The 41,854-nt window shown below is 65.9% G+C and carries 39 protein-coding genes; 28 read left to right on the forward strand and 11 right to left on the reverse strand.

All coding sequences use genetic code 11. From position 1 onward, the window contains the following. The first annotated feature begins 246 nt into the window (after nucleotides 1-246). From Q0996_RS21930 to Q0996_RS21965, 8 genes are all read left to right on the forward strand, one after another. Nucleotides 247-792: a hypothetical protein gene (locus tag Q0996_RS21930; protein WP_299625042.1), complete on the forward strand. Its 546-nt coding sequence runs from the start codon at nucleotides 247-249 to the stop codon at nucleotides 790-792. A 55-nt stretch (nucleotides 793-847) separates the two neighbouring features. Then, a complete protein-coding gene (locus tag Q0996_RS21935) occupies nucleotides 848-1,348 on the forward strand; it encodes a hypothetical protein (RefSeq protein WP_299625044.1) in 501 nt (166 codons plus the stop codon). 19 nt (nucleotides 1,349-1,367) lie between these two features. Further along, the gene (locus Q0996_RS21940) at nucleotides 1,368-1,982 is read left to right on the forward strand and encodes a hypothetical protein (protein WP_299625046.1); all 615 of its coding nucleotides are present in this window, start codon (nucleotides 1,368-1,370) and stop codon (nucleotides 1,980-1,982) included. Nucleotides 1,983-2,340: 358 nt separating this feature from the next. After that, nucleotides 2,341-3,195, forward strand: coding sequence for a hypothetical protein (locus Q0996_RS21945; RefSeq protein ID WP_299625048.1), 855 nt, complete (start codon nucleotides 2,341-2,343; stop codon nucleotides 3,193-3,195). A gap of 95 nt (nucleotides 3,196-3,290) precedes the next feature. After that, nucleotides 3,291-4,013, forward strand: a complete 723-nt coding sequence (locus Q0996_RS21950) for a C39 family peptidase (protein WP_299625050.1) — start codon at nucleotides 3,291-3,293, stop codon at nucleotides 4,011-4,013. A 394-nt stretch (nucleotides 4,014-4,407) separates the two neighbouring features. Further along, entirely contained in the window at nucleotides 4,408-5,259 is an 852-nt protein-coding gene (locus Q0996_RS21955) for a hypothetical protein (protein ID WP_299625053.1), read from the forward strand. A 118-nt stretch (nucleotides 5,260-5,377) separates the two neighbouring features. Further along, nucleotides 5,378-5,980 (forward strand): peptidoglycan-binding protein, encoded by a 603-nt coding sequence (locus tag Q0996_RS21960; protein ID WP_299625056.1) that lies wholly within the window; start codon nucleotides 5,378-5,380, stop codon nucleotides 5,978-5,980. A 58-nt stretch (nucleotides 5,981-6,038) separates the two neighbouring features. Continuing rightward, on the forward strand, nucleotides 6,039-7,313 hold the full coding sequence (locus Q0996_RS21965) for a transporter (protein WP_299625059.1): 1,275 nt from the start codon (nucleotides 6,039-6,041) through the stop codon (nucleotides 7,311-7,313). Between the two features lie 65 nt (nucleotides 7,314-7,378). On the opposite strand, the gene Q0996_RS21970 is transcribed toward Q0996_RS21965, so the two are convergent. Together Q0996_RS21970 and Q0996_RS21975 are read right to left on the reverse strand one after the other, a co-directional pair. Continuing rightward, on the reverse strand, nucleotides 7,379-7,990 hold the full coding sequence (locus Q0996_RS21970) for a response regulator transcription factor (protein ID WP_299625062.1): 612 nt from the start codon (nucleotides 7,988-7,990) through the stop codon (nucleotides 7,379-7,381). Then, a complete protein-coding gene (locus tag Q0996_RS21975) occupies nucleotides 7,959-8,861 on the reverse strand; it encodes a sensor histidine kinase (protein WP_299625065.1) in 903 nt (300 codons plus the stop codon). The genes Q0996_RS21970 and Q0996_RS21975 overlap by 32 nt, the downstream gene beginning before the upstream one ends. Before the next feature lie 1,228 nt (nucleotides 8,862-10,089). Here Q0996_RS21975 and Q0996_RS21980 point away from each other — a divergent pair. Continuing rightward, a complete protein-coding gene (locus Q0996_RS21980; protein ID WP_299625068.1) occupies nucleotides 10,090-10,848 on the forward strand; it encodes a GntR family transcriptional regulator in 759 nt (252 codons plus the stop codon). On the opposite strand, the gene Q0996_RS21985 is transcribed toward Q0996_RS21980, so the two are convergent. Then, nucleotides 10,845-11,666: a hypothetical protein gene (locus tag Q0996_RS21985; RefSeq protein WP_299625071.1), complete on the reverse strand. Its 822-nt coding sequence runs from the start codon at nucleotides 11,664-11,666 to the stop codon at nucleotides 10,845-10,847. The genes Q0996_RS21980 and Q0996_RS21985 overlap by 4 nt on opposite strands. A 167-nt stretch (nucleotides 11,667-11,833) precedes the next feature. Here Q0996_RS21985 and Q0996_RS21990 point away from each other — a divergent pair, with 167 nt between their 5' ends. Next, the gene (locus Q0996_RS21990) at nucleotides 11,834-12,397 is read left to right on the forward strand and encodes a DUF1007 family protein (protein WP_299625074.1); all 564 of its coding nucleotides are present in this window, start codon (nucleotides 11,834-11,836) and stop codon (nucleotides 12,395-12,397) included. Further along, nucleotides 12,397-13,431: a nickel/cobalt transporter gene (locus Q0996_RS21995; protein WP_299625077.1), complete on the forward strand. Its 1,035-nt coding sequence runs from the start codon at nucleotides 12,397-12,399 to the stop codon at nucleotides 13,429-13,431. The genes Q0996_RS21990 and Q0996_RS21995 overlap by 1 nt, the downstream gene beginning before the upstream one ends. Before the next feature lie 23 nt (nucleotides 13,432-13,454). On the opposite strand, the gene Q0996_RS22000 is transcribed toward Q0996_RS21995, so the two are convergent. The 4 genes from Q0996_RS22000 to ehuB all read right to left on the reverse strand — a co-directional run bounded on the left by Q0996_RS22000 (nucleotide 13,455) and on the right by ehuB (nucleotide 16,535). Next, nucleotides 13,455-14,153 carry a GntR family transcriptional regulator gene (locus Q0996_RS22000; RefSeq protein ID WP_299625080.1) on the reverse strand — a complete coding sequence of 233 codons (699 nt, stop codon included), beginning with the start codon at nucleotides 14,151-14,153 and terminating at the stop codon, nucleotides 13,455-13,457. After that, entirely contained in the window at nucleotides 14,150-14,818 is a 669-nt protein-coding gene (ehuD, locus tag Q0996_RS22005; protein ID WP_299625083.1) for an ectoine/hydroxyectoine ABC transporter permease subunit EhuD, read from the reverse strand. Before ehuD ends, Q0996_RS22000 begins: the two co-directional genes overlap by 4 nt. Next, entirely contained in the window at nucleotides 14,815-15,543 is a 729-nt protein-coding gene (gene ehuC / locus Q0996_RS22010) for an ectoine/hydroxyectoine ABC transporter permease subunit EhuC (RefSeq protein WP_299625086.1), read from the reverse strand. Before ehuC ends, ehuD begins: the two co-directional genes overlap by 4 nt. Nucleotides 15,544-15,635: 92 nt before the next feature. Continuing rightward, nucleotides 15,636-16,535, reverse strand: coding sequence for an ectoine/hydroxyectoine ABC transporter substrate-binding protein EhuB (gene ehuB, locus Q0996_RS22015; protein ID WP_299625089.1), 900 nt, complete (start codon nucleotides 16,533-16,535; stop codon nucleotides 15,636-15,638). A 197-nt stretch (nucleotides 16,536-16,732) separates the two neighbouring features. Here ehuB and Q0996_RS22020 point away from each other — a divergent pair, with 197 nt between their 5' ends. From Q0996_RS22020 to Q0996_RS22100, 17 genes are all read left to right on the forward strand, one after another. Next, a complete protein-coding gene (locus Q0996_RS22020; RefSeq protein ID WP_299625092.1) occupies nucleotides 16,733-18,484 on the forward strand; it encodes an MOSC domain-containing protein in 1,752 nt (583 codons plus the stop codon). Nucleotides 18,485-18,538: 54 nt separating this feature from the next. Then, nucleotides 18,539-19,357, forward strand: a complete 819-nt coding sequence (gene ehuA, locus Q0996_RS22025) for an ectoine/hydroxyectoine ABC transporter ATP-binding protein EhuA (RefSeq protein WP_299625095.1) — start codon at nucleotides 18,539-18,541, stop codon at nucleotides 19,355-19,357. Then, the gene (gene eutB, locus Q0996_RS22030; protein ID WP_299625098.1) at nucleotides 19,354-20,376 is read left to right on the forward strand and encodes a hydroxyectoine utilization dehydratase EutB; all 1,023 of its coding nucleotides are present in this window, start codon (nucleotides 19,354-19,356) and stop codon (nucleotides 20,374-20,376) included. The genes ehuA and eutB overlap by 4 nt, the downstream gene beginning before the upstream one ends. Further along, the gene (locus Q0996_RS22035) at nucleotides 20,363-21,358 is read left to right on the forward strand and encodes a cyclodeaminase (protein WP_299625101.1); all 996 of its coding nucleotides are present in this window, start codon (nucleotides 20,363-20,365) and stop codon (nucleotides 21,356-21,358) included. Before eutB ends, Q0996_RS22035 begins: the two co-directional genes overlap by 14 nt. A 16-nt stretch (nucleotides 21,359-21,374) precedes the next feature. Beyond that, nucleotides 21,375-22,556, forward strand: coding sequence for an ectoine hydrolase DoeA (gene doeA / locus Q0996_RS22040; RefSeq protein WP_299625104.1), 1,182 nt, complete (start codon nucleotides 21,375-21,377; stop codon nucleotides 22,554-22,556). 3 nt (nucleotides 22,557-22,559) lie between these two features. Then, nucleotides 22,560-23,549 carry a N(2)-acetyl-L-2,4-diaminobutanoate deacetylase DoeB gene (doeB, locus tag Q0996_RS22045; protein WP_299625107.1) on the forward strand — a complete coding sequence of 330 codons (990 nt, stop codon included), beginning with the start codon at nucleotides 22,560-22,562 and terminating at the stop codon, nucleotides 23,547-23,549. 31 nt (nucleotides 23,550-23,580) lie between these two features. Beyond that, the gene (locus tag Q0996_RS22050; protein ID WP_299625110.1) at nucleotides 23,581-24,075 is read left to right on the forward strand and encodes an Lrp/AsnC family transcriptional regulator; all 495 of its coding nucleotides are present in this window, start codon (nucleotides 23,581-23,583) and stop codon (nucleotides 24,073-24,075) included. Between the two features lie 31 nt (nucleotides 24,076-24,106). After that, nucleotides 24,107-24,880 (forward strand): aspartate/glutamate racemase family protein, encoded by a 774-nt coding sequence (locus Q0996_RS22055; RefSeq protein WP_299625113.1) that lies wholly within the window; start codon nucleotides 24,107-24,109, stop codon nucleotides 24,878-24,880. Nucleotides 24,881-25,055: 175 nt separating this feature from the next. After that, nucleotides 25,056-26,546, forward strand: a complete 1,491-nt coding sequence (locus tag Q0996_RS22060; RefSeq protein WP_299625116.1) for an NAD-dependent succinate-semialdehyde dehydrogenase — start codon at nucleotides 25,056-25,058, stop codon at nucleotides 26,544-26,546. 57 nt (nucleotides 26,547-26,603) lie between these two features. After that, nucleotides 26,604-27,974: an aspartate aminotransferase family protein gene (locus Q0996_RS22065; protein ID WP_299625119.1), complete on the forward strand. Its 1,371-nt coding sequence runs from the start codon at nucleotides 26,604-26,606 to the stop codon at nucleotides 27,972-27,974. Between the two features lie 146 nt (nucleotides 27,975-28,120). Further along, a complete protein-coding gene (locus tag Q0996_RS22070; RefSeq protein ID WP_299625121.1) occupies nucleotides 28,121-28,507 on the forward strand; it encodes a BlaI/MecI/CopY family transcriptional regulator in 387 nt (128 codons plus the stop codon). Continuing rightward, a complete protein-coding gene (locus tag Q0996_RS22075; RefSeq protein WP_299625122.1) occupies nucleotides 28,504-29,646 on the forward strand; it encodes a M56 family metallopeptidase in 1,143 nt (380 codons plus the stop codon). Before Q0996_RS22070 ends, Q0996_RS22075 begins: the two co-directional genes overlap by 4 nt. 147 nt (nucleotides 29,647-29,793) lie before the next feature. Continuing rightward, entirely contained in the window at nucleotides 29,794-30,285 is a 492-nt protein-coding gene (locus Q0996_RS22080) for a sugar dehydrogenase complex small subunit (RefSeq protein ID WP_299625124.1), read from the forward strand. 24 nt (nucleotides 30,286-30,309) lie between these two features. Beyond that, on the forward strand, nucleotides 30,310-31,914 hold the full coding sequence (locus tag Q0996_RS22085) for a GMC family oxidoreductase (RefSeq protein WP_299625126.1): 1,605 nt from the start codon (nucleotides 30,310-30,312) through the stop codon (nucleotides 31,912-31,914). A gap of 229 nt (nucleotides 31,915-32,143) precedes the next feature. After that, complete coding sequence (locus tag Q0996_RS22090) at nucleotides 32,144-33,316, forward strand: L-rhamnonate dehydratase (protein ID WP_299625129.1); 1,173 nt, start codon at nucleotides 32,144-32,146, stop codon at nucleotides 33,314-33,316. A 5-nt stretch (nucleotides 33,317-33,321) separates the two neighbouring features. Continuing rightward, entirely contained in the window at nucleotides 33,322-34,239 is a 918-nt protein-coding gene (locus tag Q0996_RS22095; RefSeq protein WP_299625132.1) for a dihydrodipicolinate synthase family protein, read from the forward strand. 4 nt (nucleotides 34,240-34,243) lie between these two features. Further along, a complete protein-coding gene (locus Q0996_RS22100) occupies nucleotides 34,244-34,942 on the forward strand; it encodes a GntR family transcriptional regulator (RefSeq protein ID WP_299625135.1) in 699 nt (232 codons plus the stop codon). Here the strand turns inward: Q0996_RS22100 and glgB are convergent. From glgB to Q0996_RS22120, 4 genes are all read right to left on the reverse strand, one after another. After that, the gene (gene glgB / locus Q0996_RS22105) at nucleotides 34,939-37,134 is read right to left on the reverse strand and encodes a 1,4-alpha-glucan branching protein GlgB (protein WP_299625138.1); all 2,196 of its coding nucleotides are present in this window, start codon (nucleotides 37,132-37,134) and stop codon (nucleotides 34,939-34,941) included. The two genes, Q0996_RS22100 and glgB, sit on opposite strands and share 4 nt — an antisense overlap. A 4-nt stretch (nucleotides 37,135-37,138) precedes the next feature. Then, a complete protein-coding gene (locus tag Q0996_RS22110; protein WP_299625141.1) occupies nucleotides 37,139-39,556 on the reverse strand; it encodes a glycogen/starch/alpha-glucan phosphorylase in 2,418 nt (805 codons plus the stop codon). A gap of 68 nt (nucleotides 39,557-39,624) precedes the next feature. After that, nucleotides 39,625-40,827, reverse strand: coding sequence for an ROK family transcriptional regulator (locus Q0996_RS22115; RefSeq protein WP_299625144.1), 1,203 nt, complete (start codon nucleotides 40,825-40,827; stop codon nucleotides 39,625-39,627). Between the two features lie 121 nt (nucleotides 40,828-40,948). Next, nucleotides 40,949-41,854 (reverse strand): alpha-D-glucose phosphate-specific phosphoglucomutase (locus Q0996_RS22120; RefSeq protein WP_299625146.1); only part of this gene is annotated, 906 nt, incomplete at its 5' end.

The raw sequence follows: 41,854 nt of genomic DNA on the forward strand, positions 1-41,854 counted from the left end.
TGCTTAGACGGAAACACTCTCGTGTTTGCGTCTAAGCATGTGAATCCGCTCTACACTTAAGAATTAGAGCAGATTCACCAGGCTCGATGGATCGCTCCCGCGATTCCATCGCGCCAGGATCTGCTCTAGGCGGTTGCCGAATGCTCTGCAGAGCGCTGCGTCGTGCAGCTCTGCTACCTGTTCGCCGGCGTTACAGATCGATGTTGCTGCCGGATTTGTGGCGCAAGGCTTTGACTCATCGGTTAGTTGTCGGCTGTTGCCCGGAAATCCGCTGTAACGCCTGCGGACGAAGTGCCGGTGGGAGGAAAAAGTGAAGGCTTCGAAATCAAGTGCTTGGCAGCTTGGCGTGGTCCTTGCTTGCGATTCACTGTTGAGGAGATCGCCGTCTGTCATGGCGTCTCGCTGATTAGGTGTCTGGTCGTGCAGAACCAAGACCCTCAATGGCTCCAAGCTTTGCGCCGCCGCGGGCGCGCGGCGACCGCAGGGCTCGCCCTTTTCCTGTTCGCATTTGCCGTCGCGCAGCCTGCTTTTGCGGACCCTCTCCCACGAATTCTGGAAGGCAGCGGTGACGACGCCCTGGCGAAGGTTCTTGCCGACGAAGAGCTGGCAGGGGTGCGCGGGCGAGGGTTGGAAGGGGGAGACCTTACAGCGGTTGGGATGGGGCCCATCGCGGTCATTCTCTGGGATGAACTGACGGAAACTCAGCAAGGCAAGCTACAGGGGCCCCAGATCTCCCACAGCACAGGCATGGGCAATGGGCAGTCGAACAGTCTGGTCACCCATCAGCAATAGGGAGCGATTCGTCCCGGCGTTCCGCTGCCGGCTGTTATCACCGCTTGCTGTTGCCTTGGCCCTGCTCGCCGTGGCCGCCCCTGAGCTCGATGCGCAGGAGAGCGAACTGCGCGAGCCCGGCGTGATCGTGCTGAGGGAGGTTCCGCCACGTATTGCCGTCAGACCAGCTCTGCCGGCGCCGCCCTTCCTGGTGAGGACGGCGCCTGAGATCGACGTCTCGGCGATGAGCCGCATCAGCCCTGCCCTGATGTCCGCCCTCCCGATTGCCAGGGGTGAGCTGCTGAGCGATCTGGAAGCCGCAACCATCGCCCCCGACATGCCAATCCTGTCCGGCACGGCCCGCCTCGTCACCGCCGGCAGTGGCAGCCTGGTCTCGCCGGCTCTGGCCGGGGGCTCCCGGCAAGCGGGTGTCCGGCCTGTCGCGGACGGCATCCGCTCGAGCCTGGCGGCAGCGGGGCTGCTCTCGCGGTCGACCGTCAATGGCAGTGATGGCGCCGTCCAGCAAGCGACGCGCGGACTGGGCACGACCATCCGCAATGCGCTTGTCCCAAGATGAGCGTCCGGAGCAAGGCACGATGACCGATCGGATCGGATGGAGACTTGCAAGCGCCCTTGCGGTCCTGGCCGTGGCGCTCTGCCCCGCGGCGGCCTTTGCCGAGGAGCTGTTCGGCCGGACGATCATAGACGACGAGGCCCTGCGAGACTTCACAGGGGCCGCCCTGATCAATCAGTCGGCCGGTGACGGGAACCTGCAGTCCAACACCGCCTTCATTGCCACAAACGCCGAGGCGCAGGCGCGGGTGCGTATCTCGACGGTCCAGCTTTCGGCCGCCACTCCCGACGAAACGGTTCTCGATGCCTTCGCGTTGATCGAAGGTGATGCCTTTGCCGATGCACAGGGCGTGCTTCTGGTGACTCAGGGCGCGGGGCGAAACAATCTGCAGATCAATCACCTCGCGGCGGCCCTGGGTTTGGAAGGAGAGGTCCTTGTGGAGTCCGAGCTCAGCCAGAGCCGGGCCAATGCCCTCTCGCCGCTAGCCGAAGAGCGGGAAGGAAACCGGCTCGCCCATGTCGGGCCGGGGGCCTTCCGCGATGCCGGCGGTGTCATCCAGGTCAACCAGGTCGCGGGGCAGGAGAACGCGACCTTCAACCGCTTTGTGCTGGGCGTATCCTCGAACGCGCTGCCCTAGGGGCTTTCGTGTTTTGACGGCACCAGCCCGCTTCCCCTCCTACGACCAGACCTCTCGCCGGATTTCGGCAGCGCGTGATGCCGCGCACTGTCCGGCGGCGTTACAGCCGCACGCAAAACTCAAAAGACCGCGCGTCTTCAGGTCTTTGACGGCAGGGGGGCGGGATTCGTGTAACGGCGGCGGACAGTGGTTGTCCTCGGGCTCTTTGCCGCCGCGGGAAAAGTCCGATCCAATTCAAAGGTTTCCGAGATTGGCACCGATCTTGCGTATTAGGGAGCAGGGGAAGCCTGCTGCAGCAGTTGGCGCGTGTGCCCCGCCAGCGACCCTTACGGGTCGAGGAACAACAGGAGATTGAGCAATGAACACCAGATTGGGTTTGTTTGCCATGATCGCCGTCGGGGTATCCGCGCTCGTCGCTGTACCCATGGGCGCCTTGGCGCAATCGACCAGTGTCACCTTGACCAAGTCCTACGATGAAGACGTCGATGTCGACTACGACAACACCATCGATGTTGACATCACCAAGGACATCGATGTCGAGAAGGACCTGAACTACACCGGAACCGTGGTGATCTCCGGTAACCTCAACGTCTCCGAGGCCGCCTTGTCGCTGATCGACAACAAGCAGATCATCGATGACAACCTCGTCGAACCGCGGGGCGACGATCCCAGCATCACCAACATCACCGTGATCGATGGGACCGTGCTGAATGCGGCACAGGGCAACATCGGTCTCAACGTGGCGGTTGGCGACAACCTGCTGCAAGAGAATGCGGCGGCTCTGTCGGCGATCGGCACCACCTCGGCTGCGGGATCGAGCGACGCCGAGATCTTCAGCATCCAGAAGACGATCAACAACGATTTCGACGAGAGTGAGGGCGATTCAGAGGTCCTCAACCAGATCCAGTTGTTGGGCGACGTTCTGGGTGGGGCCTCGGGCAACGCCGGCGTGAACGTCGCAGCGGGTGCCTTCAATGCCCAGAAGAATGCCCTGGCGCTTGCTGCGGTGACCGGCACGGCCACCTTGTCGGAGGCGACGGCTGCGGTCCTGCAGGAATCGACCTTCAACGATACCTGGCACGCGCAGACCACCAACGACGTGAAGTTGGGCGATCAGGTCGCGGCCGGCTTCGTTGGCAACATCGGCATCAATCTGACGTCCGGTACCAACAATCTCCAACAGAACGCGATGTCCATCTCATCGGTTCAGTAGTCACGGTCATTGCTTACGGTCTGAGGGGGCTCCGGCCAAATCCATTGGTCTGAGCCTCCTCTTTCTTCCTCTTGGCAGGCCCGGGGGGCGCAACGATGAGCGACAGATCCTCTTGGATATCTTGGATCGCAGTCGGCTTTGCCCTGGCCATCCTGGTTGGCTTCGCTCAAGCCGGTCGCGCGGGAGAGATCCGCTTTGGCGGGGTCCTGCCGGGCGGCGGTGTCATCAACAAGCCGGTGGTCAGTCTGCGCGAAGCCAGGTACGAGGGCCTGGTGCCGCAGGAGACCGACTTCAGTTGCGGTGCGGCCTCGGTGGCGACCATCCTGAAGTACGCCTACGGGAAGCCCACCAACGAATTTGAAGTTCTGAAGGCCATGCTTGCGGTCAGTGACGAGGAGACCGTCTTGCGCAGGGGCTTCTCGCTGCTCGATATCAAGCGCTATGTGGAATCCATCGGCATGAATGCCGTGGGGTTCAGGATCGCTCCCGAGAATCTGGACAAGATCAAGATCCCCTCCATCGTCCTTCTGGATATCAGGGGCTATCGCCACTTCGTCGTCCTCAAGAAATCGACCAACGGCAAGGTCTACGTGGCCGACCCCGCCCTGGGAAACAAGGTCCTGCGCAAGGAGGATTTTGTCGCGTCCTGGAACGGGGTGGTCCTGGCGATCGTCGCGGAGGGCTATCAGGCCGATACCGCCCTGGCACAGGCGCAGGACCCGGTGAGTGCCAAGCGCCTGCTTGGCAGCCGGGCGCCGATCGTCAACGCCGACACCTTCGATTTCGGGACCCTTCATTCGGACCTGCACCGCTTCTGACCGCCCGCCCTAAGGTCCGGCCGGATCCGGAGGCCGGCTGGCGGAGGGAGTTTGACGGCCCTTGCGCGGTCCCGCAGGGCAGCTCCTTGTCGTGACAGTCACAGGTCCCGCATAGGGGGAATCCCCTATGGGGTTTCCCTTATTTACGGGCAGTCATTCCTGTGTCGACAATGACCGCTCTACTCCAGATGCAATCAAGTGCCTTTCGGCTTGAAGTTTGAAGGTGTCCGCGGCGCAGGCAGCGGGCGAGGGGCTGTCGACGGCCTGAGTTTCGGCTCTTGCCGTCGTCGGGACAGCAAAGGAGGGGCCGGTGAGACGTTTGGCCGGAAGTCCAAGCTGTACGCGCCTGCCGGCCCGGGTTTGCCGTCCCTTTACTCCAGGAAACCTGACGTCATTGATCCTGCTGCTGGCGGTCCTTCTGATGCTTGGCCCGGCGGCGAGCGGCTCGTCTTATCCCGATCTCAGCGCTTTTGAGAACGCCGCCGTGGTTCCGGACTCGGAACTGGCTGAGATGCGTGGGCGCTTCGTCGAAGGGGGTGAAGTCCAGCACTTCGGTATTCAGATGTTCACCGCCTGGCAGACCGGTGACGGCGTGGTCCTCACCACCGGCCTGGAGTGGTCGGCCGACACTGCGGGTAACGCTCAGACGCCCACCATCAGCCTGCTTCAGTCACTGCCGGACGGCACCATCGTCGATCCGGGAGCGGGACAAGGCCCGATATCGATCGATCCGCTGGAAGGGCTTGGCGGGGTGAATCCGGACATCGTCGAGGGACCGCCCCCTGTGCCTCTGCTCCTGACAGCCAATGCGGGCGGGCTGGAGACCGCCAGCGGTGTTGTCCAGAGCGTTCAGGCTGCGGGCGATGCGAACAGCATCGGCAACGACATGCGCTTCAACGTCACCGAGGGGCAGGTCGCCGTCTCCTTTGCCCCGCCCCCGACGCCGCTCGGTCAACCCCTATCCCTGCTGGAGACGACGACGGTCGAGTTCGACGACGGAACGAGGGCCACCGCCTTCATTGAGCCGAACTCCATCGGCTACGTGGTCAGGATCGACGACTTCGGCACGGTCCTGCAGGAGGTGCGTGGCGGTGTCGGGCGGGTGGCCCAGCACGCAAACATTCGAAGTGACCTGAACGTCATCCGCAACACGGTGAACATCAACTTTGGACTGGCTCCCAGCGTCAATGTGCTGCGGGCAAACGTCCGTTCGGTCTTCAACTTGACAAGGGATCTGCGCCGGTGACGGAGCCTTGCCGAAGCGTCCGAAGCCGTCAGGCGATGCCGCCATTCCTTCCGTTGGCGGCCGGCCCCGACGCCGTCGACGGCAAGCCGCACAGCGCCGAATGGGGAGATGAGACGGCATGATCTTCGCTTCACCCTGGCCGATTGGCCTCTGCGCCCTGATCCTTCTGGGTCTCGCCCCGGCGCCTGTCAGCGCCGCCGATGCCAATGGACAGTTTGCCACAAAGGGCATCGGCGTTCTGAGTTGCGGTGTATTCGTCGAAGCCCGTTCGCAAGGCGCGGCGACGGCTTCACGCTTGAAGGACTGGCTTGATGGTTACCTCACAGCAACCAATCGTTACGAGCCGAACACCTTCGATGTTGCCCCTTGGGGGCCCAGTGAGGTGTTCGCGATCATCATTGAGAACCATTGCCGGCAGAATCCCGATGAAGGTTTCGCCCAGGCAGCGCAGCGGCTGGTTCTCTCGATCGGCAATGATCGGCTGGCCCGGCGCTCGCCGTTGCGCACCGTGACGGCGAACGGAGCTAACACGCAGATCTATGACGAGGTGCTCCGGCGCGTGCAAGCGCAGTTGGCCGAGCGCGGTCTCTACAACGGGCAGCCCGACGGTGTGTTTGGGCCCCGAACGCGGGATGCGATCGCCACCTTCCAGATCAGCGAAGGCATGGACGGTACCGGGCTTCCCGATCCGCTGACGGTCTGGAAGCTGGTCCAGCCCTGAGACGGCGCCGGGGTAGCCGTTCGGAAGACAGGAGTCGATTGGTCTGTTGAGGACGCCTATGAGAATTGTCGCAGCGGTCTTGGGTGTTTGTCTGGCGGGGCTCCTCTGCCCCGCTGAAACGCCTGCGCAGGAAACCGAGGTCGAGGTCCTGCGGCGCCAGGTCGAGCGGATGAGCAAGACCATCGAAACGCAAAATCGGGCCCTTCTGAACCTGGAAAGGCGCCTGCGCACCATTGAACAAGCGGCCCCGGCACCGCCGGCACCCACGCCGCCGGCTCAGCCGGCACCTCCCTTGGCGCCCGCGCCGCAGCAGCAGGATGCACCGCCTGCCCAGCCGCCGACGGCGGACGCCGAGGAAGAACCGGTAAAACGGGAAGCCGAGGCTCCCCGCTCGCTCGAGGTGGTCGCCGGCGAGGCTCAGGGCTTCTTCGGCGAACGCTTCACCATCGAGCCCTCCGTGACCTACACGCGGACCGACCGCTCGCAGATCGTGCTCAACGGCTTCCTGGCCCTCGACGCCATCTTCCTGGGAAACATCAGCGTCGACGAGGTGGAGTCCGACATCGTGACTTTCGATATCACTGGGCGGATGGGGATCGGCGAAGACCTTCAGGTGGATGTCAACGTGCCCTACATCTACCGAATGTCGAACTTCATTTCCGGGGGAGCGGGCGGCGGCTCGGCGAGCCAGATCGAGAAGGCCATCAGCTCCGACAACCTCGGAGACATCAGCTTCGGCGCGAATTATCGCATCATCAACGAGACCGAGAACATACCGGACGTAGTGTTGAACCTGAGAGGCCGGGCGCCGACCGGCAAACACCCCTTCGGCATCGAGGTGAGAGAGGTCGAGGGAAGCTCGGGGAACCTGACGGTTCCCGAGGAGCTGCCGACCGGCAACGGTGTCTGGCAGATATCCGGGGGCGCGTCGGTCCTGAAGACAATCGATCCGGCGCTGGTCTTCGCCAACTTCGACTATTTCTACAACTTCGAAAGGGATTTCAGCGATATCGGCTCTTCGCCCGGCGATCAGCCCGGCACGGTGGACGTCGGTGACTCCTTTCAGGTCGGCTTTGGCGTGGCTTACGCGCTGAACGAGGATTTCAGCCTCAGTCTCTCCTACTCGCAGCGCTGGTTCGAGGAGACGCGGACCAAGCTCGACGGTGGCGACTTTCAGGACGTCATCGGCAGCGACGCCAACGTGGCCCGGCTGAATACCGGCATGACCTACGCCCTCAACGACTACTTCACCCTCGTCACCAACGTCTCGGCCGGTCTGACGGAGGATGCGCCGGATGTGGAGGTGCGGGTGGGCTTCCCCATCAACTTCTGACGCCGGCGCCACCGCAGCCGATCCGACAGCCAAGCGGAACCGCTTGGACGTCAGTCGAAAACGCTCTAGGTGCCGATGCCCGCGGTCAGCGCAATGCGCACGAGATGGGCGAGGTTGCGGGCCTGCAGCTTTTCCATGACACGGGCCCGGTGGATTTCCACCGTCCGGGGGCTGATGCCCAGGTCAAAAGCGATCGACTTGTTGGACTGCCCGGCCACCAGTTGCTCCAGGACCTCCCGCTCGCGCGAGGTCAGGCGGGCGAAGCCACTGGGCAATGGCCTTTCCGCGCGGGCTGTTGAAGAGGTCTTCTTCCCGCGGAGAAGGGCACGCTCCACGCTCTCCAGCACCGTATCGCCGCTCAACGGTTTCTGGATGAAGTCCACCGCACCCAACTGCATTGCACTGACAGCGCTGCGCACATCGCCCTTTCCGGTGATCATGATCACCGGCAGATCGTGGCGCCCATCCTTCAGCCGAGCCTGAACCTCCAGGCCGTTCAGGTCGGGCAGGTTGAGGTCAAGCAGCAGACAATCGCCAGAGGGCGCTCCTCCGCCGTCGAGCAGCGCCGTCCCGGATCCGTAGGTCTGCACCGCGAACCCGGCGGTTTCCAAAGTCATCCTCAAGGAGTCGAGAACTCCCTCGTCGTCATCGACCACAAGGACGGTCGACTTGCTCATCCATCGCCTCGCCTGTTGGAAGAAGGATATGGAAATCGGTCCCCTTACCCGGTTGTGAGCTTGCCGAAAGCCGTCCGCCATGCGCGGAGACGATGGCGTGGCAAATCGACAGCCCGACCCCCATGCCGTCGGGCTTGTGACTGCGGATCGGCTTAAAGGTCCGCCTTGCGATCTGCGGAGGGAGGCCCGGTCCATTGTCAGAAATGATCACTGCGACCAGATCATCGGCCTTCAGGTTGGTCCTTATGGCGATCGATCCGTTTTGACGGTCTCGCAGGGCTTCGATGCTGTTCCTGATCAGGTTGGCGATGGCGAGCTGCACCTGGATTCTATCGATCTGCAGGAACGGCAAGGACCGGTCCAGCGCCAGTTCCAGCTTCACCGCATGCTCGCGCGCCATTGGGGACAGCTCGGCACTGCTCCGCTCGACGATGGCGTTGATGTCCTCGGCCGTGCGCTCCAGGTCCTCGTGATCCATGAGGGATCGCAGCCTGTGGAAGACCTGGGAGGCACGCGCAGATTCCTCGATCGCTTTCTCGATGCACTCGAGAGCTCTGTCGGGCACCTCCCCGCCGTGGGACACAAGGGTTGTGCGGCAGGCCTGAACGTAGTTGGCGATGGCGGACAGAGGTTGCGCCAACTCGTGCGCAAACACCGAAGCGGCATCAAGCTCCGCGGACCTGGCCTGCGCTCCAAGGCGGACTGCAGTGAAGTCCGCTAGCGCGCTGGAGCGCTCGTTGCGCTGCAGTGAGTAAGGCTCGCCGGAGGGTCGGGCTGATCCATTGGCCTTGCGGCGTGTGTCCGGCGGCGGGTGCGGTGGAACAGCCTGGCCACAGTCTTCCTCTGCGTATGGTCTGCGATCCATGCTCATCTTGAGTTCCCCCCTGTTGGGGTCCGAGACAAGACAGTTCTGGGCATGCAGTGCAGGGAAGCGACGTGGTGCGACCGGGCATCGCAGGGATCAGGTCAAAATACTGTCGCCATCTTCTTGCACGCCTCTCCCTCGGCCTGGCGCAGTCGTGGGAGCGTTTCGTTCGCTCGTCCGGGATTGCGCTATGCACCTGACCGTTGCTGCAAGATTCTGAAGCCGCCCGCCGGATTGGATTGCTGTTGCGCTCGTCCGAGCGGGCAAACCTCCCACTGAATCATCTATAACATTCAAGCAAGACGGACTGATGTCAGACGGGTTGGCTCTCCTCCGCTCTTTTGCGCCTTTGTGTACTCAGGGCGCCGGTTCAAATCGCGAAGCTGCGTCGACACTCACGTGTCAATCGTCCCGACCGTCCATGGCGCCGTCATGGGACCGCACCGACCGATTCGACAGGCTCGCCGTCAGAACCAGTTTCTCTGCCTCAAGGGGTATGGAACAGGAGACCTAAAAATTCAGCCGTACCCACCAATACAATCATGGTGAGAATTCGAACAATCTAAAGTACGCCTGTCAGTTAACCATATCACGCTGGCGAACTCAATCAGGGGGACAAGACAGACTCCTCAAAATCACTAGATCTCTGTGACAAATTGGTGGCCTGAGGTCGTTGAGGGCATTTAGGAGCGCTCCAAAGCGGGAGACGTCAGTCAAAGGCCTCAGACAGGCACGTCCCTGGCGCTCGCCGAGACCTTGAAACCCGGTATTCGATGGCCCACGACCGTATGCAAGGGCGGCATTCCTGAATGCGTCCGTTTTTGGAGCAGTCTATAAGCGATGCCAGTGATCCGAAAGGACCATTTCCCTATCAGTACCGCCAATGTCAAAGGTCAGCCGGGCGAGGCCCTCACCGTCCTCATCACTCGGCCGTTAAAGCGCAATAGGTGGGTCTCTTGATCGAGATTGCGTCTTCAGGTTGTAGATCAATGGGGAAGTGGGGTGCCCGCGCTGGATCCTGAACGAATGCTGACCTGCCGCGGAGCCGCGGGAAGGCCGGCACGGCGATCCCGCCGCAACCGGCTATGCCATGGTCAGATGCCCCAACCGGCCCACGGAAGAGTGCGACGGTTCTCTCCCCCGCCGGCAGTGATTATAGTCCCCGGGAACGGGCGCGTGCCGCAGCGGCGCAGCTCTTGAAGACTCCACCCGAGGACCTGAAAGGCTCTCTGCAATGGATCCTCTGTCCGATGCCGGCAAGACTCGGCGCCCCGGCGATCTGGGCTCTCCCCCGATGAAAGAGGCGGAGAGCCTCAGCGACTACGTCTACCGCGTTTTGAAGAACGAGATCCTGTTGTGCCGGCTGGCGCCCGGTGCGGAAATCTCCGAGGCGCAGCTCGCCGAACGCTACGGATTCAGCAAGGCGCCGCTGCGCAGCGCGCTGACCCGCCTGCGCCAGGAAAAGCTGGTGATGACCCGCGGACGCCTGGGCAACATCGTCGCCCCGATCACCGTTCAGGACGTCCACGAGGTCTTTCAGCTCCGTCTTCTGCTTGAGGTGGAGGCAACGCGTCTGGCGGCCGGACGGATCGAGCCCGAACGATTGAAGCGCCTGGACAAGCGTGTGCGCGAATGCCATGCGGCGCGCGGTCACGCGACGAGCGAGGCCTACCGCGAGGCCAACCTCGAGTTCCACCGCTACATCGTCGAGGCGTCGGGGAACAGCCGGTTGGCCGAGATGGTGATCGCGCTCATCGAACAGCACGAGCGGATCGTCCACTTCAGCCTGACCCTGCACAAGCGGGACAACGAATTCCACCATGTCCACGACAATCTCGTCGAAGCCCTGTTGGCGGGTGAGGGCACGCGTGCCGCGGAGATCGCGCAGAAGGCCATACGCGGCAGTCAGGACAAGGTCATCGGCTCCTTCGCCTCCAATGCCTCGCAGCTCTACCTCTCCCCGGCGCCGAGCGCGGAGAGCCGAGAGAACTAGCCCGCCGCTGCTGCGGCGAAGTGCTGCTTTGGAAAGTCGCTGTAGGCGGCGACCTTGTGGCGGACGTCCAGGTCGTGGAAGACCGTGCCGCGGGGCGCGATCCGCCAGGTCCAGCTCTCCTCGAAGGGCGGCAGCACGAGTCCGCCCAGGATGTTCTTTCGGCAGAGCGTGCCGTCGCTCCCCTGTTCCTCGCGCTTATAGTCCGTGATCAGGGCGACCCGCCCGGCAAAGCGCGCAAGCCAGCGAAGATGGGTCTCGACGATCTGCCGCTCGAACCGCTCCAGGTCGTCGCGCGGCAAGGAGGGCCGTTTGGCGCGCAGGTAACTGCAGGGAATGAACGCCAACTGCGAGAGCAGGTTCACCGAGGCGACAAGATCGATGTCCTGATCGAGAAAGTGGTCCGGATTGCCGTGCGGCAGGGCGCCGCGGCGGCCCTTTCGCACGTAGTCGAAGACCGGTCTGGCGATGTCGGTGATGTCGACCTGGACCAGTTCGACGTTGCCGTAGCCGCGGGCTTGTTTGCGGGTATGCCTCGGATGGACGATATCGGCGAGGATCACCCGCTCGAAGGAGCGGCTGAGGTGGGCCAGGGGCACGTCCAGCAACAGGCCGGAGCCGACGAGAAGGACAGTCTTGCGGCGCGCGCAAGCTTGCGCAGCCGTCTCGATCACCTGCTTGGTCGCCTCCAGGTGGGGGTGCCACGACTCCCGGCACTGCGCCGCGCGGCCGGCGATCCCGGAGATTTCCCGCCGATAGCCCATAGGCGCCAAATGCCAGGCAGCGGCCCCCGCGAAGGGCCCTAGCAGCTGCCTGAGCATGGCTCAGCCGTCTCTTGACATGTCACACGACATTTTATAGAACATGTCACGAGGAAATGCAAATGGTCTTGTCATCACCAGCAAAGCGGAGATCCGGCCGCCCGCGCTTGCTTTGTTGCGGGGCTGGGCTGGCGGGCGCGTGGAGAATTCCGAGGGTGTGGCCGGCGGTGTTCTTATGCCTCGCTCTGGCCTTCGCTGCGCCGGCGGCTCAGGCGAATCCCGACATCTGGGTCAAGTCGAAGATCATCTACCGCCTGCAGAACGAGTCGGTTGTTGGGCTGGCGCTGGAGTGGCAGTTCGACCGCTACTTCAGCTCCCGCACCATCGACACCGTCGATGCGGACGGCGACGGCGTCTTCAGCGAAAGCGAGGCCGCGCGCCTGAGGCAGGAGATCTTCGATCCCCTGTCCGAGAGTCACTATCACCTTCACGTTCTCTCCGACGGTGCACCGCGGGACTTCTCGGTCGCCACCTTCGAACCCGGCATAGAGAACGAGCGTCTGCTCTTTCGCTTCGCCGTCGAGTTCGGCCCGCCGGTCCCCTACACGCGCGAAGCGCTGGTGGTCAGCCAGTTCGATGAGCGGATCGTCTTCGACTTCGCGTTCATGGAGCAGGGTTTCCTGCTGGTCGAGGGCCCCCTGGCGGCCGGCTGCAAGTTTCGCATTGGCCGGGGCAAGGGGCCGTTGAAGGGGCACGACAAGACCATCGCTTTGATTTGTGAGGACCAGTGATGAAACGCCTGCCGCTGAACCTAAGCCGCTCTCTCGGTTTCTGCCTGTCTCTGGCGATGGCCCTTGTCGCCGCCGCCGCCCTGGCGAGCGCTCCGCTGGCCCAGGAGAGCGGTCAGTCCGGCACCGGCACGGCGACGGCGCCGATGATCGAATTCGCCGAGGACGACCGCGGCCTCTGGGAGCGTTGGACCCAGTTCATCATCGAATTCCAGCGCCAGGCGAACGCCGAGGTCGCCGAACACATGAATGCCGTGAACAGCGGCGAAGACCTCAGTGCCTTCTTCCTGGGGCTGGGAATCGCCTTCCTCTACGGCATCTTCCATGCCTTCGGGCCGGGGCACGGCAAGTTCATCATCGTTTCCTATTTCCTCGGCCGGGAGGTGCAGGTCGGCCGCGGCGTGCTGATGGCGGTGCAGGTCGCCATCGTCCATGTCATCGCCGCCATCGTGATCGTCTGGCTGGCCGACACAGTCCTGAAGGTCGGCTTCGGTGTCGGCCTGGCGGAGATCCCCGGGGTGCGGGCCGGCAGTTTCCTGATCATTGCCGCGATCGGTCTTTACATGCTCTTCCAGGCCTTCCGCGCCGCGCTCGGCTACGTCGATCTCAGCGAACTGGGCCATAGCCACAGTCACGGGCACAGCCACGGGCATAGCCATGGGCATGCCCACTCTCATGGCCACGGGGGTGGTCAGAAGGCGAGCAAGCTGGAGGGTGGGCTCATGGCCTTCGCCGCGGGTGTCGTGCCTTGTCCCGGCGCCGTGCTCATCATGCTCTATGCCGTGGCCAACGACATGATCTATCCCGGCTTCATTCTGGTCGCCGCCATGTCGGCGGGCATCGGGCTGACCATCTGTACCCTCGGCGTCGGCGCCATCGTCGCCCGCAAGACCGCCGTGAAACTGGTGGAAGGCGCCGGCGGAGGGGCGGGTGGCGTCGCGCTGTTGCGCCACTCCATGAACTTCGGCGGGGCCATCGTCGTGACCGTGATCGGCCTCGTCTCCTTCGTCGCCTTCCTGGACATCCCCCTGGGCTAGAACACTCCCCGACCCGGGCTGCCCTATCCCTCGTGGAGCGCCTTGAAGAGTCGCTGCTGGCTCTCGAAGATGTGGTTGCGGATCGCGAAGCCCAGGCCGATGGGGTCTTCCACGTCGATGCGCCGGACCACCTCGTCGACCTCGTCGTGGACCGCGTTGATGGTGTCTTCCCAGGGGATCGAGCGGAGCAGCAGCAGCCACATGCGCGAGGTCTGAAAGAAGAGATTGCATTGCATCTCCCGCAGGGTCTTGTTGGCGGCCAGGTCCATCAGCCCGACGAAGTAGCGGATGTTGGTCTCGGCAAAGCCGATCTCGTCCCCCTGCTGCAAGGCGAGAAATTCCTCGCCGCAGCGGACGAAGAACTCCCGCGTGCCCTCGGCAAAGGGGGTTTCGATGAAGGGGCCCATGGCCTCGGCCAGGATCATGCGCACCGCATAGACATCGGCCAGCAGCTCCGGCTCGATCCGCGTCACCAGGGTCCCGATGCCGTGCTTGATTTCCACCAGCCCCTCGTGCTCCAGCATGGAGAAGACCCGGCGGATCGGCGAGCGGCTGACCGAATACTCCCTGGCCAGTTCCTCCTCGCGCAACAGCGTATCCGGCGGGTAGCGGTTGGTGCAGATGCGGTAGCGGATTTCCTGATAGATCGCGGCGATCCGCTGCTGGGGAGCGGTCCGGGCGGCGGTTTGATTGAGGGCGGGGATCATCGAGGTCTGTCTCAAAACTCCTGCAGGCCCGGCAGGGCGAACTTCCGGTTCACGACCCGGGTGAGCTTCGCGGCCGCGAGGCTGAGGATCAGGAAGAAAACGCCGGCCAGGGTGATGGGCTCGGTATAGCGGAAGGTATCATTGCCGATGATCCGGGCCGTGGCGACCAGCTCGATCACCGTGATCGCCAAAAGAACCGGCGTTTCCTTGAACATGGTGACCAGATAGTTGCCGAGCGGCAGGATGATCGGCGGGATCGCCTGGGGCAGAATGACGCGCCTCAGCGTTCGCGCGGTGGAGAGATTGATGGCCTTGGCCGCTTCCCATTGGCCGCGGTCGACCTGGGCGAATCCGGAGCGGTAGACCTCGGCGCAGTAGGCAGAATAGTGCATGCCCAGGGTCAGGACGCCGCAGACCATGGCGGGTAGGATCACCCCCGCCAGCGGCAGGAAGTAGTACATGGCGAAGAGCTGGATCAGCACCGGCGTGGTGCGGATGAACTCGACCCAGAGCCGCACCACGAAACTGAGGACGGGGATCTCCAACAGGCTGATGATGGCCCAGAGCAGCCCAAGCACCGCCGCCAGGGCAAAGCCCATCACCGTCGCCTGCAGGGTGACCAGCGAGGCCTCCGCCATCTGCGGCAGGATCTCCAGGGTATAGGCCCAGTCCCAGTTCATCGGGCGTCACCCAGCCGGATGCCGCGGGAGTAGTGCTTCTCCAGGAGCTTCATGCCGATGGTGATGGAAAGGCCGATGGCGAAGTACATGAAGAGGACGATGGTGAAGACCTCGACAGTCAGATAGGTGGTCTGGTTGAGCTGGTAGGCCGTGTAGGTCAGATCGGAGATGCCGATGAAGGAAACCAGGGCGGTCAGCTTGAAGAGCTGTATGGCCAGATTGCCGAAGGGCGGGATCATGATGCGGATCGCCTGCGGCAAAATGATCCGGCGCATGCGGTTGAAGCTGCTCATGTTGAGGGCGATGGCCGCCTCGTACTGCGCCTTGGGAACGGCGCGGATTGAGGCCTCCACCACGATTGCCGCATAAGCACCCACGTTCAGGGAGACGCCCAGGACCCCGGCCGTGAAGGGGTCGATCTTCGGCCCAAAGAGCGGCAGCACATAGAACAGCCAGAACAGTTGGACGAGGGCCGATGTCCCTCTGAAGATCTCAACGTAGCTGATGCAGAGCCAGCGCACCGGTGTCCAGGGCGAGAGCCGGCCGATGCCTGTCGCAAAGGCGATGATGACCGTCAGAATCATCGAGACGACGACGATCTTGAGGGTCATCTCGGCGGCTTCGAGAAACACCAGCGCGCTGTCGACGAAGGGAGACCGCAGGAAATAGACCGCGCCCGCGAAGATGGTCACACAGAGGGTGACGATAAGCGCGCGGATGGACATAGGGCGGTCTCGAAAGGGTTTGTCGTGGCTGCCGTGCGGAAGCGGGCCGGCCCCGTAGCGATCTTAGACCGCTACGGGTGCCCCTTGCAGCCTTAGAGACCGGCGCCGCAGAGTTCCTTCATGCTCTTGGTGGGGGCGTCCGCGGGCCCGAACCCCCAGGCCGAGGCCATCTTGGCGTAGTTGCCGCTTTCGACGTAGTTGGCCAGCTCGGCCTGGAAGGCGTCGCGGAAGGCCATGTTGGCTTTCAACTCGTCGCCATCGCCCTTGGGGAAGCCGATGGCGCCGTGGCCCTGGTAGATCTCGCCTGCAATCTCGGTGATGGAGCCCGAGCTTTCCATGTTGATGAGATCGCCGGCGGTGCGGACGATGTCGTTGATGGCGAAGGCGGAGAGGGCGAAGCCGTCCGCGCGCCCGGAGATCACCGCTGAGATGCCGGCGGCCTTGTCGCTGACCTTCAGCAGCTTTTCGTCGGGCACGCCGTCCTTCTTGGCCAGGGTCTCTTCCGTGCCGCCGGCCAGCACCGCGAGCTTGGCCCCGTCGGTCTTGGCGATGTCTTTGAAGTTATGCAGGCTCTTGGGGTTGCCCTTCTTCACGAGGTAGGCGGCACCCTGGCCCCAGGTGGGCTCGGCGAAGAGAATCTGCTCGCAACGCTTCGGGCGGATGTAGATTCCTGCCGCGCCCATGTCGATCCGGCGGGCGACCAGCGAGGGGATCAGAGCGCCGAAATCCATGGCCACGAACTCGAGCTTGGTGATCCCCATTGCCCCGAGGACGTGCTTGACGATCTCCACCTGTTCGCCGGTGAAGCTGCCGTCGGCCTGCTTGTATCCATAGGGCGCGTAGCCTGCGATGCCGATGGTCGCGCCCTCGGCGCGGTATTTCTCGAGCAACGGATTGTCGGCCGCGACGGCGGCTGTCGGCATGAGGGTGGTCGCCAGGAGGAGGGCGGCGACGAGGCTGACGGCTCCCCCGATTTTGCTGATGAAGTTCATTTTTTCGCCTCCGGGTTTCGAGAGGTTCTGGCCTCTCAAGGATGCAAGACCGTTCTCCCGACGGTCGGTCAGATCGGAACAGAAAACCACTAGATGGATACAACAACGAAGTAAACTCGATCAAGAATGCCTTTTCAAGGCGAAATTTTTGTGAAAAGTATATAGATGTGTACGTCTTGGGAAATCTGAGGTGTCGGATGCAGGCGGACCCGCCATCCTGCGGCCTTGTCCGGGCCATCTATACAGGCCGCAAGCGCGAGGCCCTGATCAACGGCCGGAGGGAGCCGACCGCCTACCTGCGCAGCTGCCAGAACGGTCCCCTCCGGCTCGGCCGGCAGGGCTTGGCTGGCGACACCCTGGGGACGGCGCGGCGCCTGGGCCGGGAGAACCACGCGGTCTATCTCTTTGCCGAACGTCACTACGCCCATTTCGAAGCGGTGCTGGGCCGACCGATTCCGCGCGGTGCCTTCTCCGAGAACGTCCTCTATGTGGGCCCCGATGAAACGGAGCTTCGGATCGGGGATCGTCTGCGGGCCGGCGATGCTTTGGTCGAGATCGTCTCGCCCCGGGTTCCCTGCTACAAGCTGGCGCACTTTCTGGGCGCCGAGCCCGGCTTCCCCAGCCGCTTTTCCGCATCCGGCCGCACCGGCGTCTACGGCCGGGTGATCGAGCCGGGCAGCCTATCTGCGGGTAGCGCGCTGGAACGGCTGGAAAGCGATGCGCGGAACGCGACCCTGGCGGAACTCAACGAGGTGCTGACGGCCGGCCGGCCCGGTGCCGATGCCCTTGCCCGCGTCCTGGCCTCTCCGGCCCTGCTGCCGGCAGTGCGCCAGGTCGTGGAAGAGCGGATAGATAACCTCTCCCTCCCGGCGGCTGCCGCGCCGCAGACGGTGCGCATCGCCGAGCGGGTGCAGGAGACGCCGGGGGTGATATCGCTTTCGTTCGAGATGGCGCTGGCGCCGGGCGAACGCCCGAAACCGGGCCAGTTCGTCACCTTCGGCATCACCGACGATGCCGGCCGTCAACACTTCCGCTGTTATTCCCTGACCGACGGCCCTTTTCCGGGACGGAACGGGCGGCCCTGCCGGATCTCCGTCAAGCGCGAAGCCGGGGACGGCGAGGCGGCGGACGCCTTTTCGGTGTCGTCATGGCTGCACGAGCGCATCGGCGTCGGTGCCGAATGCATCGCCTATCCGCCCGCCGGGGCGTTCTGCCTGCCGGAGGGGCTCTCGGGACCGCTGGCGTTCTATGCCGGCGGCATCGGGATCACCCCTGTCTTCTCGCAGATCCGGGCCCTGGCCGAGGCGCGCTATCCTGACCCGGTGACCCTGATCTACGTCTCCAAAAGTGTGGCGGAACTTGCGTTTCTCAACGAACTTTCCGACTTGGCCGGACGCTGGGACCGCTTCGCGCTGAGACTCTTCGTGACCGGTGCGGAAACGCCATTGGCGGAGTTGCCGGCGCCGGTCCGCAAGGGGCGGCCCGATCTCGAACGGGAGGTCGCCGCGATGGACGGCTCGACGCATGTCTTCGTCTGCGGCCCGCTCGCCATGACCGAGGCGGTCCGCGCCGCGCATGCCACCCTCGGGCGCGCCAACGACCGGCTGCATTTCGAGCTCTTCTCCGATGCGGTCGTCCTGGATGAGTCCATGGAGCCGGCGCCGCACGCGGAGATCACGATCTCGCCGGAGGCCTATCGCGCCGCCTGGCAGCGCGGCGACGGCTCGCTGCTGGCATGGATCGAGCGCCATACGGATCACCGCCCGCCTGCCGCCTGCCGTTCCGGCATCTGCCGCACCTGCGCCGCGCCCCTGCTGCGGGGACAGGTCGTCTATCCGGCGACCGTGGCGCCGCCGCCCTCGACCGAGGTGTTGCTGTGTTGCGCCATGCCGGCGACGGACGTCGAAATAGGGCTGGCCGGCGATCTACTTGGAAAGGCGGTAGGGTAAGCTTGCGGGGAAACCGGCCCGGACCCAGAGGCCGGAGAGAAGGGAGACAGGACGATGCGCGATGAGGTTTCTCGCTACCCGCTTCGGCTCGCCGACGAAGGGGCGCCCATGGTGCGCCTTGCGAACGTCTCCAAGCGCTATGGCGAACTGACGGTTCTCGACGGCCTGGACCTGGATATCGCCGAGGGGGAGATGGTGAGCATCATCGGCCCCTCCGGCTCCGGCAAGACCACGGTGCTGCGCGTCCTCATGACCCTGGAGAGCATCGACGACGGCGTCATCTACGTCGACGGCAGCCCCCTGACCCACATGGAAAAGAACGGCGCCCTTGTGCCTTCCAACCCCCAGCATCTGCGCGCCATGCGCCAGAACATCGGTATGTGCTTCCAGCATTTCAATCTGTTCCCCCACATGACCGCGCTGGAGAACTGCATGGAGGGTCCGGTCTATTCGCTGGGCATGAGCAAGCGCGACGCCCGGGAGCGTGCCGAGGAACTGCTCGACCTGGTGGGGGTCGCCGACAAGCGCGATCAGCACCCTTCGCGCCTCTCCGGTGGCCAGCAGCAGCGCGTGGCCATTGCCCGCGCCCTGGCCATGCGCCCCAAGGTGATGCTGTTCGACGAGGTGACCTCGGCCCTCGACCCGGAGGTCATCGGCGAGGTCACCAACGTCATCCGAAAGCTCGTCACCGATCTGAACCTGACCATGCTGATGGTGACCCATCAGATGGGCTTCGCCCGCGACATCTCCGACCGGGTGTGTTTCTTCTACGCCGGCAAGATCGAGGAGCAGGGGGCTCCCGACGAGGTTTTCGGCAGCCCGCGCAAGGAGCGCACCCAGCAGTTCCTGAGCGCGGTCAAGGAAGCCCGATGACCGCGGCGATCCTGCCCCGCGCCGTGTACCGGGCGCGCCAACGGATCCGGCCGTGGATCCGGTCCACCCCGCTGGTTGCCTCGCCGGCCCTGTCCGCAGGCTCCGGCGGCGAGGTCCATTTGAAGCTGGAGCACCTGCAGGCGACGGGAAGCTTCAAGCTGCGCGGTGCCGCCAATGCGATCCTCGCCTTGTCCGAGGACCAGCGCCGCAAGGGCGTGGTCGGCGTCTCCACCGGCAACCATGGCCGCGGCCTCGCCCATGCCGCCGCCCAGGCAGGCGTCGGCTGCACCATCTACATGTCCGCCCTGGTGCCCGCGAACAAGGTGGAGGCGATCCGGGCGCTCGGCGCCGAGGTGCGGATCGTCGGCCGGTCCCAGGACGATGCCCAGGTGGAGGTCGACCGTCTGGTCGCCGAGGAGGGCAAGGTCATGCTGCCGCCCTTCGACCATCCGGACATCATCGCCGGCCAGGGAACGCTGGGCCTGGAAATCCTCGAGGCGCTGCCGGCCGTGGAGACGGTGCTGGTGCCGCTCTCCGGCGGCGGCCTGATCGCCGGCATTGCCCTGGTGCTGAAGGCCGCCGATCCGGCCATCCGGGTGATCGGCGTTTCCATGGAGCGCGGCGCGGCCATGATCGCATGTCAGCGTGCCGGCCGGCCGGTTTCTGTGGAGGAACTGCCGACGCTGGCCGATGCCCTGGGCGGCGGTATCGGCATGGACAACCGCTACACCTTCCGCATGGTCCGCGATCTGGTGGACGACTTCGTCACCGTCACCGAGGCGGAGATCGCCGCTGCCGTGCGCCACGCCTACTGGTCGGAACACCAGGTCGTCGAAGGCTCCGGCAGCGTCGGGATCGCCGCCCTCCTCGCGGGCAAGGTCCGCGATGCCGGCGTGACGCTGGCTCTGGTCAGCGGCGGCAACATCGACACCAAGCTGCACAAACGCATCATCGATGGCGAGGACGTCGACGTCCTGGCGGAACGCGAAGGGGAGGCGCCAATCCGTGCCGCAGATTAACATTTTCAAGGAAAGCGATCTGCAGATGGCGGTGCCCCTGGACCCGGCCGCGGTCGATTGCGTGGAGGCGGCCTTCCGGACCCTCGCGACGAAGGACGTCGTGATGCCGCCGATCATGAGCTTGCACATCCCCGAGCACAACGGGGAGGTCGACGTGAAGACCGCCTATGTGCCGGGGGTGGACTCCTTTGCCATCAAGATGAGCCCCGGGTTCTTCGATAACCCCAAACGGGGGTTGCCGAGCATCAACGGTCTGATGGTTCTGTTCTCCGCCGAGACCGGCCTGGTGGAAGCGCTGCTACTCGACAACGGCTATCTGACCGACGTGCGCACCGCTGCCGCCGGCGCCGTTGCCGCCAGGTGGCTCGCCCGCACCGATGCGACGGCGGCCGGGATCATCGGCAGCGGCACCCAGGCCCGCCTGCAGCTCAAGGCGCTGACGCTGGTCCGCGGTATCCGCACTGCCGTGATCTGGGGACGCGACCCCGACAAGGCCCGCGCCTGCGCGGCGGACTGCTCTGCGGAAACCGGGATCGCTGTCACCGCCGCTGCCAGCGTCGCCGAAGTCATGGCCCGGAGCGACATCGTCGTCACGACCACGCCCTCGCCGGAACCCCTGGTCCATGCCGCGGACCTGCGGCCCGGCCAGCACGTCACCGCCATGGGCTCAGACGCGGACTACAAGACCGAGCTGGCGCCGCAGGTGCTGGCCCGTGCCGACCTCTATGTCTGCGACAGCCATGCCCAGTGTCTCAGGCAGGGGGAGCTGCGCGCCGCCGTCGCCGCCGGTGCCGTCGGCCCGGACCTCGACCATGCGGAGCTCGGCGCGGTGATCGCCGGCCGGCAGTCGGGCCGGTCCTCGGAGCGCCAGATCACGGTCTGCGATCTGACCGGCACCGGGGTTCAGGACACGGCCATAGCGGCCTTCGCCAAGGCGCGGGCCGCGGCGGCAGGGGCCGGTTTCCTGTTCGACAGCGCGTGAGCGGGACGACAGAGCGATGCCCGAAGTAGAACTTCCCTTCAGCCGTGCCGAGTATGCCGAACGAATCGGCAAGGTCCGCCGCGCCATGGCGGCGAAAGGCATCGAACTGCTGGTGGTCTCCGACCCCTCCAACATGGCCTGGCTGACGGGCTATGATGGCTGGTCGTTCTACGTGCACCAGTGTGTGCTTCTGGCGCTCGACGGCGCGCCGCTCTGGTACGGCCGGAGGCAGGATGCCAACGGCGCGCGGCGTACGGTACACATGGACGAGGCCAACATTCTGTCCTACCCGGACCACTACGTGCAGTCGGCCGAGCGCCACCCCATGGACCACCTGAGCGGGATTATCGCCGACCGCGGCTGGAGCGGGCTGCGTTTCGGGGTGGAGATGGACAACTACTATTTCTCCGCCGCGGCCCATAAGTCGCTGGAAAGGAATCTGCCGAACGCCCGCTTCGAGGACGCCACCGGGCTGGTGAACTGGTGCCGGGCGGTAAAGTCGGAGCAGGAACTCGTCTACATGCGCCGGGCCGGGCGCATCGTCGAGGCTATGCACGCGCGCATCTTCGAGACCATCGAGCCCGGCATGCGCAAGAGCGATCTGGTGGCGGAGATCTACGACGTCGGCATCCGCGGTGCCGACGGATACGGCGGCGACTATCCGGCGATCGTGCCCCTGCTGCCGTCCGGGCCCGACGCCGGCGCGCCGCATCTGACTTGGGACGACCGGCCGATGAAGGCGGGAGAGGGGACCTTCTTCGAGATCGCCGGCTGCTATCGCCGCTATCACGTGCCCCTGTCGCGGACGGTCTTTCTCGGCCGGCCGCCAGAGGCCTACCGCGATGCCGACAAGGCGGTGCGGGAGGGCATCGAGGCGGGCCTGGAGATGGCGCGTCCGGGCAGGCGCTGCGAGGACATCGCCTTGGCGTTCTTCGGTGTTCTCAAGAGATACGGAATCGCCAAGGACAGCCGCGCGGGCTATGGCATCGGCATCAGCTATCCTCCGGACTGGGGCGAGCGCACCATGAGCCTGCGCAGCGGCGACAAGACCGAGCTTCTGCCCGGCATGACCTTCCACTTCATGCCGGGGCTGTGGATGGACGACTGGGGCATGGAGACGACGGAAAGCATCGTCATCACCGAGGGCGCGCCGGAATGCCTGGCATCGGTCCCCCGCGAGCTCTTTGTGAAGGCCTGAGTCATGCCCGTGAGTCCTATAACGGCGACCGTGGACTTCGAGCGTGATGGCGTGCAGCACGGCTTTCTCAAGCTGCCCCATTCCCACGACGGTTCCGCCTGGGGCTCGATCATGATTCCCCTCACCGTCGCGCGCAGGGGCGCGGGGCCGACGGTGCTGCTGACCGGCGGCAACCACGGCGACGAGTATGAGGGGCCGGTGGCGCTCTTCGACCTGGCGCGGACCATCGGGGAGGAGGATTTCACCGGCCGGGTCATCATCGTCCCGGCCATGAACTATCCCGCTTTCCGGGCCGCGACGCGGACCTCCCCCATCGACGGCGGCAACCTGAACCGGGCCTTTCCCGGCGATCCCGCGGGCACGGTCACCGAGAAGATCGCAGACTATTTTCAAACCTGCCTGCTGCCCATGGCGGACTATGTGATCGATTTCCATTCCGGCGGAAAGACCCTGTCGTTCGTGCCCTTCTGCGCGGCCCATGTGCTCGAGGACAAGGCCCATCAGCAGCGCTGTGTCGCGGCCATGCGGGCCTTCAATGCACCCTACTCGCTGATGCTCCTGGAAATCGATAGCACGGGCATGTACGACACTGCGGCGGAGGCCATGGGCAAGGTGTTCATCTCCACCGAACTGGGCGGAGGCGGGACCGCGGGCGTGCAGACTGTCGCCATCGCCAAGCGCGGCCTGCGCAACGTCCTGAAGCACGCGAGCATCCTGGAAGGCCCCCTCGACCGGCGGGAAACCACCGGCCTGGACATGCCAGACGGCCGTTGCTTCGTGACGTCGGAGACCTCGGGACTGCTCGAACTCTGTGTCGAACTGGGCGCGCCTGTCTCCGCCGGCCAGGTGGTGGCCCGCGTTCACGACATTGACCGCACCGGCCGGCAGCCGACAGACTATCGCAGCGCCCTGGACGGCATTCTCATCGGCCGGCATTTTCCCGGGCTGGTGGCCATGGGCGACGTGATCGGAGTCGTCGCCGTGGCGGCCTGACCGCAGAGCTTTGCGAGACCCGTTGGAGACCATGATCAAACTGGATGACCGTGATCTCAAGCTGCTTTCGGTCCTTCAGAGGGAGGGCCGGATCACCAAGAACGATCTGGCCAAGCGCATCAACCTGTCGCCGACGGCATGCTGGGAACGGCTGAAGCGGCTGGAGGACAACGGTGTCATCGAGGGCTATGGCGCAAGACTCTCGTCGGCGGCCTTCGGCCCGGTTTCGACCGTCATCATGCAGGCCGAACTGGGCAGTCACCGCTCCTCGGATTTCCTGCGCTTCGAGGCCGCCATCGCCGAGATCCCGGAGATCGTGGACTGCTGGGCCGTCGGCGGCGGTGTCGACTACTTTCTGAAGTTCGTTTGCCGGGACGTCGATTCTTACCAGCGCCTCGTGGACCGTATGCTCGATGCCGATATCGGGCTCAAGCGCTACTACAGCTACGTGGTCACCAAGGCGGTGAAGGCGACGCCGGCCCAGCCGCTGGAGGCGCCCGGCGGGCGTTCCGGCGAGCAGGCATGACCACCGCGGCGCTGGACGGGAGACAGAGGGCATGCCCGGCCTGAGGCTGCGCTACGAACTGGAAGAGGTCGCCCCCGGTGGGCGCATCGGCCTGATCGCCCTGGCGACCGACTATAACAGCGAGACGGACCTTCGCCGGATGCTGCCCGCCGGGGTCGAGCTGTTCACCAACCGCGTGCTGAACGCCAACCCGGTGACCGTGGAGAATCTGCGCGCCATGAGCGGCGACATCACCCGGGCGGCGGCCGGCATTCTGCCGGGGCAGGGCGTCGACGTAATGATCTACGGCTGCACCTCGGGAACGGTTGCCATCGGCGAGGACCTGCTGGAAACGCTGATCCACCAGGCGCAACCCGGCGTTGCCTGCACCAATCCCATCGCCGCGGTGGAGGCGGCGCTGCGGGCCGGCGGGGCACAGCGGATCTCCGTCCTGACGCCCTATACCCAGAGCGTGAACGATCTGCTCGCTGCGGGATTCCGCGAGCGCGGGTTCGAGATCCTGACCATCGACGGCTTCGGCCTGGACAGGGATATCGACATGACCGGGCTGCCCGTCGCGGCCATCGAGGAAGCTGCGCGGCAGATCCGCCATCCGGATGCCGAGGCGCTGTTCATCTCCTGCACCGCGATCAGAGCTGCGCAGGCCGTCGAGGCGCTGGAACGCGACCTGGACACCCCGGTGGTGACCAGCAATCAGGCTTTGGTCTGGCACAGCCTGCGGCTGATGAAGAACGACAGCCCCGTGACCGGCTTCGGCAGGCTGTTCGCCCTGCAGATGGAGAATAATGTCGAGGGTCCGGACTAGCAGGACCCATCGCCGGTAGCGCTCCGAAGAATCCTCGCTTTTCCGTTCCGATTTCCGTCGTTTCCTCTGGCGTCTGCCCGCATTCCGAAGCCCCTTCGCCGCCGTTTCCCCTAGCGTTGGTTCCGATAACCGGGCCGGATGCGGCCGGCTTCGGATGCAGAAAGCGGGGAGCGGAATGGAAGCGGCAGCGGTGCAGAACGGCCGAAGCGATCTCGCCGGCCACCTCCAGGATCGCAAGCTGGTGCGCGAATTTGGCTATATCGGCGGCGAATGGGTGGCCGCAGCCGACGGCGGCACCTGTGAGGTTCGCGACCCGGCTTCCGGCCGCCTGCTCGGCCACGTCGCCGCCCTGACCGCGGAAGACGGGACCAGGGCCGTGGACGCGGCCCGGGCGGCCTTTGGCGGCTGGTCAGGGAGATTACCGCAGGAGCGTTCGGTTCTGCTGCGCCGCTGGTACGAACTCATCGTCGCCCACCGCGAAGACCTGGCCTTGACGATCACGCTGGAACAGGGAAAACCGCTTTCCGAGGCGCGCGGCGAGATCGACTACGCCGCCTCCTTCGTCGAGTTCTACGCCGAGGAGGCCAAGCGCCCGAACATCGAAAGCGTCACCTCGCACCTGCCGGACGCGGAGATGGAGGTCTGGCGCGAGCCCGTGGGGGTCGCCGCGCTGATCACGCCCTGGAACTTTCCCTCGGCGATGATCACCCGCAAGGCCGCCGCGGCGCTTGCCGCCGGCTGCACGGTCGTGGTGCACCCCTCTCACGAAACGCCCTTCTCGGGCATCGCCCTGGCCGAACTTTCGGAGCGTGCGGGCCTGCCCACCGGCGTGTTCAACCTCGTCCCCGGCCGCGCCGCCAAGATCGTTCCCGCCTGGACGGCGGACCCCCGGGTGCGGGCGCTGTCCTTCACCGGCTCGACCGAAGTGGGCCGGCTGCTCTACCGGCAATGCGCCGACACGGTGAAGCGGATCGTCATGGAGCTGGGCGGTCACGCACCCTTTCTGGTGTTCGCCGATGCCGACCTGGCTCTGGCCGTCGACGAGGCGGTGAAGGCCAAGTTCGCGACCTCGGGTCAGGACTGCCTCGGCGCCAACCGCTTCCTGGTCGAGGCTCCGGTCTACGAGGAATTCTGCGCGCGCTTTGCGGCGCGCAGCGCCGCGCTGTCCGTGGGCCCCGGCCTAGAAGACCCGGACATCGGTCCCCTGATGAACGAGGGCGCCGTCGCCAAGCAGGAGGCGCAGGTCGCTGACGCGCTGTCGAAGGGCGCGACGCTGCTGGCCGGCGGAATGCGCCACAAGCGGGGGCCGCTGTTCTTCCATCCCACGGTTCTTGCCGATGTGCCCGCCGAGGCATCGATCATGCAGGAGGAAACCTTCGGGCCCGTCGCCGCCATCGCGCCCTTCGACCGGGAGGAGGAGGCGCTGGAGCGCGCCAACGCGACGGACTACGGCCTGGTCGCTTATCTTCACACCCGCGATCCGCGGCGCATCTATCGGGCGAGCCGGGCGCTGGAGTTCGGCATGGTCGCCGTCAACCGGACCAAGGTCACCGGCGCCCCCATTCCCTTCGGGGGCATGAAGCAGTCGGGTCTGGGCCGCGAAGGCGCCCGGCTCGGCATGGAGGCCTTCATGGATGTGAAGTACGTTTGCCGCGACTGGCGCTGACCCTGATCTTGCCCCTGCCCCGGGGGTGGTGAAGGGAACCGGAAGAGGAGAGTTTCGATGCTGACCAACGATCAACTGGCCGAGTGGGACCGGGAGACCTTCTTCCACCCCTCGACCCATCTTGCCAAGCACGCGCGCGGCGAAAGCCCCGGGCGGATCGTGACCGGCGGTTCCGGCGTCTATATCGAGGATCGCGACGGCAACCGCCTGCTGGACGGCTTCGCGGGGCTCTATTGCGTCAACGTCGGCTACGGCCGGCCGGAGATCGCCGAGGCCATCGCCGAGCAGGCGCGCACGCTCGCCTACTACCATGCCTATGTGGGCCACGGCACCGAGGCTTCCATCACGCTGGCCAAGATGATCCTCGACCGGGCCCCCAAAGCGATGTCCAAGGTCTACTTCGGGCTGAGCGGCTCCGATGCCAACGAGACCAACATCAAGCTCGTCTGGTACTACAACAACATCCTGGGGCGCCCGGAGAAGAAAAAGATCATCTCGCGCTGGCGTGGATACCACGGCTCCGGCCTGGCGACAGGCTCCCTGACCGGTCTGGAGCTGTTCCACAAGAAGTTCGATCTGCCTCTGGACCGGATCCTGCACACGGAGGCGCCCTACTATTTCCGCCGCCCGGATCTGGCCATGAGCGAGGCCGACTTCGTCGCCCACTGCGTGCGCGAACTTGAAGCCCTGATCGAGCGGGAGGGGCCCGAGACCATTGCCGCCTTCATCGGCGAACCCGTTCTGGGCACCGGCGGGATCGTGCCGCCGCCGGCCGGTTACTGGCCGGCCATTCAGGCGATGCTGCGCAAGCACGACATCCTGCTCATCGCCGACGAGGTGGTGACGGGCTTCGGGCGTTTGGGGTCCATGTTCGGCTCGGACCATTACGGGATCGAACCGGACATGATCACCATCGCCAAGGGCCTGACATCCGCCTACGCCCCGCTTTCCGGCTCGATCCTGTCCGAGAAGGTTTGGCAGGTGCTGGAACGGGGAACCGACGAGAACGGCGCCATCGGTCACGGCTGGACCTATTCCGCCCATCCCATCGGCGCGGCGGCGGGGATCGCCAACCTGCGGCTGATCGACGAGCTGGGATTGGTCGAGAATGCCGGCGCGGTCGGCGGCTACCTCAACGAAGCCATGAAAACCGCCCTCGGCGCGCACCGCCACGTGGGTGAGGTGCGCGGCGAAGGCATGCTCTGTGCTGTCGAATTCGTCGAGGAGCGGGAGACGCGGACCTTCTTCGATCCGCAGAAAGGCATCGGCGCCCAGGTCGCTGCGGCGCTTTTGAAGCGCGGGGTCATCGCCCGGGCCATGCCCCAGGGCGACATTCTGGGCTTCGCCCCGCCGTTCTGCCTGAGCCGCGAGGAGGCCGACGAGATCGTCGCCAAGACCGCCGACGCGGTCCGCGAGGTCTTGGCCTGACGGCCGCTGCCAAACCGCCCACGTCCACCAGACAACCTGTAGCGGCATCTTTCGAAGAGGCGCACCGGTGTTCCTTGCCAAGGTCGACTAAGTCTTTAGTATGACCCTGGCAAGGAGACGATGTGCTGTTCGATCGGTGATCCGGGGTGGAGCGGAAAAAGACCTACAAGCTTCTGACCGAGGTGGAGTTGGAGTTCATGACGGCGCTCTGGCGCCTGCAGGAGGGGAGCGTCCGCGACGTTCTCCAGAACCTCGCGCCGCATCGAAAGCTGGCCTATACCTCGGCGGCGACGATCATGCGCATCCTCGATGAGAAGCGTTTCGTGAAAAGCCGCAAGGAGGGACGGACCTTCGTCTACAGCCCGCGGCTCACCCGGGACCAGTACCAGTCCCGCTCCTTGAAGAGCATCTCAGAGAAACTCTTCGACAACACGCCGGCGAGCCTGGTCGCCCGGCTGCTGGAAGACGACGAGCTGTCGGAAGAGGCGCTGGCCGAGATCCGCTCCCTGCTCGACCAAAGGCTCGGCAAATGAGCGCCGCCGGCATTCTGGCCAACGCCTACATCGATCTGAACATCCTGCTGGCGGTTGCTCTGGTGGTTTGGCTGGCGATCAACCGGGCGCTCACCGCGCTGGGCGTACCGGCTCCGCCGTCGTTCCGGCTGAAACTGCTCCGCCTCGGGGTTCTGGCCGCACTGCTCGCGCCCTTGGCGCTCTCCCTCCTCGCCCAGACGGCCCTCTGGCCGGCCGCGGGGCTGTTGTCCTCCGTGAGCCTCACCGACTATGTGATCGCCCAGTACCTGCAAGGCAGGCTCGGTTTGGGGCCCTCCGAGGTCGAGGCGCTGGTCACCCTGCGCCAGCGCCTGGGCAGCAGCCTCGGCGCCGCGGACGCTTGGCCAGGCGCCGTCGTTGTGCTGGCCCTCGGTCTGGGTTTCGTTGCCCTTGGCGGGCGCTTTCTGCGCCGCGTTCTCGCGCTCCGCCGGGTTCTCGCCCAATGTCATCGCTGGCGCCGCTCGGGACGTCTGCATCTGCTGCTCTCGGACAGCGTTGCCGTGCCTTTCGCCACCCGGTCCTTCGGAAGAAAGTACATCGTCCTGCCGGCGGCGATGCTCTGCGACCGCCGCGACCTTGCCTTCTCGATTGCCCATGAGGGGCGGCACCTGCGCAACGGCGACGTGGAGTGGGAAATCCTGTTCGAGGGTCTGACGCCGCTCCTGTTCTGGAACCCGGCCTTCCTGATCTGGAAAGCCCAGGCCCGCCGGCTGAGGGAACTGGCCTGCGACCGCGATGTCCTGGCGCACCGGCCCGCTGCGCTCAAAGACTACTGCGAGTTCCTGCTGCGGGTCGGCGGACGCGGGGTACGGGCGGCGCGGCCCGCTCTCCCGGCGGCGGCCCTGGCGCCGGTCGGCCGCAGCGTTCTTGGCCGACGGACGGGGCTTACGCTGCGCCAGCGGGTGGTTGCGCTGCTCGATCCCTGTGAACCCCGGCAGCGGCGGTCTCTGTCCCTCTGCTGCGGCTGTCTGCTCGCGGCGTCCGTCCTGTTGTCGGCGGTCTGGGTTCGCCAGCCCGCGACCGTCAGCACCGAGCGCCTGCACCTCGCCACCATCGTCATCCTGGAGCGGATGACGGAGAACCGCCCGGAGCGGGGCTACAACCTGGTGATGGGCTACTAGGCCATTGGAAATCGTTCGCCAGCAGGCTCGCTCGGCTTGGCGCTTGATCTACTAAATCTTTCGTATAATATCTCGTTCTACTAAAGCGTTCGTAGTGGTTGGTGCCCGGCATAACCGGGCGCCATCACTGCGGGGGAGGGGAGGATCATGCTTTCACGGCGCAGAGTCCTGGAAGGCACGGTGGCAATCTCGGCCGGCTGCGTGCTGCCGGGCCTGTCCGCCGGCGCAACCGAACTGGCGGCGGCCCGGCCGGACCGTGCCGTTTTTCTCGGCCTGTCGCGGGCCCTGACCGGTTTCGACGATCTGAACGAAGAGCTCGCGGCGCACTTCATGACTTACCTCGCGGAGCGCGATCCGGAGCGCTGGCGCGCGTTGATGAGCAGACTGCGGACCCTGGACGCTTCCGGTGATGCCCACGCGGGGCCGGCGACGATCAAAGCCTTGGAGGCGTCCGAGGATCTTTGGGCCCTGGCCAAGGAGATCACCGGGCTCTGGTATTCCGGCTGGACTCAGGCTGGCGACGAGGTTCCCCAGGCGATCCGGGCCGAGGGCTATCGCGAGGCGCTGGCCTGGCGGGTCCTGGCGCTGACACCGCGGGGCGTGGCGCCCGGCCGCCTCTGGCAGCAGGCCGAAGATTAGAAGCGGACGCGGGGGAACGGAATCATGGAGCAGTTCGACGTCGTGATCGTTGGTGCGGGGGTGGCCGGCGGCCTCACCGCCGATGCCCTTGCGCAACGGGGCCATAGGGTGCTGGTGCTGGAAGCCGGCCCGGATGAACAGGACCGCGACGCGCTGAGGGAGATCTACTTCGCAACGCCGCAGAAGGGCTTCGACAGCCCCTATCGCAACCCGGCCCAGGCGCCGAAACCCACCCGCACGCCGGTCAACGACTACTATGTCCAAAAGGGCCCCGCGCAGTTCGGCTCGACCTACGAACGCCGGGTCGGCGGGACGACCTGGCACTGGCACGGCCTGACGCCGCGCCTCATGCCCGCCGACTTCCGCATGCGCAGCACCTACGGGGTCGGCCTCGACTGGCCCATCTCCTATGACGACCTGGAGCCCTGGTACCTGGCTGCGGAGCATGAAATGGGGGTCACGGGCGACAGTGCGGACGATCACGGCTCGCCGCGCAGCGGCGATTTTCCCTACCCCGCGCAGCGCCAGAGCGCGCTCGACCTTGCCATCAAGGCGGCCCTGCGGGGAAAACGGGTGAGGGATGTCGAACTGGACGTGACCGCGCATCGCGCCGCGCGCAATCCGGAGATCTGCCAGGGCAGCGGCAGTTGCATGCCGCTCTGTCCGACCGGCGCCAAGTATGAAGCGGTCACGCACCTGAACCGGGCGCGCGCGATGGGTGCGGTCGTCCGGCCGAAGTCCGTGGCCAGCCGGATTGTGGTGACGGAAAACGGGGATGTCTCGTCCATCCTCTACAAGACCTGGGACGGCGAAGAGCGCGCCGTGGCCGGCAAGGTCTTCGTTCTTGCGGCCAACGCCATGGAGACGCCGCGGCTGCTGCTGTTGTCGGCGGCGGCGGGCGGGCCGCCCGTCGCCAACCGCAGCGGTCAGGTGGGCCGCAATCTGATGGACCATCCCCTGCAACTGAGCTTTGCCGTCGCCGCGGACCCCTTCACGCTCTACACCGGTCCCCAGAGCACCTCGGTCATCAAGGCGTTTCGCGACGGCCCCTGGCGGCGCAGCGAAGCGGCCTTCCGGATCGAGATCTTCAATACCGGCGGCGGGGCTTTCGGCGGCCCGGACCGCGCCGTGGCCAGGCTGATCGACCAGGGGCTCACCGGCACGGCGTTGCGTGCGGCGCTGGCCGACGCGGCCGGCCGGGAGCTGTTGCTGGTGGGCGAGGCCGAGCAGCTTCCCGACCCGGAGAACCGGATCGTCCTCTCCGCCAGCGAGCGGGACGGCCTGGGTTTGCCCAGGCCCGAGATCCACTACGCCTACGACGACTACACCACCAGGGGCCTGGCGGCGATCCGCGAGGTTCAGGGTTTCGTCTTCGATCAGATGGGCGCGTCACGGGTTTTCCACCTGCCGCAGATCCTGGGCTCCGGCCATATCATGGGCACCACCCGCATGGGGGACGACCCGGCAAGCTCCGTCGTGAACACCGACCTGCAGTGCCACGACCACCCCAACCTCTTCATCGTCGGATCGGGCGTCTATCCCACCGGCGCCACCGCCAACCCCACCCTGACCATCGCCGCCTTCGCCCTGCGCCTGGCCGATCACCTTCATAAAGGGCGGCTTCGCTAGCGCGTATTCGGTTGGTGCCGACTGCAGCAGGTCTTTCTACACCGGCCGTCCTCTCGCCCGCCTGAACACCGGTGCCCGGCGCCTGGTTGGCGCGATGGCGGGCAGCTTGCACGCCTCGTTAAATTTGGTATACCATATTTGCTATACCATTAGAGTGGCTGCGGGGCGGATTTCCGCGGCCGTCCGGTGGTCCGGCAGTTTCGATCACCCACAGAACAGCGATGGAACCATGACCCGCATCAAGTCCGTGAGGGCCCGTGTCTGGACCTGGACGGGGCCGACGGTTCCGCCTCAGTCCAACTTCTGCACCAACGCCAGCGATCTGCTCTGGGAGCGCGGCGATGCCATGCAGAGCTTCCGCTTTCACCAGTGGCTGACCTGCGAGGTGGAGGCCGAGAGCGGCGAGGTGGGCATCGGCAATGCCGCCCTGGCGCCGCCCCTGGTCAAGGAGGCGATCGACCGCTACTACGCGCCGCTGGTGATCGGCGAGGACCCCTTCGACTACGCCTATCTCTGGGAGAAGATGTACCGCCGCACCCTGGCCTGGGGGCGCAAGGGCGTCGGCATGACGGCGATCTCCGCCGTCGACATCGCCCTCTGGGACCTCATGGGCAGGCTGGTGGGCAAGCCGGTCTTCAAGCTGCTCGGCGGCCGCACCAAGGAGAAGATCCCGGTCTACTACTCGAAGCTCTATGCCGACAGCGTGGAGGCCATGCAGGCCGAAGCCGCGTCGGCGCTGGCCAAGGGCTATCAGGCCTTCAAGTCGCGCTTCGGCTTCGGGCCCAAGGACGGCATGGCGGGGATGCGCGAAAACCTGAAGCGGGTCGAGGCGCTGCGCGAGGTGATCGGCTACGACAGGGACCTGATGCTGGAAGCCTACATGGGCTGGACCCTCGACTACACCAAACGCATGCTGCCGAAGCTGGAGAGGTACGAGCCGCGCTGGCTGGAGGAGCCGGTGATCGCCGACGACCTCCACGGCTATGCGGAACTGAATGCCGGGCCCATCCCCATCTCCGGCGGCGAGCACGAGTTCTCGCTGTTCGGGTTCCGTCAGCTCCTCGATCTCAACGCCGTCAGCGTGATCCAGTACGACACCAACCGGGTCGGCGGGATCACCGCGGCGCAGAAGATCAATGCCCTGGCCGAGGCCTATCAGGTGCCGGTCATTCCCCATGCCGGCCAGGCGCACAACTATCACCTGACCATGGCCAACGCGAACTGCCCGATCTCCGAGTTCTTCCCCGTCCATGACGTCGAGATCGGCAACGAGCTCTTCTACTACATCTTCTCAGGCGATCCCGAGGCGGTGGACGGCTTCCTCGATCTCGACGAAACCGCGCCGGGGCTCGGCATCGAGATCAGCGACGCGCACCTGCAGCACTTCGACATCGCGGGATAGGACCCATGACGCAGAAAGCCTACTCGGGCATCTGGCCCGTGGCGCCGACGCCGTTCAACGACGATGGCACCCTCGATCTCGACGGCATGCGCCGCGTGCTGGACTGCATGATCGATCAGGGAAGCGACGGCCTCTGCATCCTGGCCAACTTCTCCGAACAGTTCCTGATCTCCGACGCGGAGCGGGACACCCTGACCCGGCTGAGCCTGGAGCATGTGGCCGGGCGGGTGCCGGTCATCGTCACCGTCAGCCACTTCGCCAGCGACATCGTGGTGGCCCGGGCCAGACAGGCGAAGGACCTGGGCGCGGCCATCGTCATGATGATGCCTCCCTATCATGGGGCCCTCCTGAAAGGCACGGCGGAGCAGACCTTCGAGCAGTTCGCGCGGGTCGGCGAGGTCGGCATCCCGATCATGCTGCAGGACGCGCCGCTCTCCGGCGTCGACCTGCCGGTGCCGCTGCTGGTGCGCATGGCCCGCGAGATCGAGATGCTGAAGCTCTTCAAGATCGAATGCCCCGGCGCGGCGGCGAAGCTGCGGGCCCTGGTCGCCGAGGGCGGGGAGGCCATCGAAGGGCCCTTCGACGGCGAGGAAGGCATCACGTTGCTGGCGGATCTCGACGCCGGCGCCAGCGGGTCCATGACCTCCGCCACGATCCCCGACCAGATCAAGCCGGTGATCACGGCGCATCTTGCCGGCGACCGGACGGCGGCCGTCGAGGCCTATGCCCGCGTGCTTCCGGCGATCAATCATGAGAACCGGCAGTGCGGGTTCCGCGCGGCGAAGGAGGCCATGGTCGAGGGCGGGGTGATCGCCTCGGCCTTCTGCCGCCACCCCATCGCGCCGCTGCACCCGGACACGCGGGCCGCCTTGATCGACCTGATCAGGCCGCTCGATCCGCTGGTTTTGCGCTGGGGCCGCTGATGCGATGATCGACAGCCTGGATCTGCGGGCCCTGGTCGGCGACGAAGCGCCTCTGTCGCGCCGCCCGAGCCTGGCGGAGGAGGCGGCGGACAGCCTGCGGGAGATGATCCTGCTGGAGAAGCTGCCGCCGGGCATGGCGCTGCCGGAACGCGACCTTTCGGAGATCCTGGGCATCAGCCGCACGCCGCTGCGTGAGGCGATTCGCCTGCTGGAGATCGAGGGTCTGGTGGAGTATTCCGCCACCCGGCGGCCCCGCGTCGCCGACCCCTCCCTGGAGGAACTGACTCACTGCCTGATGGTTCAGGGGGCTCTGGAGGGCTTGGCCGGGCGGCAGGCCTGTCTCCACGCCAGCGATGCGGACCTAGCGGAGATCGCCGCACTGAACCGGGAGATGACTGAGATCCCGGAGGAGGCCGATCCGTTGCACGCTTTTCGCCTGGACATGGCCTTTCACTGCGCCATCGTGAAGGCGGCGGGCAATCCGCCCTTGATCGAGACCCACCGCCAGTACAACGCCCGGCTCTGGCGCGCGCGCTTCGTTTCGTCGAAGTGGCGCCTGGGCCGCGAGAAGAAGCGGAGCAACCACCGGGAGATCGTCGACGCGCTGCTGGCCCGCGATCAGGCCGGCGCCGAGGCGGCGCTGCGCGGGCACCTCGCGGTCGATGCCGTGGCCCACTACACCGCGGCGATCCAGGCGCGTTAAGGTTCCAACTCGAAGATCAGGGTGGAGAGCGGCGGCAGGCGGATTTCGATGGAATCCGGCCGGCCGTGGTGTTCGACGGCTTCGCTCTGCACGCCGCCCAGATTGCCGCGGCCCTGACCGCCGTAGTCGGTGGCATCGGAGTTGATGCGCTCGATCCAGCGCCCGGCCTCCGGCACGCCGAGGCGCTGGGGCGCCCGCTCCACCGGGGTGAAGTTGCAAACCACCACCACCGGCGCCGCCCCGCCGCGTCCTCGGCGCACCCAGGCATAGAGGGACTCTTCGGCGGCGTTGGCTTCGATCCACTCGAAACCCGCTCCCTCGCAGTCCAGCTCGTGGAGCGCCGGGGTTTCCCGGTAGAGCCGGTTGAGGTCGCGGATCAACGCCTGCACGCCGGCGTGGCGCGGCTCGGCCAGCAGATGCCAGTCGAGGCTGGTGTCGTGGTTCCACTCGCCGGGCTGGGCGAAGTCCTGGCCCATGAACAGCAGCTTTTTGCCGGGATGACCCCACATGAAGGCGAAGTAGGCGCGCAGGTTGGCAAAGCGCTGGTCTTCGTCGCCGGGCATCTTGGCCAGCAGCGAGCCCTTGCCGTGCACCACCTCGTCGTGGCTCAGCGGCAGCACGAAGTTCTCCGAGAAGGCGTAGTGGATGCCGAAGGTCATCTGGTGATGGTGATGCTTCCGGTGGATCGGGTCGCGCTGCATGTAGTCCAGGGTGTCGTTCATCCAGCCCATGTTCCACTTGTAGCCGAAGCCGAGGCCGCCGGCGTCGGTGGGCTGGGAGACCCCGGGAAAGGAGGTCGACTCCTCGGCGAAGGTGGCGATGCCGTCGCAGTGGCCGTAGACCACCTCGTTCATGCGCTTCAGGAAGGCGATGGCCTCCAGGTTCTCGCGGCCACCCTCGGCGTTGGGCACCCACTCGCCTTCCGGGCGCGAATAGTCGCGGTAGAGCATGGAGGCGACGGCGTCGACCCTGAGCCCATCGATGTGATGCTCCTTCAGCCAGTAGAGCGCGTTGGCGATCAGGTAGTTCTGAACCTCGTGGCGGCCGTAGTTGAAGATCAGGGTGTTCCAGTCCCGGTGGTAGCCCTCCCGCGGATCGGCGTACTCGTAGAGCGCGGTGCCGTCGAAGCGTCCGAGGCCGTGCTGGTCCCTCGGGAAGTGGCCGGGCACCCAGTCGAGGATCAGGCCGAGGCCGGCGCCGTGGCAGGCCTCGACGAAATCTCGGAACTCGCCGAGGGTGCCGTGGCGGATGGTCGGCGCGTAGAGACCGATGGGCTGATAGCCCCAGGAGCCGTCGAAGGGATACTCGGAGACCGGCATCATCTCGATGTGGGTGAAGCCCATGTCGCGCACATAGGGCACCAGGTCCGCGGCCAGTTCGTGGTAGCTGAGCGGGCGGATGCCGCCCTCCGCCCGCTTCCAGGAGCCGAGGTGCACCTCGTAGATGGAGATCGGCCGGTCGCGCCGGCTGGCGGTCCCGCGCTTTGCGAGCCAGTCCCCGTCGCGCCAGTCCCTGCCGTCCAGCCTGCGCACGATGGAGGCCGTGGCCGGCGGGTGCTCGGCGCCGAAGCCCAGGGGGTCGGCCTTCAGCGGCAGCAGTTTGCCCTCGGCGTCCTTGATCTCGAACTTGTAGTGTGCGCCCTCGGCCACACCGGGCAGGAAGGTTTCCCAGACGCCGGTGGCACCGCGCCGGCGCATGGGGTGGCGGCGCCCGTCCCAATGATTGAAGTCGCCGACCACGGAGGCCCGCCGGGCGTTGGGCGCCCAGACCGCGAAGTGCACGCCGGCGACCCCGTCCCGGGTCAGGGGATGGGCGCCCAGCACCTGCCAGAGGTCGAGATGGGAGCCTTCGCTCAGGAAGTGTTCGTCCATCGCCCCCAGCACCGGGCCGAAACGGAAGGGATCGTCCTCTTCCCACTCGCCCTCCTGATTGCGCAGCCGCAGGCGGTAGGCGCCGGGGTCGCTGCGCAGCCTGGCGGCGAAGAGCCCCTCCTGATCGGCGGCCTGCAGGGTTACCGGCTTGCGGCGCTTCTGGCCGGGCAGCATGGTCACCGCCTCCACACCTGGGCGGAAGACGCGCAGCACCCAGGTCTTTTCGGTCAGGCGGTGTGGCCCGAGGTAGGCGAAGGGATCGTCATGCGCGCCGCCGGCAAGGGCGGCGCTTTGGCCGGGGTCTGTGAGCGGCCGGGCCATGGGCTCATCGGAACGCCGGCTCGGCGTCCCAGATGTCGCGGGCGTAGCCGCGGATGGTGCGGTCGGAGGAGAACCAGCCCATCCGGGCGGTGTTCAGCACCGCCCGGCGGGTCCAGTCCTCGCGCTCCTGCCAGGCCGCGTCGATGCGGCGCTGGACCTTCCAATAGGCCGCGAAGTCCGCCGCCACCATGAACCAGTCGTGGTTACGCAGGTTGTCGATCAGGGCGGCGTAGCGGTTCGGGTCCTCAGGGGAGAAAACGCCGCTGGCGATCTGGTCGAGGACCTCGGCCAGCAGGGGATCGGCGGCGATGGCCTGTTCCGGGTGGTAGCCCGCGGCACGGCTGGCCGCCACCTCCTCGGCGGTCTGGCCGAAGATGAAGATGTTCTCCCAGCCCACGGCCTCGCCGATCTCGATGTTGGCGCCGTCCAGGGTGCCGACGGTGAGCGCGCCGTTCAGCGACAGCTTCATGTTGCCGGTGCCCGAGGCCTCCATGCCGGCGGTGGAGATCTGCTCGGAAAGGTCGGCGGCGGGGATCAGGATCTCGGCCATGGAGACGTTGTAGTTGGGCGGATAGACGACCTGCAGGCGCCCGGCCATCTTCGGGTCGGCGTTGATGGCGGCGCCGATGTCGTTGATCAGCTTGATCACCAGCTTGGCCATGGCATAGCCGGGCGCCGCCTTGCCGCCGAAGATCTTCACCCGCGGCGCCCAGTCCGCCTGCGGGTTGCGGCGGATCTCGTTCCACAGCGCGGCGGCGTGAAGGATGTTCATGAGCTGGCGCTTGTATTCGTGGATGCGCTTGATCTGGATGTCGAACATCGCGTCGGGGTCCACCGTGATCCCCAGCCTGCGGTCCAGATATCGGGCGAGGCGGCGCTTGTTGCGCTGCTTGGCTTCGGCGAAGCGCGCCCGGAAGGCGGGGTCGTCGGCCCGGGGCACGAGGTTTTGCAGCTGCTCCAGATCGGTAACCCAGGTCTCACCCACCGCTTCTGTCAGCAGGTCGCGCAGCGCGTGGTTGCAGTTGTAGAGCCAGCGCCGCGGCGTGACGCCGTTGGTCTGATTGACGATGCGCTCGGGATGCAGCGCATGCAGGTCCTTGAAGACCGTCTGCTTCATCAGCTCGGTGTGCAGCGCGGAGACGCCGTTGACCCGGCGCGCGCCGATGAAGGCGAGGTCGCCCATGCGCACGGCGCCGCTGTCGATGATCCTCACGCTGTCGGGCCGGCGCACCGCGTTGGCGTGGTGGGCATCAATCCGCTCGATCAGCTCCATGTGCCGGGGCAGGATGCGGCTCATAAGGTCCACCGGCCAACGCTCCAGCGCTTCCGGCAGCAGGGTGTGGTTGGTGTAGTGCAGGCAGGCGCGGGCAATCTCGAAGGCCTCGGCGAAGGCCTGGCCGTGGTCGTCCACCAGCAGGCGGATCAGCTCGGGAAAGGCGATGGCCGGGTGGGTGTCGTTGAGCTGGATGGCGATGGCCCGGGGCAGGCCGGCTACGTCGCTGTGGTGCGCCAGATAGCGGCGCAGGATGTCGGCCAGGGAGGCGGCGGTGAAGAAGTACTCCTGCTTCAGCCGCAGCTCCCGCCCCTGCTCGGTGGTGTCGTCGGGGTAGAGCACGCGGCTGATGGTCTCTGCCAGCACCGAGGGGGCGGCGGCGGCCATGTAGTCGCCCCTGTTGAAGGGCTCCAGGTCGTATTCCCGGACCGGCTTGGCCGACCAGAGGCGCAGGGTGTTGGACCAGTGCCCGCGCCAGCCGGGGACCGGGGTGTCGTAGCCGACCGCCAGCACGGTCTCCGCCGCCGTCCAGGAGGCACGGGCGCCCTCGCTGCTGACCGAGCCGCCGAAGTGGATGCGGTAGTTGGCCTCGGGGCGTTCGAACTCCCAGAGGTGGCTTTGCCGCAGCCAGTCCTCGGCGTCCTCGGCCTGCCAGCCGTTCTCGAAGGACTGGCGGAACAGTCCGTGATTATAGCGGATGCCGTAGCCATAGGCGGCCAGGCCCACGGTAGACATGGAATCGAGGAAACAGGCGGCCAGGCGTCCGAGGCCGCCGTTGCCCAAAGCAGCATCGGGCTCATCCAGCAGCAGCGCGCGGTAGTCGACGCCGAAGCCCTCGACGATCTCCTTCAGCCGCTCGTCGAGCCCCAGGTTGGCGATGGCGTCCTCAAGCAGGCGGCCGATGAGGAACTCCATGGAGAGGTAGTAGACCCGCTTGTGGCCCTCGGCGTAGACCCGCTGCGTGGTCTCGAACCAGGGCGCGATCACCAGGTCGCGGATGGCCCGGGAGACCGCCAGCCGCCAGTCCGTCAGGGTCGCTGCCCCGGGGTCCTTCCCGCTGGTGTAGCGCAGGTGGTACTCGATGGAGCGGCGCAGCGCCGCCGCATCCGGCAAGGTGGAAAGCTCGTGACTCTTCGGCTCGGTTAACATCTGGACCTCTTGGCTGCCCCGCGGCTTTGTCGCCCGGCAGGGCAGAGAATTCAAGGCGGCAGCCGCCCTCAGGCGGCGGTTGCCACTTTCTTGACCAGCAATTCCTGATCCGGTGAGAACTGGCGGATGAGCGGCAGGATGGCGGCGCCTGAAACCCGCGCCTTGGGGCCGATGCTGCCCTGGCGCACCAGGGCCGGGCTGGTGCCGGTCAGGTCGACCTTGTTCAGCGCCGCCCGCACGTCCTCGACGAAAGCCGCGACGTGGCCGCTGTGGAGCATGGCGTCGATCACCACGCCTTCGAAATCGATGACGCTGAGGGCCGAGGCGATGGCCTGGGCCACCGGCCCCGCCGCGCTGCGCCGCCAGTCCGCGAAGGCGCGTTCGGTGCGGGGGTCTTCCAGCAGGTCGGCGATGAAACCCTTGTCGTGCACCCCGGCCTTGCGGATCGCCGCCTCCAGCCCGAAGAGGGAGCCTTGGCGAAGCAATTGTTCCAGTTGGCCGTCTGGCCGGGATACGGGCATGGAGCCCAGGGCGCCGGCGTTGCGTTGCGATCCTTCGAAGAGCTGGCCGTTGATCACCACGCCGCCGCCGATGAAGGTGCCGACATAGAGATAGAACGCGTTGGAAAAGGTGAGGGATTCGCCGAGAATCATCTCCGCGGCGCAGGCCGCCGTCGCGTCGTTGTGGACCTCCACGGGATATCCGGTCTGCTCGGCGATCATGGTGGCGATGTCCACCCGATCCCAGTCGATCAGCTCGGCGGGATCGAGCCCCATGACGTCGGTCCAGGCCGAAAGCTGGCCCGGCATGGCGACGCCGATGCCGATGATCCGGTCGCGCAGGCCCGTGTCGACGCCGTCCAGCAACTGCGCCAGTTCTTTCTGCAGCAGGGCCGTGACCTCCCGCTGGCGCGGAGCATCGTAGGCGAACTGCTTGTAGTCGATGGTCTGGCCGTGGAAATCGACCAGCATCAGTTCAAGGCTGCGGCGGCCGATCTTGACCCCGACGGAGAGCGCGCCGCTGGCGTTCAGGGCGATGGGCGTATAGGGCTGGCCCACCTTGCCGCGGACCTTCTTTTCCTTGCGGACCAGCTTTTCCTTCAGAAGCGCGTTGACGATGACCGAGACGGCCTGGGCGCTCAGGCCCGTCAGCCGGGCGATCTCGGCCTTGGGCAGGGCGCCGGCCTGACGGATGAGGTTGAGGATCATCCGCTTGTTGTAGGCGCGCAGGCCGAGCTGGTCTCCGCCGCGGATCTGGTGCTCGCCTTGCATGGTCCTGGGGTGTCTCCCGCTGCCTCGGCCGCCTTGTCGAACAAGGCCTACATGGCCATTCTAGAATGCTGATTTCAGACCAAATTTGCAAATAATTCCTGGTGATTTATTTTTTGCAACGTCAGGTCCGGACATCCGGGCCGTCGCGCCCCAGGCGGGTGCGGATGCCGGCAAGCTCCGCCGCTGCCGCGATCACCGGCGCCAGTGCTTCCTGCGGGTCGAGGCCGAGGTCCCCCGGGCCTTCCTCGAAGCGTTCGAGATAGACGCGCAGCGTCGCGCCGACGGTTCCGGTGCCGGACAGCCGGAACACCGCTCTGGCATTCTCCTTGAAGAAGATGCGCAGGCCCTGGCCGCTGGCGGCGGAGCCGTCGACCGGATCGCTGTAGGAAAAATCGTCGGCGGCGGCGACGGTCAGGCCGCCGCAGGACCGGCCGGGCAGCGCGTCGAGCTGTGCCCGCAGGTCCCCCACCAGCGCCTCGGCGGCGGCCTTGTCTACCCCTTCGTAGTCGTGGCGGGAATAGTAGTCGCGGCCGTACTCGGCCCAGTGGGCGGCCAAGATGTCGTGTACCGACTCGCGGCGCCGGGCGAGGATGTTGAGCCACAGCAGGACCGCCCAGAGGCCGTCCTTCTCGCGCACGTGGTTGGAGCCGGTGCCGGCACTCTCCTCGCCGCAGAGGGTGGCCAGGCCGGCGTCCAGCAGGGTGCCGAAGAACTTCCAGCCGGTGGGTGTCTCGAAGGCGTTGATCCCCAGCTTGGCCGCGACCCGGTCGGCGGCACGGCTGGTCGGCATGGACCGGGCGATGCCGCTGAGGCCGGCGGCGTAGCCGGGCGCCAGGCCGGCGTTGGCCGCCAGCACCGCCAGGCTGTCGGAGGGAGTCACGTAAGTGCCGCGCCCCAGGATCATGTTGCGGTCGCCGTCACCGTCGGAGGCGGCGGCGAAGTCCGGGGCCTCCGGGCCCATCATCAGGTCCACCAGGGCCTTGGCGTAGACCGGGTTGGGGTCGGGATGGCCGCCGCCGAAATCGGG

It is taken from the genome of Pelagibius sp. (genome assembly GCF_028289705.1).
Classification (GTDB): domain Bacteria; phylum Pseudomonadota; class Alphaproteobacteria; order Kiloniellales; family Kiloniellaceae; genus Pelagibius.

Bases quoted from the DNA above. Each gene is read 5' to 3' on its own strand.
- Q0996_RS21975 (WP_299625065.1), bottom strand. From the start codon at position 8,861: ATGAGCATGGATCGCAGACCATACGCAGAGGAAGACTGTGGCCAGGCT.
- eutB (WP_299625098.1), top strand. From the start codon at position 19,354: ATGACCGCGGCGATCCTGCCCCGCGCCGTGTACCGGGCGCGCCAACGG.
- Q0996_RS22055 (WP_299625113.1), top strand. From the start codon at position 24,107: ATGCCCGGCCTGAGGCTGCGCTACGAACTGGAAGAGGTCGCCCCCGGT.
- Q0996_RS22090 (WP_299625129.1), top strand. From the start codon at position 32,144: ATGACCCGCATCAAGTCCGTGAGGGCCCGTGTCTGGACCTGGACGGGG.
- Q0996_RS21985 (WP_299625071.1), bottom strand. From the start codon at position 11,666: ATGCTCAGGCAGCTGCTAGGGCCCTTCGCGGGGGCCGCTGCCTGGCAT.
- Q0996_RS21965 (WP_299625059.1), top strand. From the start codon at position 6,039: ATGAGAATTGTCGCAGCGGTCTTGGGTGTTTGTCTGGCGGGGCTCCTC.
- Q0996_RS21960 (WP_299625056.1), top strand. From the start codon at position 5,378: ATGATCTTCGCTTCACCCTGGCCGATTGGCCTCTGCGCCCTGATCCTT.
- Q0996_RS22075 (WP_299625122.1), top strand. From the start codon at position 28,504: ATGAGCGCCGCCGGCATTCTGGCCAACGCCTACATCGATCTGAACATC.
- Q0996_RS21970 (WP_299625062.1), bottom strand. From the start codon at position 7,990: ATGAGCAAGTCGACCGTCCTTGTGGTCGATGACGACGAGGGAGTTCTC.
- Q0996_RS22080 (WP_299625124.1), top strand. From the start codon at position 29,794: ATGCTTTCACGGCGCAGAGTCCTGGAAGGCACGGTGGCAATCTCGGCC.
- Q0996_RS22020 (WP_299625092.1), top strand. From the start codon at position 16,733: ATGCAGGCGGACCCGCCATCCTGCGGCCTTGTCCGGGCCATCTATACA.
- Q0996_RS22085 (WP_299625126.1), top strand. From the start codon at position 30,310: ATGGAGCAGTTCGACGTCGTGATCGTTGGTGCGGGGGTGGCCGGCGGC.
- Q0996_RS21945 (WP_299625048.1), top strand. From the start codon at position 2,341: ATGAACACCAGATTGGGTTTGTTTGCCATGATCGCCGTCGGGGTATCC.
- Q0996_RS22110 (WP_299625141.1), bottom strand. From the start codon at position 39,556: ATGTTAACCGAGCCGAAGAGTCACGAGCTTTCCACCTTGCCGGATGCG.
- Q0996_RS22100 (WP_299625135.1), top strand. From the start codon at position 34,244: ATGATCGACAGCCTGGATCTGCGGGCCCTGGTCGGCGACGAAGCGCCT.
- ehuA (WP_299625095.1), top strand. From the start codon at position 18,539: ATGCGCGATGAGGTTTCTCGCTACCCGCTTCGGCTCGCCGACGAAGGG.
- ehuC (WP_299625086.1), bottom strand. From the start codon at position 15,543: ATGTCCATCCGCGCGCTTATCGTCACCCTCTGTGTGACCATCTTCGCG.
- glgB (WP_299625138.1), bottom strand. From the start codon at position 37,134: ATGGCCCGGCCGCTCACAGACCCCGGCCAAAGCGCCGCCCTTGCCGGC.
- ehuD (WP_299625083.1), bottom strand. From the start codon at position 14,818: ATGAACTGGGACTGGGCCTATACCCTGGAGATCCTGCCGCAGATGGCG.
- Q0996_RS22060 (WP_299625116.1), top strand. From the start codon at position 25,056: ATGGAAGCGGCAGCGGTGCAGAACGGCCGAAGCGATCTCGCCGGCCAC.
- Q0996_RS22065 (WP_299625119.1), top strand. From the start codon at position 26,604: ATGCTGACCAACGATCAACTGGCCGAGTGGGACCGGGAGACCTTCTTC.
- Q0996_RS22115 (WP_299625144.1), bottom strand. From the start codon at position 40,827: ATGCAAGGCGAGCACCAGATCCGCGGCGGAGACCAGCTCGGCCTGCGC.
- Q0996_RS21940 (WP_299625046.1), top strand. From the start codon at position 1,368: ATGACCGATCGGATCGGATGGAGACTTGCAAGCGCCCTTGCGGTCCTG.
- Q0996_RS22050 (WP_299625110.1), top strand. From the start codon at position 23,581: ATGATCAAACTGGATGACCGTGATCTCAAGCTGCTTTCGGTCCTTCAG.
- ehuB (WP_299625089.1), bottom strand. From the start codon at position 16,535: ATGAACTTCATCAGCAAAATCGGGGGAGCCGTCAGCCTCGTCGCCGCC.
- doeB (WP_299625107.1), top strand. From the start codon at position 22,560: ATGCCCGTGAGTCCTATAACGGCGACCGTGGACTTCGAGCGTGATGGC.
- Q0996_RS21950 (WP_299625050.1), top strand. From the start codon at position 3,291: ATGAGCGACAGATCCTCTTGGATATCTTGGATCGCAGTCGGCTTTGCC.
- Q0996_RS22095 (WP_299625132.1), top strand. From the start codon at position 33,322: ATGACGCAGAAAGCCTACTCGGGCATCTGGCCCGTGGCGCCGACGCCG.
- doeA (WP_299625104.1), top strand. From the start codon at position 21,375: ATGCCCGAAGTAGAACTTCCCTTCAGCCGTGCCGAGTATGCCGAACGA.
- Q0996_RS21980 (WP_299625068.1), top strand. From the start codon at position 10,090: ATGGATCCTCTGTCCGATGCCGGCAAGACTCGGCGCCCCGGCGATCTG.
- Q0996_RS21995 (WP_299625077.1), top strand. From the start codon at position 12,397: ATGAAACGCCTGCCGCTGAACCTAAGCCGCTCTCTCGGTTTCTGCCTG.